Source organism: bacterium (assembly GCA_028820935.1).
Classification (GTDB): domain Bacteria; phylum Actinomycetota; class Acidimicrobiia; order Spongiisociales; family Spongiisociaceae; genus Spongiisocius.
This window is the reverse complement of record JAPPHZ010000030.1, coordinates 1-55,974: the sequence shown is the minus strand read 5'-3', so window position 1 is coordinate 55,974 and position 55,974 is coordinate 1. Positions and strand designations below refer to the sequence as shown.

Below are 55,974 nucleotides of genomic sequence, written 5' to 3'. Positions count from 1 at the left end.
CCGTCGATGACGACCACCTGGCGACCATGCGCCGCCAACTCGTATGCGACGCACAGCCCGACCACGCCGCCACCGATCACCGCCACGTCGGCGCGGCGCGGCAGGGATGTCACGGGCGGCGACCCTTCGTACGATGGATGCGACATCTGGAACCCCTCGGCGGACCGCTCTTCAACGCGGGACGGGACCGTCCTGCTGCTCTCCAGGTGTCATGGCGGCGCGGAATTGGTCCAGAAGGTGCTCGCCCGCCTCCAGCACGTTCTCAACCATCTGTTCCGATGTCCGAGCGGCCTCGTCGATCACTTCCCGAACCCGGGCCACGGCCTCATCGGCCTGGACGGTCACCACGGTCCGGGCCTTGGCTGAACCCTCCGCGATCCGGTTCTCCCGGCATTCGTCGAGCGCCGCCCGCAGCCGCCCTACCTCACGCTGCAGCCGGTCGTGGAGTCCCTCGTACTCGGAGATCGTCTTGACCACGATGTCGAGAAAGGCGTCGACCTCGTCCTCGGCGTACCCGCGCAGGGCAACCGAGAACTTGACCGCCTGGACCTCGTTCGAACTTATCCGCATACCATCCTCGTCATCTGCATATGATCCTCGCCACGATCATTATCGCCACGATCAGGATGATCGGCGACAGATCCAACCTGACACCCCCCACAGGGATGGCGGGAAGGGAGCGCCGGAGCGGCCGGAGCGGCGGATCCACGATCCGCGAGAGCACCGCCACCGCCCGGCCGACCGGGTGATCGCCGGGAACCTCGATCCAGCTCAGGACGGCCCGGGCGACGATCGCAACCACGTAGAGCTGCAGCAGATTGCAGATCAGCCGGATCAAGCCCGCCTCAGACGTCGATGTCGTACAGGCCCAGGGAGGCCAGGCGCTGTAACTCCTGCCGGGTGATCGTGACCCTCGGGGGGCGCACCAGCAGGACTCCCGCGGCCGGTTTCTGGATGGTCCCCTCCAACGCATACACGAGGCCGCACAGGAAGTCGACCAACCTCCGTACCGTCGGAGGATCGAGACTCTTCAGGTTCACCACCACCGGAACCTGTTCCCGGAGTACGTCGGCGACCTTCCTCACGTCATCGAATCCGCGGGCCTCGAGTATCTCGGTGTAGCTGGCCGAGATGACGGCCGCCTCCGGACCCCGCACGATGACATCCGAGTCGCCGCGTGCGGAAACCACCGCGGGCCGCTGGTAGGGAGGGACCGGCTCGGCGATCCGGGAACTCCGGTCAGCCGGTGTCTGCGGCTGATCGTCCACTATGCGGAACTGGCTCCGCGGCGGAGGCCGGCGGCTGGGCATGTCGGTCCGGGTTCCGTAACCGGGGTTCAGGGAGGGCTCTCCTTCGTCCACGAGACCCATCCATGTCAGCAGTTTGTTCATGGCGCTCATTTCTGTACCGCTACGGCTCAGGGCCCAAAGATAGCCCGTCCGATGCGAACGATGGTGGATCCTTCCTCGATCGCCACCTCAAAATCGTCCGTCATGCCCATGCTAAGCGCCATAGGACGCCCCAGCCGGGCGGACAGCTCGTCCCTGATCTCCCGCATCCGGACGAAGTAGGGGCGGGAATCCTCTGGTCTCGCGCCGATCGGAGGTATCGCCATCACTCCGGCCAGCGGGACCCCCGCCGCTTCCCACCGCTCGAAAGTCTCGACCACGAGATCGGGTTGGACCCCCGACTTCTGGGGCTCCCTCCCGATGTTGACCTGTAGCAGGGTCGGTGGGGGCCGGTCCGCGCCGCGCAGCCATGGCTTCACCAGCCGATCGCGGTCGAAGGAGTGCAGCAGGGCCACCAGCGGCCGGACCATCCGCACCTTGTTGGTCTGGAGCGGGCCCACGAAGTGCCATTCGAGGTTGCTCGGGAGCCGGCCGGCCTTCGACGCCAACTCCTGCCCCCGGTTCTCACCGAACACCAGATGTCCGGCGGCGATGGCCTCCTCCAGTACGGCGGGTGGGCGGCCCTTGCCGATCGCCACGATCCTCACGTCGTCGCGGTCCCGGCCCGACCGGCGGGCAGCGTCCTCGACGCGCCGGACCACCTCGCGCAGGCGGACGGCCACGCTCACGGAATCCATCCCAAGGCCGCCAAGCGATGCTTGGTGCGGTCGGCCCGGAACGAGAACCAACCCTCCTCGCAGCGAGTACACGCCTCGGCCGACCACCACTCGGCCTGCGGGACCTGCTCACGGACGGCGGTCGCCAGATCAACGGTCGTCATGCCACCGGTGGACTTGACGTGCCTGTCACGGAACAGGACGGCGACTTCCGGACCGACCTCGAAACAGCAGGGCCCGATCAACGGACCGATGGCAGCCCTCAACACCGGACCGGGCCGCCTTCCCAGACCCTCCAGACGGCGGGCTGTCGCCGCTACCACGCCGGCCACCACCCCCCTCCATCCGGCGTGCGCCACACCCACGGCATTCTCGGTCTCCAGCACCACGCCTGCGCAGTCGGCGGTCATGACGGCCAGAGGCAGAGCCTTTGCGCTACTAACGAGGGCGTCGCCGGGCCCGGCCCGGCCCGGTTCGGTGACGGTCAGTACCTCCGCCCCATGAACCTGGCGGAGCGAAGCCCACTCGGATGGGACCCCGAGCGTCCTTGATACCGTCTCGCGATCACCGGACAACATGTCGCCGGCCGCGGCGGTGGTGAATGCGGCGCCGCGGAACCGGGGAGGCCGGATCAGCACCGTCGACCGGCCGGATGTCCCCGGCGTCTCCGTGTGCGTTCTATTCCCGGAGCCAGTCGGGTATGTCCAGCGGATCATCCTCGGCCGACCGGAAAACGCCCTCCGATCGGTCGGAGTACGGGGTGCGCCTTGACGCTCCCGATCCGGACGGACCCGCGGAAGGCGATCCCACCCCGGCGGCGATCACGGTGACGCGCACCTCCTCGCCGACCGACTCGTCGGAGGTAGCACCGAAGATGATCTGGGCATCGGACTCGGCGTGGTCCTGGACGGCCATGGCCGCCTCGCTCACCTCGGCGAGGGTCATATCGGGCGGGCCGCAAATCGAGAGCAGGACACCCTTGGCCCCGTCCATCGTGGTTTCGAGCAAGGGGCTGGACATCGCCTGCTGGGCCGCCTGCAGCGCCCGACTCTCGCCCGATGCCCGTCCGATACCGAGCACGGCCGCGCCGGCTCCGCCCAGAACCGTCTTGACATCCGCGAAGTCCACGTTGATGAGGCCGGGTGTGGTGATGATCTGGGCGATGCCGTTGACCCCGTCCGTCAAGACCTGGTCGGCCATCGCGAAAGCCTCCATCATCGTGGTGGAGCGATCAGCCTCGGCCAGCAGGTTGTCGTTCGGGATGACGATCATGGCGTCGACCGCCTCCCTGAGCGCGGCTATGCCCTGCTCGGCCAGCTTGGAACGGCGATGACCCTCGAATCCGAAGGGCCTGGTGACGACCGCGACGGTCAGGGCATCGAGGTTGCGGGCGACATCGGCCACCACGGGTGCGGCGCCCGTTCCCGTTCCCCCGCCCTCGCCGGCGGTCACGAAGACGAGATCCGAACCGGCCAGCGCTTCCTCGATCTGTTCCCTGTTGTCCTCGGCGGCGGACCTGCCCACCGACGGATCCGCGCCGGCGCCCAGTCCTTTCGTGAACTCGCCGCCGATGTTGAGCTTGACATCTGCCTCCGACATGAGCAGTGCCTGCGCGTCCGTGTTCACGGCGACGAACTCCACTCCCCGGATTCCGGCTTCGATCATGCGGTTGACGGCGTTCGTGCCGCCGCCACCCACCCCGACCACCTTGATGACAGCCACATAGCTACGGAGGGGGCTTTCGTTGATAACGGTCATTGGGTGTGTCGTTCCTTCCATTCACCGCTTCGGCATTGACAGTCCGCTCCGGACACGCCCAATGCTAGAGGCAAAGCTTCGCGTTCTAGTGGAGACTCGGGAAGCATACGCCATCCGATTCCTTAAGGTTCTAGATAAATCTCTGCTTCTAGTTGAGACTTAAGGTATTCGAGTCCGGGCAGCGTCCTGCCGACCGACTTCCAGGGCCGGACTGCGGGACGGCTCGGGGCCGTGACGTCGATGAGTCCGACCGGAGCGGTGTCGAGGATCGTGAGGAGCGAGGTCGCCTTGGCCGCCATGTCGCTGGGTAGGCCGAGCCGGGCTATCCGGTTACCCACCCAGACCCACAGCTCGCCGTCGCTGGCCTCGAAGAGACTCCGCTCCGCCAGGTCATCCGGCAGGACCGCGATGAAATCCAGCGCGCCGCCCACCTCCGGGACCTCGATCCTGGCGCCCAGCCCGGGGTCATCGATGACCACGCGGATCTGCGGGAGCCGGGTGGTCGGCGTGGACGCGTAAGCCAGCACCACGCCATCGTCGGCCAGAACCCCCCATCTGTCCCCCAGGTCGATCCAGGCTGTGTCCACCCGCTCCCGAACCACCACTTCGACGCGGGTGGGGAACACCAGCTTGACGGAGGCGGCTGCGATCCTGGGATCCTCCATCAGGTGGGTTTCCACCGTGGGGGCGCGGATGGTGACCAGCGGCCTGCCCTCGACCACCCCGCTCCGTTGAAGAATGTCTTCGACCGGCACGCGCACCGCGCCGCTGACGGCCACCTCCTCGACACTCATGAACGGGGACATCAGGAACCACGCCACACCGCCGGCACAGGCCAGGATGACCAGCATCCAGATGGACCTCCGGATGCGAGTCCGAGCCTGCTGTTCGGCGACCTCCCGGCGCCGACGTTTGATGCGGGGCTCGATGGTCAATCCTGGTTGCCTCCGGGCGATTGCCCCGTTCGATCGTGTGGAAACCCGATGAACCTCACCTCCGGTTCCAGCAGGATTCCCGTTATGTCGAGTACCAGCTTCCTCACGTCCCGGACCAGGCTGAACACATCCTGCGCGGTGCCGCCGGGATCCACTACGAAGAAGTTGGCGTGCTTCGGGGAGACATGGGCGCCGCCGCGGCGCATCCCCTTCAGCCCCAGCGCGTCGATGATCCGCCCGGCGCTGTCTCCCGGCGGGTTGCGGAAAACGCTACCGGCGTTGAGGGTTCCCCCGGGCTGGTGATCGCGCCGCCAGCGAATGGCCTCGCGCATCAGCGCCACGATCCTCTCCCGATCACCTTCACACACCGAATAGGAAGCATCGAGCACGACCTCATCGGCGCCCAGGTTGCTGGTCCGGTAGCCGAGACCGAGCCGGCCGGCTTCCCGCTCGACGACCGATCCCGAGCCGGCATCCAGGATCGACGCCGACCTGATCACGTCAACGGTCTCTACGCCGAAGAATCCGGCGTTCATGCGGACCGCCCCTCCCACCGAACCGGGTATGCCTACGTAGAACTCCAGCCCGGACAGGGACTCGTCGGCCATCCTTCGAGCCAGCACGGGCAGGCTGACAGCCGCTCCAGCCCTGACGATCCGCTCCTCCCGGTCCACGGCAACCTGCCTGAACCCGGCACCCAGCCGGATCACCAGGCCGGGGTATCCGTCGTCGGATACCACCAGGTTGCTTCCCCGTCCCATGACGACCATCTCGATCCCGCGTGCCCGCGCCGCCAGCGACACCGACCGCAGCTCCTCCACGTTCCCGGGCTCGCAGAACCAGCGGGCGGGTCCGCCCAGCTTGTACGTGGTGAGCCGGGACAACTCCACCCCCGCGCGGACATGGCCACCGGCTACGAGTCCGTCCCAGCCTTGCATCAGCGCCCGGCCAGCCGGTCGACCAGGCGGTCGGGCAGGGTGGTTATGTCTCCGGCGCCCAACGTGAGGACCAGGTCGTCCGGCCGGACCTCCCCGGCGACCAGATCCGCCGCCTCCTCCAAGCCCGGGACGTAGCGAACCGCCCCGTGCCGGCCACTCGCCGAGTCTGCCACCAGCTCTCCTGTGACGCCCGGCCGGGGCGCCTCACGAGCCCCGTAGATGTCGGTCACCACCACCCGGTCCGCCCCGGCCAGGGCCTCCCCGAACTCGGATGCCAGCGCCGCCGTCCTCGAATAGAGATGGGGCTGGAACACCACCCAGAGCCGGTTCCGGTCCACCGGGGCCAGTGCCTCGATGTCGGCCGCCACCTCGGCGGGATGGTGGGCATAGCTGTCGATGATGGTCACGTCACCGACCGTGGCCCGATGTTCGAGCCGCCGCCGTACCCCCTCGAAACGCGCCAGGCTCTCGATCACTGCTGCCAGGTCGTAACCCAGCTCGGACAGCAGGGCCAGCACGCCACAGGCGTTGCGGGCGGTGTGCAGGCCGGGGCTGCCGACCTTCACCGATCCGGTAGGGAACCGGCCGCCGAGCCGGAAGGACACCGAGCCGGGACCGGGCTCGACATCCGAGATCCTCCAGACCGCCTCGGGAGAGGTGCCGTACCCCGGCCGCCCGGTCCGCTCGGCCAGGCGCCGCCCACCCGGATCGTCCACCCCTACCACCACGGGGCCGTCGACCCGGTCGACCACATCCCGGAAGGCATCCTCCAGGCGTTCCTGCGTCCCGTAGTGGTCAAGGTGGTCGGAGTCGACATTGGTGACCGCCAGCCCGGCCAGGACCAGGTGGGCGAAGGTCCCGAAGGCCTCATCGGCCTCGAGCACCAGCAGGTCGGCCACGCCCAGGTGGGCATTGGCGCCGGAACCCGCCAGGTCACCACCCACCACGAAGGAGGCGTCGATCCCCAGCGCTCTCGTAGCTGTCACCGCCAGGGCCGTGGAGGTGGTCTTGCCGTGCGTTCCGGTGAAGCCGAGAGTAGGTACGCGACCGGTTATCTCGCGGAGCAGGCGCGGACGGTCCCACACCGTGACCCCGGCGTCTCCCGCCGCCACCAACTCCGGGTCCGTGGCGGGAACCGCCGACGAGGCCACCACCAGGTCGCACTCCGCCATCCGGTCGGGGCGGTTGCCCACCCACGTCTCTACGCGGTGGCTATCCAGCCCTTCGAGGCCGGCGCCCCCGACCAGGTCGGACCCCGATACGACGTGACCCATGGCCGACAGCAGCTTGGCGAGCGGACCGATCCCGGCACCCCCCGCCCCCACGAGGTGGATTCGTATGCTCTCATCGAGCCGCGACATCCGCGCCATCCATCATCATGGTGGCAATGGTGGCAGCAGCACCCGGCCTGGCTGCGTCAATTGCGGCCCGGCGCATCCGGTCGCGCCGCTCCGGGTCGGCAAGCAGGTCCTCCAGGATCCCGCCTACAGAACCCAGCCCGGCCTCCTCCACCAGCACGGCGGCGCCGGTCTCGACCATGGCGCGGGCGTTGGCAAGCTGATGGCGTCCGGCGAACGACCCGGGCACCAGGACGCTGGGAGTGCCGGTCACGGCCGCCTCCATCATGCTTCCGCCGGCCCGGGAGAGCACCACGTCCGAGACGCCGTAGAAGAGGTCCATCCGGTCCTCGAAGCCCAGCACCCGCCTCGTCACCGAGGACGCGTCTCCGGTGGTCGACACCTGAGCCCGGTTCCGGTCGCCCGCGAGGTGAACGATCTGGATGGGCGCGCCCTTCCACCTCTCCGACAAGGCGGTGACAGCCTCATTGATCGACCCCGCGCCCAGGCTCCCTCCCATCACGCCGACCGTGTCCGGGCCGGACTCCAGTCCGTACCGCGCCAGCGCGTCCGGCCGGACCGCGGCCTTGTCGAGCGTGGTGAGCGATGACCTCAGCGGGTAGCCGACGACCTCCCCGGCCAGCCCCCTGGTACCGGGAAACGAAACCAGGGACCGGTCTGCCCAGCGGCCGGCCAGGCGATTCGCCAGCCCGGCCCCGGCGTTCTGCTCGTGGATGTAGAGCGGCACGCCGGCCTGCCGGGCGGCGATGGCGACCGGCACCGTGACGTAGCTTCCCATGCACAGCACGGCCCTGACCCTGCGCTCACGGAATTCCCGCGCCACGGTCCGGGCGGCCTTCCACACGAGTTGCGGGATGCGGAGGTTGCGGGCCGACAGGCGCCTCTCCAGGCCGTGTATCCGTATCCGCAGCAGCGGGTAGCCCTCCCTCGGGACCAGGTCGACCTCCATCCGGTCTCCTCCGATGAACAGCACGTGCTCCCTACCGACTCCGGCGGCGACCAACTGCTCCGCCACCGCCAGGCCAGGAAAGATGTGCCCACCGGTGCCTGCCGCGGCGATGGCGAAACTCACCGGGCCCGCCGTTCCGGCGCCGGATCGGGTACGTGCGGGGCGTTGCGCGCCACGTTCACCAGGATCCCGACCCCGGCCATGGCCACCAGCATCGCGCTACCACCGACCGACACCAGCGGCAGGGCCAGGCCGGTAACCGGAATGGCGCCAACCGCACCACCCACGTTGACCAGCGACTGCACGCCCAACCAGGCGGTGATGCCGCTGGCGAGGAGGCGGGCGAACATGTCGCTGGTCCGGTAGGCCACCCACACCCCGACCAGCGACAAGCCGGCCAGGGCGAACAGCAGGGCGGTCGCCCCGATGAAACCGGTCTCCTCACCGATGATGGTGAAGATGAAGTCGGTGTAGGGATTGGGCAGGTATGACCAGCGGGACCGGGAGGCGCCCAGCCCGACACCCAGCCAGTGGCCGCTGCCGAGGGCTATGAGGCTCTGGATCATCTGGAAACAGGCGTCGCTCGGGTCGGACAGCGGGTCCAGGAAACACAGGAACCGCTGGCGGCGGTACTCCAGCGAGTAGGTGGCATACCCGATCACCGCCAATCCGGTAGCGCCGATGCCGGCGATATACCGGAACGGCACCCCGGCCGCGATCATCATGACCCCGGCCGCCCCGGCCACGATGATGGCGGTTCCCAGGTCGGGCTGCCAGACGATCAGCGCACAGGTCCCGCCCACTGCGAACACCATCGGGCCTGCCCACTGGCGCGGCTCGTCGAGGCGGTCTCTTCGACGGGTGAGGACGGCGGCCAGGAAAACGATCACGGCCAGCTTGGAGAACTCCGAAACCTGGACGGTCAGATCACCGAATTCCAGCCACCGGTTGGCGCCGCCCCTCCTCACACCGACCATCAGGGTCACCACCAGCCCGGCGAAGGAGAGGCCCAGGGCATAGGGGGCGATCCGGCGGTACCAGTTGTAGGGAACCATGGCCATGATCACCATCGCGCAAACGCCTACGACCACCCACTGCAGCTGCCTCTTGAAGACCGCCAGCCGATCGGCCTCCTGGATGATCCCGGAGGCTGAGGAAGCCGACAGCGTGGCCCCAAGGCCGATCACCAGCAGGCTGGCGGCCAGCACCAGCACGAACACCACCACCCTGGATCGAGACAGAGCGATCTCGTCGCGGCGGCGGGCCCAGACGCGGAGGTCCGCGATCGACGACAGGCGGTTGCTCATTCAGCAGCCGCCGCGGATGCGGGCGCCCTCGGGTCCCGGCCGGCCCGGACCCGACCCAGGTACTCGTCGACGTGCTGGATGAAGACGTTTCCCCGGTGCTCGTAGCAGGTGAACATGTCGAATCCGGTGGTGCCCGGCGAGAGCAGGACGGTATCCCCGGCCCGGGCGTGGTCGGAGGCCATCCGCACCGCCTCCTCCATCGAACCGGCCAGGGCGGTGGGCAGACCCGCGGCCATCTCCACCAGGTCGGGACCGCACTCCCCCATCGCCACCATGTAGCGGACGTTGGGCGCCCGCACCAGGGGGGACAGGTCGAGGCCCTTCCTCACCCCGCCCGCGATCAGCACCACTGACGGATAGGAACGGATGGCCGCCATCGCTGCATGCGGGTTGGTGGCCTTGGAATCGTCCACCCAGGTCACGTCGCCGAGCGAGCCCACCACGGTCCGCCGATGGTGGCGGTGCCGGAAGCGGGACGCCACCCTGGCCGCCGCCGCCGGGTCGGCGCCCAGTTCTACGGCGGCCACGGCCGAGGCCACCAAGTTCACCCGGAAGGAGTAGTCGAGGTCGGGCATTTCCGCGATCGGCGCCATCCCGCCGGGAAGCATCAGGCCGCCGGCGGCGAACCCGAACGGCCCCTCCGGGCCCGGGCCCGGCTCGGCGCCGGTCACCGGCGTCTTGCGGCCTGGGGCCCCGAGCGCATGGGCGACCGCGCCCGGATCCCCCTCGTCGTAGACCAGCAGGTCCTGGTCGGAGAGATGGCGGGAGATGCGGCCCTTGGCCAGCCGGTAGGCGATCAGCGATCGATGCCAGTCCACGTGGTCATCCGCGACGTTCATGAACACAGAAACCCGCGGCGCCAGCGAGTAGGTGTACTCAAGCTGGAAGCTGGAGATCTCGAGGACCACCACCTCGCAGCTTCCCGGCAGGACATCGCTGATCGGAACCCCGATGTTGCCGGCAGCCACCGCCCTGATGCCCGACTCAACCAGCATCTCGGTGGTCTGGCGGCACACGGTCGTCTTGCCGTTGGTGCCCGTAATGGCGATCACCGGGCAATCGAGATGGCGAACGGCCAGCTCAACCTCGCTCCAGATCGGTATTCCCGCCGCTCGGACATCCGTCAACGGCGGCAGATGGGGCATGAACCCGGGGCTGGCCACCACCAGCGAGACGCCCGCCAGCATGGAGGGGTCCCACTCGCCGGCAACTGTCTCCACCCCGGCAGGAGCGCCATCGAGAGCGTCGGCGCGCCGGTCGTAGATGCGGTGTTCCATCCCCAGCCGGGTCGCCAGCCGCGACGCGGCCTGCCCCGAGATACCCGCACCCAGCACCAGGGTGTGCATCAGGAACCTCCTAGCTGGCCCACGGCGAGGAAGTCCCCGTAGAAGATCCCCAGGCCGAGCGCCACGCCGATCGCCGCAATGATCCAGAAGCGGGTGATGATGGTGGTCTCCGGCCATTCCTTCATCTCGAAGTGATGGTGGATGGGCGCCATCCGGAATACCCGCCGCCCCCCGAACCACCGGAACCCCGCCACCTGGATGATCACCGACAGGGCTTCGATCACCCACAGGCCGCCCAGGATCACGAGGAGCAGGTGCGTGTTGGTCAGCAACGCGATCGCGGTGATCCCGCCCCCCAGGGCCTGGGAGCCGACATCCCCCATGATTATCCGGGCGGGACAGGCGTTCCACCAGAGAAAGCCGAGGGAGGCGCCCATGATCGCGGACGCCACGGTCGCCAGGCCCAGGCTTCCCTCCACGTTGTAGATCTCGGGATGCCGGAAGATCCAGAAGGCGATGATCATGTACGAGGCCGCCACCAGCGCCACCGATCCCGATGCCAGCCCGTCCAGGCCGTCGGTGAAGTTGACCGCGTTCGAGAAGCCGGTGAGCAGCAGGAGCACCCAGACGGCGAACGCCGCCCCTCCCAGGTCGAGGGCCGTGGGCCGCGTGAAGGCAAGGGCGGTGGAGGCGCCGCTTGCCACCGCGCCCCATGTGAAGAGCCCGGCCACCGCCAGCTGACCGATCAGCTTGGCCGTGATACCGAGACCTTTGTTACGGAACCGGGAGAGCTTCTGGTAGTCGTCGATGAAGCCGACCACACCCATGCCGACGATGGCGCCGATCACGAGCAGCCCGGAGGTCTCGAAACCGGTCTCGACCAGATCGATGCCGCCGTCGTCGAATCGCACCCGGAACTGCGACACCGCATAGCCGCACAGGATGGCGGCGATGATGACGATGCCGCCCATGGTGGGCGTGCCCGACTTGTGCATGTGGCCTTCCAGCTCCTGCTGGATGAACTGGCCGATGTTCAGCGCCCGGAACAGGCGGATGGCGTAGGCGGTACCGAAGATGGCCACCCCGAAGGCCACCGTGGCGGCGGTGAGCATGGCGATCATCGGAGGCCACCCGTGAGACGGTCGACTGGCATGGCCGCTATCCCGACCGGGCCGCTAGCCAGGAGGCGGCCACTTCCCGGTCGTCGAACGGAACCACCCGCGATCCGAAGTCCTGGTACGTCTCGTGGCCCTTGCCGAGGATCAGCACCACGTCGCCTGGCGAGGCGTGGTCGATCGCCAGCCGGATGGCCGCGTGGCGGTCCACCTCCGCCAGCACGCGGGCTCGACCACCCCTCGTACCGGCCACCACCTGCGCTACCAGCGAGGCAGGATCCTCGCTACGAGGATTGTCGGATGTGATCACCGCCAGGTCGGCCCGGGCCGCGGCCGCTCCCAGGAAGGGTCGTTTCGTGGCGTCCCGATCCCCCGCGCCGCCCACCACCACGATCACCGAACCGCTGCTATGGGCGCGGGCGGTCCGGACCACGGACTCCACCGCCTCGGGGCTGTGGGCGTAGTCGACCAGCACCTGGAAGGGCTGACCCATGTCCACCGGATCGAGCCGGCCCCTCACGCCGGTCATGGAGGCCAGACCCGCTCTGATGGGGCCGAATCCGATACCCACCTGCTGGGCGCACGCCGCCGCCACGGCCGCATTGTGGATGTTGTGAAGACCTCCGGGACGCACTTTCAGGGTCACGTCCCGACCCTCGATCCGGCAGCGGAAGCGGGCGCGAGAGAGATCCGGGTCAGGAGAGTTGATCGACACCTCATGGCCGGGGCCATGGCCGACCGTGACGACGGGCCGGTTACCCGATCCGGCCAGGCGCCGCCCGGCGGCGGTGCTCACATCGATGACGTGAACCGAGGCGCGACCGTCGAAGAGGCTGGCCTTGGCCAGGTAGTAATCCTCCATGTTGCCGTGGAAGTCGAGGTGGTCCTGGGACAGGTTGGTGAACGCGGCCACCCTGAAGGTGGTGCCTTCGACACGGCTGAGGGCCAGGGCATGCGAGGACACCTCCATCGCCACGGTCGAGACCCCGCTGTCCACCATTCTTCGAAAGAGACGTTGCAAGTCGGCCCCCTCCGGAGTCGTGTGCGAGAGGGTCTCATCGACCCCCTCCAGCGTGACGCCCAGAGTTCCTATCCTCCCGAACGATCGACCGGCGGCCCGGGCGATCGCCTCCAGCATCACCGTAACCGTGGTCTTGCCGTTGGTGCCGGTCACGCCGACTATCTCCAGGCTGCGGGAGGGCTCGCCGTGAACCATGGAGGCGGCCACGCCGAGCACCCGACGGGTATCGGGAACGCGGATCTGGGGAATCGCGACCGGAACGAACCGATCCTGCACCAGGGCGGCGGCCGCTCCCCGCCGGGCGGCATCCTCCAGGAATCGGTGGCCGTCCACGATCCGGCCGGGCACCGCCACGAACAGGAACCCGGGGCCGGCCTCGCGGCTGTCGTGGGTCACATCACCGATCGGGACCGAGCCGTCGCCCCTGAGCTCACCGCCGATGCGGCCGGCCAGGCGGGCGAGCGTGAACCGGTCATCAGGCATCCGGTCGTACTCCCATCTGGTGGAGGGACGCCTCCATGATCCGGGAGAAGGCGGGAGCAGCCACCGCGCCGCCGGTCCGTTCGGCAACGGTCGAACCCACTTGGGGTGAGTCCACGACCACCACCAGCACCAAACGGGGGTCGTCGACCGGCGCCATCCCCACGAAGCTGGAGATGTAGTCCGTGGTGTACCCCCCGAGGTCGGAGTCGAACCTCCGGGTGGTACCGGTCTTGCCGGCCACCGTGTATCCGGGCACGGCCGCGTTGGTACCGGTGCCGCTGTCCACCACGGACTTGAGCAGGAGGCGCACCGTGCGGGCGGTGTCCTCGGTTATCACTCTGGTCCCGGCTGAGGGCTCGGTCTGCTGGAGGCCGTCTCCATCCGCCCAACCGATCATCAGGCGGGGTCCCATACGGACGCCCCCGTTGGCGATGGTGCTGTACACCGAGGCCATCTGCAGGGCGGTGACCGAGAGGGAATAGCCGATCGAGGCGGAGGCCGGGCAGGTCGGGCAGCCGTGCGGGAGGTTGACCGCTCCGCCGGCTTCGCCCGGGTAGTCGATGCCGGTGAGCTGACCGTACCCGAACGCGTCCAGATACGACCGCAGCTTGTCTACGCCGAGGTCACGGCCGATCTTCACCATGCATACATTCGAGGATAGGCGGACGCAGTCCCTGACCGTCATCACCATGGGTTCATGCGGGCTGAAGTCCCGGTAGCAGCCGAACTCCTGCACGCCATCGCCGTCACAAGTGTTCTCCACGACTTCGAACTCGTCCTGCACCAGGTATTGGGTGTCCCAGGCGACCACTCCCTCGTTGAGGGCGGCCGCCACCGTAACCGCCTTCTGGGTGGAGCCGGGCTCGTAGACGGAGCGGATGGCCATGTTCACAAGGCGGCCCGAATCGATGTCGTCCTGCGTTCTGGTGGTCGGGTCGAACGCCGGCGCCACCGCCATGGCCAGCACCTCGAAGGTGCCGGGATCCATGGCCACCGCGATGCACCGCTTCGCCTGGGCCACCACCAACGTCTCCACGCACTCCCGGTAGGCCATGAACTGGATCTCCCGGTCGATCGCCAGGACCAGATCGGCGCCCGCCACGGCGGGCTCTATCTCGGTGCGGCCTTGGGGGATCAGCTGCCCTCTCGCCGCACGCTCGGCCAGCACCCGTCCGGGAACGCCCGTCAGAAGGTCGTCGTACTCGGCTTCGACCCCCTCGATACCCTCCGAATCTATGTTGACGAAGCCCACCACATGGGCCGCGAGCGGCCCGTAGGGGTATACCCGCTTGGGCTCCGGCAGGAGGTGGATGCCGGGAAGCTCGAGAGCCTCCACCTTGGCCGCGGTGTCGGTGTCGACCTGGCGGGCGATGAACTGGAAGGTGGTGTCCGAATACAGCTTGTCCCGGAGGGTGTGGATGTCGACCTCGAGCAGCTTGCTCAGCACCGAGGCCGTTCCCGACGGATCCTCGATCTGGCGCGGATCCGCATATATGGAGCGGGACTGGGAAGTGATCGCCAGTTCCCGGTTCTGACGGTCGAAGATGGTTCCCCTAACCGCCGCGGTCTCCTCCACCCGGATGAGCTGCCGGTCGGCAGCCTCCCGGTACGCGGCCGCGTCCACGACTTGAACCTGGTAGAGCTGGTAGCCGATGAATACCCAGCACCCGACGAAGATCAGCGCTATCGACAACAAGCGCACGTCGGTCGACTGCTTGACGAGCCGCCGCGGCTTCCTGGTCGCCATCGGCCTCAGCCTTCGCGGGTCTGGGTCGAGGCTCCGCTGTCTCCGACCGGTTCATGACCCGCCGCGGACACGGGGATCACATCTTCGGGCAGCACCATTCCAAGCATTCTCTCTGCGATCGGCACGATCTCCCAGGGAGACTGGAGAGCTCTCTTCTCCTCCTCCAGGTGGGCCTGACGCTCCAGCTCCACCTGTATCTGCGCCTGCGTGTTGCTGATCTCGTACACGACCTCGTCGACCGCGGTCCGCAGGAAGATGAACGCCAGGAAGGCCGCCACCGCCACCACCGTGTAGACCACCCAGGTGAGCGGGCGCCACCAGGTTGCTCCTCCCCCGGACAGGACGCGGAGACCGGCCGGAGCAGGAGCGGGAGCCGGTAGCCGGCGCGCCGTCACGCCACCTTCTCCACGGCGCGGAGGCGGGCGCTTCGCGCCCTCGGGTTACGGAGCACCTCTTCCTCACCGGGCTTGATGACTCGGCGAGCGAGAGCCGTCAACTCGACCGGAGGTTCGACAGGCAGCACCGGGCCGGGGACCCTGCCCTCCCCCCGCCGGAACCGGCGCTTGACGATCCGATCCTCGAGCGAGTGGTAGGAGATCGCCACGCATCGACCCCCCGGACGGAGTGCCTCGATACCGGAGTCAAGCCCTGCCGACAGGGCGCTCAGCTCGTCGTTCACGGCCATCCGCACCGCCTGGAAGGTCCGGCGCGCCGGATGGCCGCCCGAGCGCCGGGTGGCTGCGGGAATGGCCCGGCGGACCACTTCTGCCAGTTGAGCAGTAGTCCCGATGGGCCGGTGCTCGACGATCGCTCCGGCGATCCGCCTGGCGAACCGTTCCTCTCCCAGCGTACGGATGATCCGTACGAGCTCGTCCGGAGACGCCTCGTTGACGATCTCATGGGCCGTTCGGGTGGCATCCGGACCCATCCGCATGTCGAGCGGACCTTCACGACGGTACGAGAAGCCGCGCCTTCCCTCGTCAAGTTGACGGCTCGAGACGCCGAGATCGAGCAGGACTCCGGCTATCTCGTCCAGACCCTGGCTCGCCAGGATCCGGCCCAGGTGTCCGAAGTTGCCTACCACGAGCCGGAGCCGGCCGTGCTCGAACATGCGGTCGACGGCGGTGGGATCACGATCGATGCCGAGAATGCTGACCGAGTCGTCGAGCCTGGCGAGAAGAGCCGCAGTGTGACCGCCTCCGCCGAGGGTCGCGTCAACTATCACCCCGTCCTGTAAGGGCGAGAACAAGCTCACAACCTCTTCCAGCAGCACGGGTACATGGAACGGCCTCCCGCTCACCGGCTCCTCTTTCCTGGTTCCTGACCCATTGCCAGCCCTCCGATGCTTTCTTACCTAAGGGACTGCGGGCGGAGTAGGGACAATCCATTGGGTGTCCGGAGGGCTGGCAATGAGCAGGTCATCCTGCCGGTGGGGCTGTCTCGCGTCAATCGTTGGCCTGTGGTGAATCCTCCTGTCCTCCGGAATAGGCCGCCATGGCCGATGGTTGGTAGCGGGCCCACGCTTCCGCGGCCCATATCTCGGCGTACTCGCCGGCGCCGACGAAGATCACATCCTGCGAGAGCCCGGCGTACTCGCGCAACCTGAACGAGAGCTGTACCCGGCCGGCCGAGTCGAGATCGGGACGGGTGGCGCCGGAGAAGAAGGCCCGCACCTCGGCCCTGCCGGCGGCACTGGCCTCGTCGAGCTGCCCGATTGCTTTCTTTTTCTTCTCCCACACCTCCCACGGGAACACGTACAGGCAGCGGTCCCGACCCCTGGTCACGTAGAAGTCACCGTCGAGCAGGTCGCGGTATTCGGCCGGGAGCACGACGCGACCCTTGCCGTCCACCTTCCGCGACAACTCGCCTAGGAACTCCTGGCGCCGTTCCTTCATCACTCCGCTCGTAGTACCGTCCGCTACCCATCAGGGGCCTGGGAACAGCAGCTTACCACTTCCTCCCACCTGATGCACCAATCTTACACAAAATGACACCAACCGGAAATCGGATGGCGATGTACCGCCGGCCGGGTCGCGTGGGCCGGCCGGTCGGCGTCTAGAAAGCGCCCGGGGAGGGAATCGAGGCCCCGAGGGCTAAGATGAGAACCGGTATCAAGGCCAGCGGGGAGGCAGCGGTCGCTCTCGCTTGGCACCACCGACAGAACCGGCTGGCAAATCCCCCGAGGATCCGATGGCCACCTCACAGATCGAGCAACAGGTGATGTTGCGTCTCAGTTCGGCCGAGGTCCGCTATACCAAAGGACGGCGCCTACTCCTCCAGGCCTTGCAGCAATCCGACGGCCCGCGCTCCGCCCGCGACCTGCACAAGGATCTCGAAGAGGAGGTGCCCATGTCGTCCATATACCGCACGCTCACGACCATGTCCGATCTCGGCATCCTGGTCCCCCACCACGGCACGGGCGGGAACATCCGCTACGAACTGGCGGAGTGGCTGGTGGGACACCACCACCACTTGACATGCAGGTCCTGCGGAAACATCGACGACATCGAGTTGACAGGACACACCGAGTCGATAATCGACTCGCTGGTGTCGGCGGCAACCAAGGAGAAGGGGTTCACCGCCGCCGGACACTCCTTCGAGATCCACGGGGTATGCGCCTCCTGCGCCGACGCCGGTAGCAACACCGGATAGCCGGGGCGGGCATTCCGCGCCACCTCCGGGCGCGTTTCGGGGCCCGGAGTGATTCCAGCGGCTTGGTATGGTTATCCCGAGCTGAAAGGTACCCGGTTGGCCGAGCGAGCACTGGTTCTGAACGCAACTTACGAGCCGCTTTCGATCGTGAGCGCCCGGCGCGCCATAGTGCTGGTGCTGCGCTCCAAGGCCGACACCGTGGCCGCCACCAACCTGGTGTGGAGGAGCGCGGACCACAAGTTCGAGGTCCCCTCCGTGGTCCGGTTGCGAGACTACGTGAAGGTCCCCTACCACCGCCGCGTCCCGCTTACCCGGACTGCGGTCTTCGCCCGTGACCACCACCGCTGCCAGTACTGCCGCTCGCCCGCCGAGAGCCTCGATCATGTGGTGCCCAAGGCCCGGGGCGGCAAGCATACGTGGGAGAACGTGGTGGCCTGCTGCCGGCGCTGCAACGTCCGGAAGGGAAGCCGGCTTCCCGACCAGGCCGGTCTCAAGCTGACCCGAACCCCGGTCACCCCCAGCTACCAGGGTTGGCTGTACGCCGCCCTGAGCAAGTCCCGTGACCCGCAGTGGGTCCCCTACCTCCTGGCCGAACCGGCCTGACGGCGTCCGGTGGGCTCCGCGCCCGTGATAACCTTGCCGACCCTTTGACATAGAGGTACCAGACATGCCCCCAGCAACGTCCACCATGCTCGCGCTGGGAACCCCGGCGCCCGGCTTCGACCTTCCGGACACGGTCAGCGGTAACCGGCTCAGCCTCGGCGATGTCGCCGGTCACAAGGCGCTGGTGGTGATGTTCATCTGTAACCACTGCCCGTACGTGGTCCACATCCAGCAGGGACTCGCCGATTTCGGCCGCGACTACTCCGGGGCCGACGTGGCCATCGTCGGCATCAGCGCCAACGACGCCTTGGGCTATCCGGACGACGCCCCGGACATGCTCGGGAAGGTGGCGCGCCGGCGTGGCTACCTGTTCCCGGTGCTCTATGACGAGACCCAGGAAGTAGCCAAGAGCTACACGGCGATGTGCACCCCGGACTTCTTCCTGTTCGGCCCGGAACGAACCCTCGTCTATCGAGGACAGTTCGACGGGTCAAGACCGGGTTCGGGCGTACCGGTGACCGGGGAGGACCTGCGAGCAGCCCTGGACGCCGTCCTGGAGGACCGGCCTGTAACGGAGGAGCAGTACCCCTCCATGGGATGCTCCATCAAATGGAAGCCGGGCAACAATCCTAGTTACTAGTTGTTAGTTGTTAGTTGAAACTAGGAACTAACAACTACAAACTAGAAACTAGACGCGGCGTAGGGTTCGACGCCACCGGAGGAACTCCTCCACTTCTGTCTCCGTAGGGGTGGAATCGGGCCGGCCGTAGGCGGTCTGCATGCGCCACTCGAGGTAACCGGGCTCCGGCCGGGGCACGAACGGCGCCTTCCTGAACCAGCCGGGAGCGGCCGTCGCCGCGGCCAACCGGATCGTCTCCCAGGCAAGCGACGGATGGCGGGCCGCCACCTTGACGAAAATGGTGCCCATGCGCCCGGACAGGTAACTGTCAGGCACAACCTCTCAGGTCCCGACAGCCTCGCCGAGTTGGTCCTGGACGGATTCGCGGCTCTTCGCGACGTGTCGCAGGAACTGCTCCCGATTCAACTCGAACAGGCTCTCGTCCCGGTCGACCTGGAGCGTCAGCTGCTCCAACTCCACGAAGAAGGACAACTGGCCCCGAAGAAGGTCCACCATGTTGTCAGGCTCCACGGAGAATACGGTGTCGCCGTCGGTCACGAGCTTCACGTCTCTCGGATCGACCCCCTGCCGCCGCAGGTAGTTCCAAGCCCGCCCGATCCGCTGGAGCGACAAGCCGTTGGACTTGAGCGTGACCACTACCCGCAGCATCACCAAGTCCCGGAACGAGTACTTCCTCCGCTTACCAGGACGTCCGTCCGTGCTCTGGATGGAGGGCTGCACCAGGCGCAACTTGTCCCAGTATCGAAGTTGGGAATGGGTGGCTCCGGTCAGTCTCGAGGCATCCTCGGAATTGAAGCCTTCTTGCAACAACTTATCTCCCTGGGATCTCCGGGGCACCAGTGCTACCGGAGTCTCTTAAGTCGTGTCGTACCGTGCCCGCAACCTGGCAGAGGCAACTGCGATGTCAAGCTCAATTTGGTTGAAGCCTCCGCCGCGAGGGGTCCGCGAATCCTAACCTGTACGAGCGCTCAGCGCCCAAATGGCCAACGGGAGTTTCGGCCATTCGGCAGAAAATCCCGCATCGGCTGACCCGGCACCCGGGTCGTGAGCCGGAGGATCCGGATCAGGGTCGCCGTCGACAGCAGCAGCACGCAGAATCCCCCCACCGCCACGACGGTGTTGAAGGAGAACGTGACGAGTAGGACCAGTGAGCCGACCACAACTCCGGCAACCGCTACGCGTAGATACCACTGGGGAATGCGGTTCAAGGAGGAAGTACGTTTGGTGAAGTCCGGGTCTTCGGCTTGAAACTGGCGCTCGATCTCGTCGAGGATCTGCTGCTCCCGCTCATTCAATGGCATCGAAGCTGCTCCGGTCCGTGTCCATCACCATGCAGTATACGCAAGCCCGATTCGCTGCGTCGCCGACAGTCCGACCCGTGTTTCAACGATGTTCAGGGACCACGAAGTCGGGAGACTCTTGGAAAGCGTGAAAAAAAATACGCGCCGTGTTCACATCGTATTCACGGGGTGAATCTCCCGGTGCTCGGCGGTCCGGAGCGGATCGGGCAGTACGCTGGGCGGGATGGTATCGGTTGTGCATCTGGTCAGGCACGGCGAGGTCGACAACCCTGACCAGGTCGTGTACGCCGACCTAGCCGGCTTCGGGTTGAGCGAAGGGGGGCGGCGCCAGGCGACCTGGGCAAGTACCCGTCTGACCGCGCATCCGATCGCCGCCGTCTACGCCTCTCCGCTCGATCGGGCCCGCGAGACGGCGCAGGTCATCGCCCTCCCGCACGGGCTCGAGCCGCTCGTGCTGCCGGAGGTGACCGAGTGGGCCTTGATGAGCAGGTGGGCCGGCCTGCCCTGGGCGGATCTGGACATCCATTTTCCCGGGGAATTGGGCGCCTACCTGGAGGATCCCATTGCCCTGGACTTCGCTCCCGAGTCGGTGACGGAGCTCGCCCTCCGGGTCGGGAGAGCGGTCGATGCCCTGGCCGATCGCCACTCCGGGCAGGAGGTCGTGGTGGTGTCCCACCAGGATCCGATCCAGGCTGCCCGGCTGCAACTGACCGGGCAGCACCTGGGCCGGCTCCATCAGGACAAGCCTCGCCATTGCGAGCTGATCACCCTGTCTCGATCGGCGGGGTGGCGTCAGGAGTCTCGAACAGTTGCTACAACTCCCCGGTCCGGAGCCGGCTGATCAGGGCGGTGTCGGTCTCGAACGCCAACTCGGGCAGGTCATCCAGCGCGAACCAGCCGATGTCGGAGGCGTCCGACCCGGCGACCATCTCTCCGTCCGTGGCGGTGCCGGCGAACCATATGCACACGCTCACCTTGGCCGGATCGTGGAAGTTGGTGGCCACGAACACCGGGGGGCCTATGGTCGCGACCAGACCGGTCTCCTCGAGGAGCTCCCGCGCGGCGGCATCGCGCACGTCCTCGCCATAGTCCACGTAGCCCGCCGGGATCGACCATCGCCCGGACCGGGTGGCGCCCGGTCCCCGCTCGACCAGAAGCACCCGGCCGGCATGGTCCCGCAGCAGCACCGCGGCCGCCAGCTGCGGGGCCCGGAATTCGATGCGGCCACAGTCCGGGCACACCCCCCGCTCCCGGCCGTACATCTGGGCCCGGTCGAGCTTGGCCCCGCAAGCAGGGCAGAAGACGGCCTCGCCGGGCCATCCGCCCTCGTATCTCGCTACCACGCCGGCCATCGTACCGGTCGGCTTCTGTTCGAGGAGGCGGTGCGCCAGAATGGGGCCATGCCGTATAGGGTGCCGCTGGCCGCGGTTCTCGTCCTGCTGAGCGGGCTGCTCTGGGCCGCACAGATCCTGTTCGGAACGTCACCCTGGGAAACCGGCGCCGCCTCGCTGGTGACCGTCGGGCTCGTTATCGAGGCCGCCGTGCTCGTGGTGGCCATGCTCCTTTCGCCAGGACGATGGGTCCGCATCGCGCTCATCGTGGTCGGAGCCGGCTGGGCGCTGACGGCTCTCCTGACACCGATCAGCGTCCTTTGGGGTCTGGCGCTGTCGACCGGCGCGGCGGGAGCCGGGCTGGCGTGGACACGCTCGCTCGACGGGTGGTTCCATCCGGTGAAGCCGGATCGGGTACCGACGGGGGCCACGGTCCTGGCGCTCGGCCTGGTGTGGATACCGGGCATCACCGGTCGGTTGGGAACACCGGACGTCACGGTCGGCGGCTGGGTCCTGGTGGGGTTCGGGCTGGTGGCGGGATGGGCCTACGCCCGCGCCGTAAACGGATCCCTCTGGGTGGTCCGGCTGGGCGTCCTGCCGCTGGGCGTGCTCGCCTCGCTCGGGCTGGTCCCCTGGGCGGCGACGGTGCTGGTGGCCGCCACCGCGGTGCTCACCTACCTGGCGTGGACGCCGGAGGCCCGTATGGCCACCGAGCCCCCACAGCCGCGACGGGGCAAGCCCGTCTCGATCCTGCCCGAAGTGACCCCGCCGGGGCTCATGGAGGCGGCCGGCTACAGCCGATCGGGCCAGCCCCTGGACGAGCGCGACTGAGGTTGGTCCAACTCCGCTACACCTTCGTGTTACCGGTCGGGCTGGCCGCGCTGATAGGAGGATTCATCGGCGGGACCGTCGCCCGCGTGGGATGCCTCGACAGCTCATGCGACACCCTGTCCGTCCTGCTGGTCGCAGCGGTGTCAGCGCTCGTTGCCGGCGGCGGGGTGGGGATCGTGGTGGTTCTGGCCGACCGATCCCTGAGGGAATGGCGGTCGGACAGCCGGGATGCGCCCGGCGGTGACCTCTCCGCCCCTCAGGATGACCGCGAGATAGAGGATGACGGCCGGCCCCCTGGCGATCGCGGCCGCCAGGGGTCCCTTTGGGATATGGCACTGGTGGGGCTGGTGGTCGGAGCCGGGGCTACCTTCGTGCTGGGGGCGGTGGCGCTCGGCGTGGGCGCTTTGATGGGGCGCATCCCCCTCGTCCTCTGGCTGCTCCTCGCCCTGGCCGCGGTGTCGCTGGTGGGCACCGTGGGCCTGGCGATCACACTCATCGCCCTGCGCGCCCGCCGCGATTAGTTACTAGTTGCTAGTGTGTAGTCAATTTTAATATTAGACTAGAGACTAGAAACTAAGGACGTCCGAAGATGAGCACCACGTTGTGCCCGCCGAACCCAAAGGAGTTGGTCATGGCGTACGCCACCTCCGCCTCGCGCGGCTCGTTGGGAACGTAGTCGAGGTCGCAATCGGGATCGGGCGTGGCGTAGTTGATGGTGGGCGGGATGATCCCGTGGTTGATCGCCTGGATGCAGAAGATCGACTCCACGGCGCCGGCGCCGCCCATCAGGTGTCCGGTCATCGACTTGGTGGACGAGACCGGCACGGCCCGGGCCGCCTTCTCGCCCAGAGCCAGCTTGATCGCCTGCGTCTCGGTGACGTCGTTGGCCTTGGTCGAGGTGCCGTGGGCGTTGATGTAACCCAGCTGCTCCGGCTCGAGGGCGGCCGAGTCGAGGGCGGCCTCCATCGCCCGCGCCGCCCCTTCGCCACCCGGACGGGGCAGGGTGACATGATGGGCGTCGGAGGTCATCCCGTACCCGATCACCTCGGCATGGATACGAGCACCCCTGGCCAGAGCCCGCTCGCGATCCTCGAGTATCACGCACACGCCGCCCTCCGACATGACGAAGCCGTCCCGATCGGCATCGAACGGGCGGGAGGCGCCGGTCGGATCCTCGTTACGGGTGCTGAGCGCCTTGCTGCTGTTGAAGGACCCGATGCCGAATTCGCAGATCGTGGCCTCGGCGCCGCCCGCCAGCATGACATCGGCGGCGCCCCGCCGGATTAGCTCGGCGGCGTCGCCGATGGCGTTGGCAGATGCCGCGCACGCCGTCACCACGCAGGTCACCGGCCCGCGCATGTTGAAGCGGATGGAAGCCACCCCGGCCGCCTCGTTGGGGATGATCATCGTTACCGCCAGCGGGCTGATCCGGGAAGCCCCCCGGTCCATCATCACCTTGATGTGGTTGTCGAAGGACAGCATCCCCCCGAGGCCGGAGCCGACCACCACCCCGGCCCGGTGGGAGTCTGAACTGTCGGCCACGAAGTCGAGACCGGAATCGTCCATGGCCTGCTGCGCGGCGCTCACGAAGAGCTGCGCCGAGCGGTCGAGCCGGCGGGCCTCCCGCCTGGGGATGACGAGTTCCGGATCCCAACCGCGCACCTCACCGGCGAATTTGGTCTGCACTCCGGAAGGATCGAACTGGGTGATCGGACCGATCCCGGACTCGCCGGCCAGGGCCGCCTTCCAGGTGTCTTCGACCGTGTGACCGAGCGGCGTGATGGCGCCCATACCGGTCACCACCACCCTCCGGGCCTCCCCGCGCATGGACGACCCCCGAATTGCCCTCTTAGGAGGCGAGCTTGGCGACTACCAGGTCGATCGCCTCGCCCACCGCCGTTATGTTCTCGGCCTCCTCGTCGGGAATCTTGACGCCGAACTCGTCCTCGAGGGCCATCAGTAGCTCGACCACTCCCAGCGAATCCACCTCGAGGTCCTCCTCGAAAGTCGCCGCGTCCGTGATCTTGTCGGCATCGAGGCCCAACTCGTCAACGAGCAGATCCCGCATCTTGGCCTGAACTTGCGAGCGATCCATGTTGCTTGTCTCCTTGATGTGATTGCGTTGCGGGGTCCCGACTCAGAGGACGAGACCGCCGTCGACGACCAGAACTTGGCCGGTTATGTACGAAGCGCCGTCCGAGACCAGAAACGCCACGGCCGAAGCTATCTCCTCGGCCCGGCCGATCCTGCGGAGGCTGGTCGTAGAGCGTACCTGCTCCAGGAACGAGTCCGGCAGGCCGGACGTCAGTTCGGTAAGCACAAAGCCCGGCGCGACCGCGTTTACCGTAACCCCTCTGGAACCGACCTCCCTGGAAAGGGACTTGGAGAAGGCGATCACCCCCGCCTTGGAGGCGGCGTAGTTGGTCTGGCCCGGATTGCCGACCAGGCCCGACACGGAGGCTATCGACACGATCCTCCCCCACTTCTCCCTGAGCATTCCGCGCAGCGCAGCCTTGCTGCACAGGTAGACGGATTTCAGGTTTATCTCCATGAGCCGGTCCCAGGCGGCCTCCTCCATGCGGAGCAGCAGGTTGTCGTCCGTGGTGCCGGCGTTGTTGACGAGGATGGTCGGACGACCGAGCCTCTCCTCCACCTCCGAGAACAGCCTGGTCACGTCGGCCGCCCGGCTCACATCCGCCGCGAACGCGGCCGCCGAGCCCCCCGCTTCCCCGATGCTCTCCACCACCTCTGCCGCCGGCCCGGGCCGGCTCCGGTAATTCACCGCCACCGAGTAGCCCCGGCCGGCCAGGGCCACGGAGATGGCGCGCCCGATCCCTCGGGAACCACCGGTCACCAGCGCCACCTTGCTCATTCGAGCTCGAGCCTCCCGAAGGACTTGAAATTGGCCTCCAGCAGATCCCACACCGATTCATCGGTGCCGGGAAGCTCGTCATCGACTTCCCCGATGGGCGTGACCCGCTCGCCGAACCGAACCGCCGCGGCCGCCCATGTGAGCCCTCCGCCGAAGGCCGCGAACACCAGGTTGGCGCGGGGAGGAAGCCGCCTGGCCTCGATGGCCTCCGTCAGCGCGATCGGGATGGTGGCGGCGCTGGTGTTCCCGTACGCATGGATGTTGAGGAAAACTCGGGCAGGATCCAGCTTGAGCCGCCGGGAGGTGGCGTCGATGATCCGCTGGTTGGCCTGATGCGGTATCAGGAGGTCGATGTCGTCGAGATCCCATCCGGCCTGGCGTACGACCGCCTCCGAAGCATCCGCCATGGCCGTCACCGCCCTCCGGAACACGTCCGACCCCTGCATCACGATCCGGGGTGGTGTGAGTGACGAGCCGGGCTGGACGGTGCCGTCGCCGTCCACGGACAGGAGATCGGCCATCGTTCCATCCACCCCCAGCTCGGAGCCGAACACTCCGCCCTCGGTATCGGTCGGCTGAAGGACGACCGCTCCTGCCCCGTCCCCGAAGAGGATGCAGGTGACGCGGTCCGTGTAGTCGAGCACCCAGCTGAGGCGCTCCACACCGACCAGCACCACCGTGTCGGCGACCCCGGCCCGGACCAGGGCGTCGGCGGTCACGTAGGAGTAGACGAACCCCGAACAGTTGGCGTTGAGGTCCATCGCGCCGGCGTTGACCGCTCCCAGCTTGGCCTGCACGTAGGAGGCGGAGGCGGGAATGATCGACTCGGGGGTGCAAGTGGCATTGATGACGAGATCGATCTCCTCCATCTCGACACCGGCCGCGGCGATGGCGCGGCGGGCGGCCAACTCGGCCATGTCGCTAGCGGCTACGTGGGAGATACGCCGCTCCTTGATACCGCTGCGAGAGGTGATCCACTCGTCGCTGGTGTCGACCAGTTGCTCGAGGTCAGCGTTGCTGAGGACGGTCGGAGGAAGGGCCTTGCCCCAACCGGTAATCTCGGCGTACCTCATCCATCCCTCTTCTCGTGGCGGCCGGCCCGGTTCACCTGCAGGCATCGATACGACAGGGAAGCCCCTTCTTCGGATGGATGGGCAGGCCGGCAGGGCCTCGCGCAGGCAACTCTAGCGAGGGTCTTGAGCGATGGCGGGGTCACAGGGCGCCGTAGGGTGAAACGGGCCGGGCACGAGCGGAGGGGGTGCGGCGGGCGGTGACGGATCATGACCGGTCAAGGCGGCCGGCGACCTCCTCGACGTCCCCGATCGACGACGCGACCAGGACCCGGCACCCGCGGACTGCCCTCCTGGCCAGGCCGGCCGTGACGTCCCCGGGGCCGACGTGGACGAATGCTTCGACGCCGGCGTCCGCCATACCACGCAGGGTCTCGCCGAACCGGACCGGGGCGGTGATCTGGCGGCTCAGCATCTCCTTGACCTCCCCGCTCGCCATAGGCCGGGCGGAGACGTTGGCCCATACGGGGAAGGCGAGGGGGCGGATCCCCACCCCGGACAGCGCGGCGGCCAGGCTCGATACGGCCGGCTCCATGAGCGGCGTATGGAAAGCGCCCGCCACCTCCAGTTCGATCGCTCGCCGGATCCCCAGATGGCGGGCGTTGCGGACCAGCCAGCCGATGTCCTCGAGCGCTCCGGCCACCACCACCTGGCCCGGAGCATTGCGGTTGGCCACCCAGAGCCTGCCACCCTCGAGCCTCCGGTCCGCCGCGACCTGGTGGGCTACCTCATCCGAGACCCCGAGGAGAGCGGCCATTCCGGAATCCACCCGGGCCACCGCATCGGCCATGGCGCGGGCTCTCCGGTCCACCAGTCCGAGCCCGGTCTCGAAGGAGAAGGCTCCGGAGGCCGCCAGTGCCGTGTACTCCCCTAGCGAATGCCCGGCCGCCGCCACCGGCGGGTGGCCCACCCGTTCGCTGAGCTCCGTCCAGAGCTGGTACGCCAGGGCGTAGAGGGCCGGCTGGGCGTGTTCGGTGGCGGTCAGCCGCTCCTCCGGCCCTTCCAGGCACACGTCACGGAGAGACCATCCGAGTACCCGGTCCGACACGTCGACCAGCAGATCGGGCCGAGCGCCGAAGAGATCGGCACCCATGCCAACCCGCTGGCTTCCCTGGCCCGGAAACAGAACCGCGTACTTCACTGTTGATCTTCGACCTGACGCCCGGCTACACGGTTACCGAGCCGACCCGTCGGCGCCGGTCTGCGGCGCCGGCCACGCCCGTTCAGCCGGCGCGCAGGAAACGGTTGAGGGCCATTCGCAGCGGCCTCGGGACGGTGTCGGCGATGGCGCTGATCAGGTCGATCATCACGGTGAGTGCCTGATCGGGGCCGTCCCAGTGCTCCCTGACCACCGCCACGCCGACCTCCTCGATCACGTGCCGCAACGCCAGCGCCATCAGCAGGATGTCGTCGGTCTTGCCCAGCACGGGAATGAAGTCGGGTATTACGTCGATCGGCGAGAGGGCGTACGCCGCCGCCAGCCCGGTAAAGACCTTTGCCCGGACGGGCACGCGGGGATCCGCGGCCAGGCGGGCCACCAGCTTGCCCAGGTTGGGCACCAGCATGACCGCCTCGCGGACGAGCGCACGCGTGCGCTCATCGGCCATCCTTGCCTCCAGCCAGTCACGGATCACAGCAGCCTCTCCCGAGCGTGAAGTCCGGCGCCGATAACACCGGCGTCCTCCTTGAGGGCGGCGCATACTATCGGCGTCGGATCCCGGTGGTCGGATCCCTCCAGCGCACTCCGGAACGACTCCCGGACGGCATCCAGGAACAGATCACCGACCTGCGAGACGCCCCCGCCGACCACCACGATCTCAGGATCCATGGCCGCCACCAGCCCGGCGATACCGACACCCAACCACAAGGCCACCTCCTGAAGAGCTCCGGTGGCGTCAGGATCGCCTTCCATCGCGGCCCGAGTCAGGTGCCCTCCCTCAGGTAATTCCCCCCAGGCCAACTTCGCGACCAGCCCTCCCGGACGCGCCGCGGCCAGGTCCCTTGCCATCTGATCGAGCCGGCGACCCGAGGCGAAGGTCTCCCAGCAGCCCCTCTGACCGCAGGTACAGCGAGGCCCTCCGACATCCACGGGGATGTGACCCACCTCTCCGGCGAACCCCCGCCCGCGATAGGGACGCCCGTCGATGACCCAGGCACCGCCGATGCCGGTCCCGAGAGTGATCATGCAGACGTGCCGGTAGCCGCGAGCGGCGCCTACGCGTGCCTCGGCAAGACCGGAGACGTTGGCGTCGTTGTCCACCACGGTGGGAAGGCCCAACTCGGCTTCGAAGATCTCGCGGAAGCGAACCTCGCGGCCTTCCACGTTGGGACCCCAGATCAGGACGCCCGCCTCGGCGTCCACCAGGCCGGCGGCGCCGATCCCGACCGCCTTGATGCGGGAGTCGAGTAGCGAATGGGCCACCTCGACCGGCACCGTCTCCATCTCGGCGGCCGTGGCAGGTCGGGGCATCGCCAGATGCTCCACTATCTCGCCGCGCGCGTCCACATGGGCGAACGCCATCTTCGTTCCACCCAGATCGATACCCAGGGTCAGGTCACGGTCGTTCATCGGCCTCGGCGTCGCCTCGGTCTCGGGCTCTCCTACAGATTGCGGGCTCAGCATATCCCGCCCCGTTTGCCGGCATGTCCTGCCCTTCATAGGAACCAGAAAAAAGTTAGGCATTTCCTGGAAGAAATCTCAGCGCATTTATGTTAGATTATATGACTAGCACCCAACGGTGGTCGGCCGACGAAGCCGGACCCACCCCGATCAGAGGAAAGAGCACGCATATGCAACTGGTACGTACCCGACCCTTCAAGTTCGTCCCGGACATCGACTCGTTGTTCGACGGCCTCCCGCTCGCCGGAACCCATCTCCTCGGTGCCCGCGATCGGCTGGGAGCGCCGACCCTGGTGCCCCGCGTGGACATCATCGAGTCCGGCGCCGAGATCACGGCCCGCTTCGAGATCCCCGGATTCGAGTTGGCGGACCTCGAGGTCACGGTGGAGGACAACGTGCTGACCGTCAAGGGCTCCCGTTCCTACGACCTGGCGGATGGGGCCACCTACCGCCACCGGGAGTTGGCGGACGGCGGGTTCTCCCGCTCCATCACGCTGGCCGACAACGTGGACAGCGATCAGGTGACCGCCCGGCTCGCCAACGGCATCCTGGACGTTGTGGTCCGGAAGCAACCGGACGTCCTGCCCAGGACCATCGAGATCGAGGCTGCCTGAGCGCTCCGTCCGTCATCTGAGACCAGACCAGAGCCTCCCCCAACCCGTTCCGGCGTACCCTCCCACGCCGGAACGGGCGCGTCCAGGGGTCTGTAGCCGGAAGCCGCCGGTTGGTGACGAGGGTGATCGATCACCGGGTCGAGGCCGAGCGGTCAGCTCCCTTCGGCCCGCTTCCGTAGCGCGCGCAGGGCCGTGCCCACTATCTGCTTCTCGGCCTGGCTGAGCAGGTATCCGGGGATGTCGAACCCGGGAACCACCCTCAGCATGTAGACCGCCATGGTTCCCTCTCCGAGCTCGCGGAACTCGTAGGATCCATCCAGCTCGAGGACATCCCGGCCCGGCTCGGCCGTCCAGCGCATCGCGTGGGGTGGGTCGTAGATGTAGCGGAAGGTGACCTCGACCTGGCGGATCATGGCATCCACCACGAGGGTGGCTCTGACCGGCCGTCCCTGGGCGTCCTTCTCGTGGACCGAGACCCGCCGCACCCCGCCGGCCCACTCCGGGTAGGCCTCCAAATCGGCCGCCACGTCGAAACACTTGGCGGGCGGAGCGTCTATCTCAATGGCTTGGAGAGTCGACTTCGACACTCTCTAACCCCATCCTTCCGAACCGGCGGGGACGCGGTGAATACTCCTCGTTACGGATCGGCGCTCGGAGGGAAGTCGCGCGTTCAGGACGGTGAAGTCTCCCGCACGATTTCTAGCACCTCCTCCCCGTACAACTCCAATTTAGTAGGACCGACTCCGCTTACCGCTAGCAACTCCTCCTCGGTCCGCGGCCGACGAACAGCTATCCCCGCGAGGGTTCGGTTCGAGAACACTACGTAGGCCGGGACACTGTCTTCCTTGGACCTGTGGCGACGCCAGGTCTTGAGCCTTTCGAGCAACTCGGGATCGACATCCACCGACGTTTCCGGTCGCGCCGCCGTGGCCGGTTTCCGGGCCGTCGAGACCCGAACCTCCCGAGGCTGCCGGCCTCGCATCTCGGCCAGGAACGGTGAGGGACGGCCGGCGTCCGCCAACACCACCGCCTGCCGGCGGGCCCGGGTGATAGCCACGTAGAGAATGCGCCGCTCCTCCTCCAGGTTCTCCGACAGGTCGTGGGGCATCAGGCCCCGATCGGCCCCGAATACGAGCACCCGGTCCCACTCCATGCCCTTGACCCGGTGGACCGTGGAGAGCGTCACACCGTCCCGGACCTCGCCGGCGCCGCGGTGTCGCGCCAGCACCGCCCGCAGGTCCTCCTCGAATGTTCCCACCTCGCGGTACACGGACGCGGTCCGGAGGAGCGCCACCAGATCGTCGGCGTGACCGGCCTTGTCCACCCGGGTCCGGTTCCGATCCAGCAGGTGGGCCGACCGTCCCAGACCGATGACATCGATCAGCCGCCGGAGCACGGGGCCGACCGTTCCGTTCCGTACCTTGCCGGCCAGCCCGGCGATGTCGTGAACCCACGTCACCCACGCCTCCGCCTGACGCCCCTCCAGGCCCTCCGCCAGTTCCCGGAGATCCTCCAGCGAATACACGCCGAGTTGGAGGCGCCGGTCCGCCAAGCGGTTGAGCCCCCGGGAGGGTCGGCGGACTGCTTCGAGCAGGTCCAGGCGCCCCATCTCCTCCGGGCGGAGACCCAGGCGGATCCAGGCCAGCACCGATCTCATGACCGACCGGTCGAGCAGACCGGGTTCGATCCTGGAGTTCAACGGGAACCCGGCCCGGTCCAACCCGGCCAGCACGGGGAGGAGGGATGAATTGACCCGGGCGAGTACCGCTATCTCGCCGGGAGGGACCCCGTTCGCCAGCCAGGCGCGAACCCGGTCGATCGCCTCCCCGGTCACTTCCGGATCGGGCCGCTCGAGGATCAGGAGGCGGTCGGTCCCGTCCGGCGAGCCGGGCGCCGGCCTGACCGCCTTCGGCACCCGGACGCGGTTGCGGGCGAGCAGATGGTTACCGGCGCCGATCACTGCGGCCGGCGAGCGGTAGTTCACTTCTAGTGCGTGCTCCTCCGCCCCCGGGAAGAGCCGGTCGAAGTCCACCAGGAAGCGAGGGTCCGCCCCCGCATAGCCGTAGACGGTCTGATCGTCGTCCCCCACCCCGAACACGTTGAGGCACGGCGATGACAGCACGCGGAGCAACAACACGTAGGCGGGCGTGAGGTCCTGGAACTCGTCGACCAGCAGGTGCCTGCACCGGGGCTGCCATCGAGCCCGGAGGTCGGGATCTCGGAGCAGCAGCTCAATGGCTCGGTAGATCTGCTCGTCGTAGTCCACCAGGCTATGCCGTTGGAGCCGGTAGCGGTAGCGCCTGAAGACCTCCGCGAAGCCGGGGATGTCGTCGCGGCCCTCCTCCACCTCGGCCGGATCCGCCAACCCGAGGCGGGCATCCGACAGGGCCTCCAGGTAGGGGCCGATCACGTCCTTGTTGAGGACGGGCCGGCTCGGTACGAGGCCCCTGAGCCGGCCCCGGACCTCTCCTTCGTCGAGGAGGCGGGCGTCCGGCAGCGCTTCCCTGACGATCGCCCAACCGAGGGAGTGGATGGTCCGGATGTGGACGTCCTGCCTCCCCAGGCGTTCCCTCATCTGGGCGGCGGCCCGGTTGTTGTAGGCGACCGCGGTCACCAGACCGGGCTCGACCCCGCGGTGGTCGACCAGGTGGGCGAGCCGGGCCAGGAGGGTCCGGGTCTTACCCGATCCGGCGGTGGCGATGATGCGGGCGGGGCCGGCACCATGCTCGACGGCCGCTCGCTGGGCGGGATCCAGATCCGGGTCGAGCCTTGCCCGCGAACGGCCCGGACGGAGGCGACCCACCACGACCGACTCGGCATGCACCACAGGAAGGTCGAGCGGCTCCCTAGGACCTCCGTCCACCCAGGCCGGTTCGCCGTTCCGGAGGACTATGTCGGCGGGACCACCCTCGGCGGCGCCCAGCCCGGCGGCCTTCGAACCCCACCACCACACCGGGGTGCCGCTGCGGCAGTCCCAGTTGTTGGCCCAGACCAGGAAGTGAAGCCGCTCCCTGAGGATGGTGAAGTCCGTTCCGAGTTGCCACAGCGGGCGCTCCTCTATGACCGGGCGGCGGAGTTCCTCCTGGTCGACAGCCAGCTCAACCGCTACACGCTCCCGGGCCGACCAGCCCCGATGGAGCCGGTCTACCGTCCCGGCCAGCAACTCGGGCGAATCCAGGAGGTCCTGATCCACCCGCACCCTGGGCAGCCCCTCGATCGGATCGGGGTCGCCGGGGTTGACGACCACCCCGCGCCCCAGCTCTACCGGCCCCGGGAACACCATGGCGACAACGTACCACCGGACGGTGACACTTCAGCCGTGGCGGACCGCGCGAGCCGTGGCCCGGAAGTAGCCGACATTGCGGCAGACGGTACGGCCCACCCGCCACTCCTGTGCCTGGGGCTGGTGGATGTCTCCGAAGTAGTGGTAGCGGGGCCGGTGGGTTGCCAGGTAGTCCAGCACCACCGGGGACGACCGCTCCAGTATGCCCGTGACCACGTCCCGCCGGAGCGGCGCCACCGAGGGGGCGACATGGGTGCAGAGAATGTCCACCCGTCCCAGGGCGTCAAGCTTGGCGGCCATGGCCTCGTGCGCCACCTCACCGCGGGCCCGGGCCGGGGTCGGCACCCCTCCCCCGGCGAACCCGACCGAGTAGCCCTCGATCTCGACCACCTCGCCGTCCACCAGCCTGACCTCATCCCCCAGCACGACCGCCATCTCCTCCGGCCAATCCACGTTGCCGTAGATCACATAGGCCTTCTCGGCGGGGAGCAGGGCCCGGCGGGCGGCCCGGTACTGACGGCGCACCTCGGCGCGGATGCGTTCGGCCAGTTCGGACTCCCGCCCCTCCTGGACGCGGCGCCACAGGCGGCGGTTGGCCGGCCAGTCGCCGGTCGCTCGGTTACGGATGAACTCCCGGGCGTACTCGGGGCCGTACACGTCGGCGGCGATCCCCCGGCCGGTGCGGTAGTCCACGAAGTTGATCAGATCCCCGAGCACCAGGAGAGGCCCTCCAAGTGAGGCGACCCGGGCCAACTCGGTGAAAGCGCCATGCACGTCGCTGACGATCAGCATCGACCACCACGATCATCGCCATCCTGCGGCCCGACGGCCGGAAGCCTTCGATCGGGCGGGAGGAGCATGTCGGCAAGGCTAGTGGTCTGTACGAACTGGTCACTCAATCTATGATTGGCGCGCATGGAAACAGCTATAAACCGCGTCAGCAGACGGATAACCCAGGAACGCTCCCAGGGCGGCTCGCAGGCCATGCTCTACGCCACCGGCCTCACGCCCGGCGACATGTCGAAGGCCCAGGTCGGGATCGCCTCGATGTGGTACGAGGGCAACAGCTGCAACATGCACCTGGACGAGTTGGCCGCCCAGGCCAAGCTGGGGGTCACCGAGGCCGGCCTAGTGGGGATGCGCTTCAACACCATCGGGGTCTCGGACGGGATGTCGATGGGAACCGACGGCATGTCCTACTCGCTCCAGTCCAGGGATCTCATCGCCGACTCCATCGAGACCGTCATGAGCGCCCAGTGGTACGACGCCAACATCTCCATCCCGGGCTGCGACAAGAACATGCCGGGGGCGGTCATGGCGATGGCCCGTATCGACCGTCCGGCGCTGATGATCTACGGGGGCACCATCCGGGCCGGCGTCAGCCGCCACGGCGACCCGATCGACATCGTGTCGGCCTTCCAGTCCTACGGCGAGGCGATCGCCGGCCGCCTGAGCGAGGATGATCGGCTTGACGTGGTCCGCAATGCCTGCCCCGGCGCCGGCGCCTGCGGGGGCATGTACACGGCCAATACGATGGCGGTTGCGATCGAGGCCTTGGGGATGAGCCTCCCCTACAGCTCCTCCACGCCGGCTACCGACCCGGGCAAGGCGGCCGAGTGCCGGGAGGCGGGTGCCGCCATCCGGAGGCTTCTCGAGAAGGACATCCGCCCCGGCCAAATCATGACCCGGGCTGCGTTCGAGAACGCCATGGTCATCACGATGGTGCTGGGCGGCTCCACGAACGCAGTGCTGCACCTCATGGCCATGGCCCACTCGGCCGGGGTCGATCTGGACATCGAGGACTTCCAGCCGGTCAGCGACCGCATCCCCTACCTGGGCGACCTCAAGCCCTCCGGCCGGTATGTGATGGAGGACCTGCATGAGGTTGGGGGGACACCGGCGGTGCTGAGGATGCTGCTGGAACGGGGCGCCATTGACGGAGACTGCCTGACCGTGACCGGCCGGACCATGGCCGAGAACCTCGCCGACCTGCCCGGCCTGGCGGAGGGGCAGCTGGTGATAGCGCCCTGGGACAACCCGGTGAAGGACTCCGGCCACATCCAGATTCTCCGGGGCAACCTGGCCCCCGAGGGGGCGGTAGCCAAGATAACCGGCAAGGAAGGCCTCTCCTTCACGGGCACGGCGCTGCCCTACGACAGCGAGGAGGAAATGCTCTCCGCCCTGGAGCGGGGCGAGATCGGGCCCGGATCGGTGATCATCATCCGCTACGAAGGCCCGAAGGGCGGGCCGGGCATGCCCGAGATGCTCACACCCACCTCAGCCATCATGGGCGCCGGTCTTGGCCAGGACGTCGCCCTGATCACGGACGGCCGCTTCTCGGGCGGCTCCCACGGTTTCATCATGGGTCACGTCTGCCCAGAAGCCCAGGAGGGCGGCCCGATCGCGCTGGTGGAACCCGGGGACCGGATCTCGATAGACGCGGTGGCCCGGACCATCACCCTCGACGTATCCGAAGCCGAGTTGGCCGACCGTCAGGCGGCCTGGACGCCCCCGCCGCTCAAGGCCACCCGTGGCACCCTGGCCAGGTACATCCGGACGGTGTCAACAGCAAGCACCGGATGCGTGACCGACGCCTGAACGTCTAGCCGCTATTCGGCCGGGGGTGTCTCGCTGTCGACGATGCCGACCACCGCGCCGGCCGGGTCCGAGAACACGGCAAAGGTCACGGCGCCGGGAATGCTCGTCACCGGCATGACCACCCCGGCGCCGGCGGCCACCGCCCGATCCAGGTAGCCCTGGATGTCGTCGACCTCGATGTAGATCATCACCTGGTTCTCCCCGGTGGGCGAGGCTTCGATACCGCCATTGATCCCCGTTTCGGCGCCGGTGTTCACGAGGCCGTATTCCATCTCTGTCGCCACCTCGATCTGCCATCCGAAGACTTCCCTGAAGAAATCCCGGCTCTTGGCGGGCTCCGTGGACTGGATCTCGAAGTGGACTACGGGGTTGGGCATGGCATCCTCCTGCGCGTCGGACGTGAGTGGCCGGAGAGCCACGGTAGCGCAGGGATCAACCTACCGGTCGCGGCTGGATAGACACCGGGCACGAGGGGTGGGGAACGACAGCCTCCTGCGTCAGGACACAGCGACGGCGGTGTAGGTGGAGACCCGGGTGAACGACCCCGATGGCACAGTCGCTCCGAAGTGGTCGCCCCAGCACGTGATCGTCCCGTCGGTCCGCAACCCGCAGCCGACAGACACCGCTGTGAACGACCCCGCAGGCGTGAACGACCCCGAAGGCCACTTCTCACTCGGTTCGCCCCAGCAACTGATGGTCCCGCCGATCCGCAACCCGCACGACCGCCTGCTGCCGGTGGAGACCTGGGTGAACGACCCCGAGGGGGTATTCGTCTGCCCGAGAAAGTTGTTGCCCCAGCAGTGGACAGCCCCGTCGGTCCGGATCCCGCACGAATGATCGCCGCCGGCGGAGACCTGCGTGAACGATCCCGAGGGTGCGGTCGCCTGTCCCGAGTCGTTATCGCCCCAGCAGTCGATGGTCCTGTCGGTACGCAACCCGCACGAATGCCTGCCTCCGGCGGAGACTTGGGTGAACGATCCCGAGGGAGCATCGGCCTGCCCCCGCGAGTTGTCGCCCCAGCACGAGACGGTTCCGTCGGTCCGCAACGCGCAGGAATGATCGCCGCCGGCGGACACTGCGGAAAATGCTGCACCCACACCTCCTGCCGAGGACGCGCCGCTAGGCCGGGTACCGACACTGCTCGCCACGACGCCGCTGACGACAGACCCGGACGCTTGCCCGGAGCGGCTTCTCGTATCCAGGTCCTCGACCGACCCTTCGGAAGCAGCAGGGCCGTCACCGGTCGGGACCGATGCCGCCAGCCCCCTGGCCTGGTCCGGCGTAGCCAGCACGGACACGACCACCACAAACGCCACTACCAGAATCAACTGAGCCCGCCTACGGCGCCGGTCTACTCGTATGGCGTTGAACCCGGTCACGCAGTCGCCCGAGTGCTTGACCGCTTCTCCACGGATCCGCCCCGCCTCGTACACATAACCTGCATAGGCGGCCTGACCTTAGTGATGCCGGTCGTCCGGGTAGCGTGGGCAGCGGCATGCGAAGCGTCAGCAATCTTCTGATAATCGGGGGCTTGATCGCCATCGCGGCCGGCCTGGCGGCCCGGTTCGGGCTTCTTTCCTGGTTCGGCAACCTGCCGGGCGACATCCGGCGGGTCGGGGACCGGTCGGTCGTGTTCATCCCGCTCACCTCGATGCTGGTGGCGAGCCTATTGCTCACGATCGTGGTCAACCTGGTGGGCCGCTTCTTCCGCGGATAGGCAAGCGACCCGGGTTACGTCTCGGGGTACGCGCTCTCGGAGAGGGGCGTCTAGGGCTTCGCTTCAGCCGTTGAGTGCCCAGGTGGCGAGGGCCTCGCTCCACAGGCCCAGCGATCCGGCCCGCTGGGCTTGTTCCCGGACCTCGCGATCGCTGGAGACCACCGCCGCCGAGGCGCCCAGGCCTCCGGCTAGGTCGATCAGTTCGTCGTCGGCCTTCCATCCCTCACGCGTGTACCTGACCTCGATCCCGTTGGGCAGGGTCTCGGCGCTCGTCTCGCTTGCCCGGCCCGAGTCCCACACCACCGTGATGCGGGGACGCCCCCTCGCCCTTACCTTCAACTCGGCGAGGTCGTTCTGCAAGCGATCCCTTATCTCGGGACGGCTGAACCGATCGGGCGGATACATCTTGGCGGTCACGTTGTAGCCGTCCACCAGCAGCGCGAACGGCCGGTCCAACTCGATCAACCACTCGACTGCTTGCGGGCTGTAGGGCGCCACTCCTGCCGGCAGGACGAGCGGCTTCGATCCGGCGGGAGCCGGCTCCATCACGACAGGCGCCGGTCCCGGGAAGAAGGCCTGCACCACCCCATCCAGTTGACGGGCTGCTTCCACCGCATCCATATCCGCCCACACGTTCAGCCCTGCGGGCGGGGCGGGTGGGGCATGCTCGATCCGCCGCTCCCTCTCCAAGTCCCCACGCGTCTCGGCGAGGCGTTGCCCGGTGTTCTCCAGTTCGGCGCGGGCCGCCTCAAGATCGCCTGCCAGCCGGCGGTTGTCCCTTCTCAGCTGATCGCAGGTTTCGATGAGCTCCGGTTCCACCGTGGATCGAGCCTCCTCCCATGCCTGTTCCACCCGGCGGTCGGCCTTGCGCCTCGCTTCCTCCGCTTCCACACGGGCTTGCCGGGCATCGCCCTTCCACTTCTTCAGCTCCGACTCCAACTCGCCGATCCGCCGCTCGTGGCGTTCGATACGAGCCGAGTTCCAGGCGTCGCGGAGGTCGCGGCGGATCCGCTCCAAGCGGTCCTCCCAACCGTCCGGCCGCAGCAGGAAGAGCGCGGCCGCCTGCTCGTGGGGGTCGTCGCCCTTCTCCGAACCGTCGAAGTCCTCTGCCACCTGCTCGCGCAACCACTCGTCCTGGTCGATCTCCTTGAGGACAAGCTTCTCGAGGGGCGCCGGTAACCGCTGTCCCGTGCTCTGCGCGACTCGATGCATCGACCGGGGCACTTCCCGCCACTCCATTTCTCGGAGGGTCCCGCGGGCCACTTCGACAACCTGGCGGAGGAGTCGGCGTTCCGGTTTGCGCATTCCCCAATCGTAAGCAGGTGGCGGACCGCTATGTCAACGCCGATTTATGTCGGCACAAATGTTGACATCACGGCCCGCATGCTCCATACTTCGGCTTCTCATGACCGGCCGCAGCCTCGTACTAGTACTTATGTAGCGCACCGTCGCAACGCGGCGTGTGCGCTCAAGCCCTCCGTCCGGAGGGCTTTCTGTATGAGAGCACCACAGGAACCAGCGAGAACAGCAAGGAAGCAGATGGGCATGTTCACCGGCGCAGAGATACTGATCAAAGCACTCGAATACCAGGAGGTCGACACCGCCTTCGGCATCCCCGGCGGCGCCATCCTCCCCGCCTACGACCCGCTGCTCGACGCCGGATTCCGTCACATCCTCGCCCGCCACGAGCAGGGGGCCGGCCACATGGCCGAGGGCTACGCATGGGCTACCGGGAAGGTCGGCGTGGCGATGGCCACTTCGGGCCCCGGCGCCACCAATCTGGTAACTCCGCTGGCGGACGCGCTGATGGACTCGGTTCCCATCGTGGCCATCACCGGGCAGGTGCCCACGCACGCGGTCGGTAACGACGCCTTCCAGGAGGCGCACACCACCGGCATCACCATGCCGGCCACCAAGCACAACTACTTCGTCACCCACGCTGAGGAGATCGCCCAGACCGTCGCCGAGGCGTTCCACCTGGCGTCAACCGGACGTCCCGGACCGGTGCTGGTCGACATCCCCAAGGACGTGCTCAACGCCCGCGTGCCGTGGCGGGATCCGGAGCCGGTGGCCATGCCGGGATACCGCCCCACCGTCTCCCCCCACCCCCGCCGCGTGCGGGAGGCCATCCGGCTCATCGAGAGCGCGGAACGCCCCGTTCTCTACGTCGGGGGCGGCATCATCAAAGCGGGAGGGAGCGAAGCCCTGACCGCCTTCGCCCGCATGACGAACATGCCGGTCATCACCACCCTGATGGGTCGGGGCGCCATCTCCGATAACCATCCCAACACCCTGGGAATGCCCGGGATGCACGGCCTCTACGCCGCCACCACCGCCATGCAGAAGGCCGATCTGCTGGTGGCCATCGGCGTGCGTTTCGACGACCGCGTCACCGGAGATCCGGACGCCTTCGCACCGTTCGCCAAGGTGATACATGCCGACATCGATCCGGCCGAGATCGGGAAGGTGCGCGTTCCGGAGGTTCCGATCGTCGGCGACGCCCGCCTGATACTGGAGGCGATGTGCGAGCGCTGGGGAGACAGGCCGACCCCGGAGTTGGAGAAGTGGTGGACCACCATCAGGACCTGGCAGGAACGGTACCCGCTCCGCTTCGACCAGCAGTCCGACGGTCCGCTGAAGCCCCAGCACGTGATCAGCCGCCTGCGGGACCGGGCGGACGATGACGCCATCGTGGTTTCTGGCGTGGGACAGCATCAGATGTGGGCCTCCCAGTACTGGCGGTTCGACCAGCCCCGCCACTGGATCAACTCCGGCGGGCTGGGCACGATGGGGTTCGCGGTGCCTGCGGCCATCGGCGCCAAGGCCGGCATGCCCGATCAGCAGGTGATCGCGGTGGACGGCGACGGCTGTTTCCAGATGACCGTCCAGGAGCTGATAACCGCCGCCTACGAGCGGATCCCCATCAAGGTGGCCCTGTTCAACAATGCCGCGCACGGCATGGTCCGCCAGTGGCAACGCCTCTTCTACAACGAGCGGTTCTCCGCCTCCGACCTCGGGCAACAGCTCCCGGACTACCCGAAGCTGGCCGAATCCATGGGTTGCGCGGGGCTGCGCGCCACCCGGGCGGACGAGGTGGATCAGGTGATCGAGACCATGCTCGAGATCGACGACCGGCCGGTGGTGGCCGAGTTCGTGGTGGACCGGGACGAGATGGTATTCCCGATGGTGCCCGCCGGCGGATCGAACGACATCGTCCTCAACGGACCGGAGGATCTGTGACCGAGCAACAGGTATTGAGCGTCCTGGTGGAGAACAAACCAGGTGTCCTGGCGAGGGTTTCATCGCTGTTCGCCCGGCGGGGATTCAACATCCACTCCCTCGCGGTGGGGCCGGCCGCCGACCCGGGGCTGTCGAGGATGACCATCGTGGTGCGGGCGCCCGAGCTGGAGCAGGTCAAGAAGCAGCTTCACAAGCTGGTCAACGTGGTGAAGATCACCGAGTTGGACCCCGGGTCCTCGATCGAGCGCGAGATCATGCTGGTCAGGGTGCGGGCCAACTCCCGGCAACGCTCCGAGGTCCTCCAGCTGGCCACCATCTTCAGGGCGACTCCGGTCGACGTGGGTGTGGACTCCATCACGTTCATGGTCACCGGCTCGCCCACCAAGCTGAACGATCTGCTCGAGCTGATCCGCCCGTTCGGACTCGTCGACCTGGTGAAGTCGGGACGGATCGCCATGAACCGCGAACCCAAGGCCCGCAAGCTCAAGGCCGTGGGATGACGTTCCGCCGCCGCCCCGTTACGATTCCCGACCGGTCAGCGATCCCCGGAAGGTAGACATGGCTGCAATCTTCTATGACGACGATGCCGATCCCGCCGCCGTATCGAGCCGCAGGGTGGCGGTCATCGGATACGGGAGCCAGGGTCACGCCCACGCCCTGAACCTGCGGGAGTCGGGAATCGAGGTGAGGGTCGGCCTCAGGGAGTCGTCCCGGAGCCGCATCCAGGCCCAGGACGAGGGTCTTACGGTCGGAACCGTGGCGGAGGTCTCCGACTGGGCGAACGTGGTGATGATGCTGGTGCCCGATCAGCACATGGCGGACCTCTACGCAGCCGAGGTCGCCCCCAATCTGGCGGACGGCGACGCCCTGATGTTCGCTCACGGCTTCAACATCCACTTCGACGAGATTACCCCCGACCCGGGCCTCGACGTGCTGATGGTGGCGCCGAAGGGTCCCGGACACCTGGTACGACGCACCTACACGGAGGGCTCAGGGGTGCCGTGCCTGCTCGCGATCCACCAGGACGCAACCGGCGGCGCCCATGGACTCGGCCTGGCCTACGCGTGGGGTATCGGCGGCACCCGGGCCGGCGTGCTGGAGACCACCTTCCGCGAGGAGACGGAGACCGACCTGTTCGGGGAGCAGGTCATCCTCTGCGGCGGGTTGTCGGCACTGGTCACGGCCTCCTTCGAAACGCTGGTAGACGCGGGCTACGCACCCGAGTCGGCCTACTTCGAGACCCTCCACGAGCTGAAGCTGATCGTCGACCTGATGTATGAGGGCGGCCTGTCCTGGATGAGATACTCGGTCTCCGACACGGCCGAGTGGGGCGACTACAGCACCGGCCCGCGGATCATCACCGACGAGACCCGGCGGGTCATGCAGGACGTGCTGGCCGATATCCGCTCGGGACGGTTCGCCCGCGAGTGGATGGCCGAGGCCAGGGCCGGAGCGCCCGAGCTGCTGCGGCGCCGGGCGGCTGAGCGCAGCCACCAGGTCGAGCAGGTGGGCGCCGGCCTCCGCGAGCTGATGCCCTTCCTCACCCCCAAGACGCCGAGCGGCTGATGGGCGGCATGGAACATCCGTCGCCCACTCCCGCACCGGTCGGTCCCGGCCGGTTCCTGCTCCGGCGGCTTCCGGGGCTAGGAGTGTGCTGAAAAATGTCCAATTGGCCCGATAGCCGGCAACGGAACGGAGATCGGCGCGTGGCGGGCCCACACATCCCCGTCTTTTTCAGCATGCTCCTAACGGGCCTCCACGACCTGACGTAGGGTCGTGGAGGCGCCCCCTCCCTTCATCACCGCCAACCCACCCACCTCTTCCAACCGGAGCAGACTGCCATGCCACAGGACAAACTGATCATCTTCGACACCACCCTCCGAGACGGGGAGCAGGCGCCGGGAATCGCCCTGACCCCTGACGAGAAGCTCACGATCGCCCGGCAGTTGGCCAGGCTGCAGGTGGATGTCATCGAGGCCGGCTTCGCGTCCGCCTCCGACGGCGACTTCTACGGCGTTTCCCAGATCGCGAAGCTGGTCAAGGGCCCGGTGATCGCCTCGCTGGCCCGGTGCACGCCGGACGACATCGACCGCGCCTACGACGCGGTCCGCCACGCCGAGCGCCACCGGATCCACGTCTTCCAGAGCACCTCCCCCATCCACATGGAACGGATGCTCCGCAAGACCCCGACCGAGGTGATGCAGTCGATCATCGAGTCGGTCCGCCGGGCCCGGCGCTATACGGACGATGTCGAGTTCTCTCCCCAGGACGCCACCCGCTCGGACCCGGACTTCATGATCGCCACCTGCCAGGCGGCGGTCCGGGAGGGTGCCACCACCATCAACATCCCCGACACGGTGGGCTTCGCCACCCCCCAGGACTATGTCGAGTTGCTGCGGCGGGTGTACGACGAAGTGCTCGATGGCAGGGACGATGTGATCGTGTCGACCCATTGCCACAACGACCTCGGGCTGGCCGTCGCCAACTCTTTGACCGCCATCCATGCGGGGGCCCGCCAGATCGAGGGCGCCATCAACGGGATCGGCGAAAGGGCAGGAAACACCTCCACCGAGGAGGTGATCATGGCCGTCACCACCCGCCAGGACCATTTCGGGGTGGAGGTCGGCGCCAACACCGCCGAGATCGTGCCCACCAGCCGGCTGGTCTCCCGGCTCACCGGGTATCCCATCCAGTTCAACAAGGCGGTCGTGGGGCGCAACGCCTTCGCCCACGAGTCCGGCATCCACCAGCACGGGGTGCTCCGTGACCGGGAGACCTACGAGATCATGGATCCGGAGTCGGTGGGAGCGACCAGCCAGATCGTGCTGGGCAAGCACTCCGGACGCGCCGGATTCGCCGACGCGCTCTCCAAGCTCGACATCGTTCTGGAGGATGACCAGTTCAACGAGGCCTTCCTCGCCTTCAAGGAGATGGCCGACCGGAAGGTGGAGATCAACGAGCAGGAGCTGCGGGCCATCATCCGCCACGAAAGCCGCCGCGTCCCGGACGCCATACGGATGGTGTCGATGCGGGTGCGAGGGGGAACGGACGTGGAGCCCACCGCCACCGTGGTGGTGGCGCGGGGTGACGGAACCGAGACCGAGGAGTTCACCGGCACCGGGGGCGGGATGGTGGACGCCACCTTCGCCGCGCTCAAGAAGGCATCCGGGCTGAACCCCCACCTCCTCGACTACCGGGTGGTGCCGGTCACGTCCGGCGCCGACGCCATGGCCGAGGTCAACGTGGTGATCCAGATCGACGGTATGTCCCGGAGCGGGCGAGCAATCTCTACCGATGTGGTTGAAGGTTCGGGCCGTGCGTTCGTAGAAGCCCTTAACCGGGTGCTGACTGCGGGCGCCGGGACGGCGGCCTAGGAGGGTACTGAAATACTGTCCCGTTGGCCCGATAGCCGGAAACAAGACCCCAGGTAGAAGCCTCGCGCGGGCCAACCAATCCCCGTCTTTTCCGGCACCCTCCCAAGAGACCACTAAAACCTTATGATGGACGGTTAAAATCACCGCTGATGAGCGAACGACGGCACCGGCTGGCGGTCATCGCCGGAGATGGAATCGGACCCGAGGTAATCGTTCAGGCTCTCAAGGCCGTGGAGGCAGCCGGCGACCGGTGCGGTTTTGCTGTAGAGACCGTGGACTACGACCTGGGAGGGAACCGGTATCTCGCCACCGGCGAGGTCCTGCCCGACTCGGTGGAGCAGGAACTCGCCGGCTTCGACGCCATCCTGATCGGAGCGGTCGGCACGCCTGACGTGCCGCCAGGAATCCTGGAACGAGGGCTGCTCCTCAGGCTGAGATTCAACTTCGAGCTTTACGTGAACCTCAGACCCATAAAGCTGCTGCCCGGAGCAACAACCCCGATCGCGGGTCTCACTCCCGACCGCTGCGACATGCTCGTCCTCAGGGAGAACACGGAGGGGCTGTACGTCGGATCGGGCGGCGTACTCCGCGAGGGCACTCCGGCGGAGGTAGCCGTCGAGGAGTCACTCAACACCCGCTTCGGCGTCGAGCGGATCGTCCGGTACGGATTCGAGCAGGCCACGGGACGGCGAAAACACCTGACCCTGGGACACAAGACCAACGTCCTCACGTACTCGGGAGGCCTCTGGTACCGCACCCTTCACGAGATCGCCGAGCACTACCCCGACGTGGCGGTGGAATACGCTCACGTGGACGCCATGTGCCTGCACCTGGTCACCCAGCCCGAGCGCTTCGACGTGATCGTCACCGACAACCTGTTCGGCGACATCATCACCGACCTCGGCGCGGCCGTGCAGGGCGGCATGGGCCTGGCCGCGAGCGGCAACATCAATCCCGAGGGCGCCTACCCGTCCCTCTTCGAGCCCGTACACGGTTCGGCGCCCGACATCGTTGGACGAGGATGGGCCAATCCGGTGGCCGCGGTGCTGTCCGCCGCCATGTGCCTGTCCCACCTGGGCGAACACCGGGCGGCGTCGATCGTGGAGGATGCGGTCGGCGCGGTGCTACCCACCATGAGATCGATGGGAGGACCCGACATGGGGGCCTCCACCGACCAACTGGGGGACCGGATAGCCGCTGCCGTGGCTGAAGCCTGACGACTTGAAATCCTTCCCCGAAGGGCCCCGACCGGAGCCGGATAACGAATGAACATCGGAGCCCCGCGGCAGCCGAGCCCCGAAACCCGCATCGGGATCACCCCCGAGATCGCCGAGCGATACGTGGCCGACGGCCATGCGGTCCGAGTGGAGCACGGTGCCGGTGAGGCCGCCGGCCTGCCGGACGGAGCATTCCGGGAAGCGGGATGCGAGATGGTCGGCTCGGCGTGGGAAGCCGAAGCGGTGGTGACGGTCGGACCTCCCGGTGATGGCGAGCTCTCCAGGATGACTCCGGGCGCCTGGCTCCTGGGTCTCCTCCGGCCGCTGGATGAGCCGCACGCCATGCGAGCCCTCGCCGGGGCGGAGGTGACGGCCATCGCGTTCGAGACCCTGCCCAGGACCACCCGGGCCCAGTCGATGGACGCCCTGTCATCCCAGGCCACGCTGGCCGGATACGAGATGGTGCTGGAAGCCGCCTCCCGTCTCCCCCGCATCTTCCCCATGATGGTGACCGCGGCTGGAACGATCCGGCCCGCGACGGTGCTGGTGCTCGGGTGCGGTGTGGCCGGCCTGCAAGCCATCGCCACCGCTCGACGCCTCGGAGCGGTGGTCAGGGGATACGATGTCCGGGCGAGCGCCGCTGAACAGGTCCGGAGCCTGGGGGCTTCCTTCATCGACCTGGATGTGACCCAACAGGACTCCTCCGCTTCCGGCGGGTACGCCCGCCCGCTCTCCGACGGCGACGGCAGCCGCCTGCTGGAAGGCCTGGAGCCGCACGTTGCAGCCGCCGACGTGGTCATAACGGCCGCCGCCATCCCGGGGAGGCCCGCTCCCACCCTGATCGGCGCGAGGGCTGTCTCCGGCATGCGGCGCGGGTCGGTGATCGTCGACGGCGCCGCGGAGCGGGGAGGGAACTGCGTGCTGACCGTTCCGGACGAGGTGGTCCGGGTGGAAGGCGTCACGGTGGTGGGGCCGACCGACCTCGAGGCGCGACCCGCCGGCGACGCCTCCAGGACCTTCGCCCGCAACGCCTACGAGCTCTTCAGCTATCTCAGCGACCCTGCGACCACCGGCGCCGACGACGAGATCCGGGCAGGAGTGACGATCACCCGGGACGGCAACGTGGTCCATCCCGATGTTCTGGCCCGGATCGAGGTGGAGCTATGACACTCGCCATCGGCATCACCGTGTTCGTCCTCGCCGCCTTCGTCGGTTTCGAAGTCATCACGAAGGTTCCTCCACAGCTGCACACCCCGCTCATGTCCGGATCCAATGCCATCTCCGGGATCACCCTGGTCGGGGCCCTCCTCGTGGCGGGGCGGGGAGGTCTCGTCGCCGGCATCCTCGGGTTCCTGGCCGTGACCTTCGCCACCATCAACGTGGTCGGCGGGTTCCTGGTAACCGACCGGATGCTGGAGATGTTCGGCACGCGCCAGGGACTGTCGCGGAGGGACGAGAGTTGAGCGACGCCGCCTCCACCCTTCTCTACCTGGCCGCCGCCACGCTGTTCATCCTCGGCCTGAAGCGGTTGAGCTCGCCGTTGACCGCCCGGTCGGGCAACCTCATGGGTGCGGTAGGGATGCTGATCGCGATAGTGGTGACGCTGCTCCGGGCGGGCATCGTCGACTACACGCTGATAGTGGCCGGCTTCGTGGTGGGCGGTACCGCGGGCACGATCCTGGCCCGGCGGGTGGCGATGACCGGAGTCCCGCAGCTGGTGGCGGCCTTCAACGGCTTCGGCGGCGCCGCCTCGGGCATGGTGGCGGCAGCCGAGTTCCTGGCGAACGGATCCTCGGCGGCCGAGACCGCGGTCACGGTCACCCTCTCCTGCGCCCTGGGCATCGCCACGTTCACCGGCAGCTTCGTGGCGTTCGGGAAGCTCCAGGGCCTGATCCCGGGCCGACCCCTGCTGTTCGGGGGACAGATGGTCTTCGACTCGGCTCTCGCCGCAGCCGTGGTGGGTTCGGGTGTCTGGATGGCGTCCTCGGGCGACCGGGGCGCCCTATGGCTGTTGATCGCCCTGGCCGCCTTGCTGGGGGTGACCCGAACCTTGCCGATCGGCGGCGCCGACATGCCGGTAATCGTCGCCTTCCTCAACTCGATGTCGGGTCTGGCCGCGGCTTCCACCGGCTTCGTCATCAGTTCGGAGGCCCTCATCATCTCGGGCGCGCTCGTGGGCGCATCCGGCCTGGTCCTGACCACCATCATGTCAAGAGCCATGAACCGTTCCCTGGCCAACGTCCTGTTCGCAGCCTTCGGAGGAGACGACGAGTCGCCGCCCGAAGGGATAGGAAGTGGCCTGGTTCGCCGTGCGACCGTGGACGATGCCGCCGTGACGCTCGCCTATGCCCGCTCCGTGATCGTGGTCCCCGGCTACGGCCTCGCTGTCTCCCAGGCCCAGTACAGCGCCCGGGACCTGACCGACCGGCTGGCCGCTCGCGGCGTGGGAGTGCGCTATGCCATCCACCCTGTCGCCGGACGGATGCCGGGGCACATGAACGTCCTGCTGGCAGAGGCGGACGTTCCCTACGAGCAACTGCTCGACCTCGACGAGATCAACGATGACTTCCCCCGCACGGATGTGGCGCTCGTGGTGGGCGCCAACGATGTGGTGAACCCCTCGGCGAGGGATGACCCCTCCTCGCCGATCTTCGGGATGCCGATCCTCGACGTGGACCGGGCCGGCGCCGTCATAGTCGTCAAGCGCAGCCTCTCCCCCGGCTTCGCGGGTATCGACAACCCGCTCTTCTACCGCGACACCACCCTGATGATGTTCGCCGACGCCAAGGCCGCTCTCGAGGATCTGGCCAGGTCGGTCCAGACGGTCTGACCCCGGGCGCGTATCGCCATCCTGACAGGTCCCGGAACTACCGTACGATGCCATGGAGTTCCGTGAGGTGATCACACGGCGGCGGATGGTGCGCAACTACACCGGCAGTCCTGTGGATCCGGCGGCATTGGAACGGATCGTCGATGCGGGACGGAGGGCCCCGAGCGCCGGGTTCTCCCAGGGCCAGGCATTCGTCGTGGTGACCGACCGGACCGACCGGGCCGAGATCGCCGCGCTGGCGGGCGAGGCCCGCTACGTCGAGGCCGGGTTCGATCCGTGGATCAGCCGGGCTCCGGTCCACGTGGTCGTGTGCGCCTCGGAGGACGCCTACCGGCGCCGCTACCGGGAACCCGACAAGTCACCCGACGGTAAAGAGGTCGAATGGCCGGTCCCCTACTGGTGGATAGACGCCGGAGCCGCCCTCCAGAACATACTCCTGGCGGCCGTGGACGAGGGCTTGGCGGCCGGCTTCCTCGGCTGCCATGCCATGTCCGGTCTGGCGGCCTTGCTGGACATCCCTGACGAGTACTCGCCGATCGGCGTGGTCACGATCGGCCATCCCGCCCCCGATCGGAGGTCGGGGTCGCTGGACAGAGGCCGACGGCCCGTCCGGGACGTCATCCACCGGGATCGCTGGTCGGCCGCCGAAGGATCCGGATGATCACCTCTCCGGCCAACCCCAAGGTAAAGCGCCTGGTGCGGCTCCGGAGCCGGCGCCACCGGGATGGCGAGGGCTCGTTCCTGATCGAGGGCTACCGCGAGATCACTCGGGCGGTGGCCGCCGGTATCCGCATCGATGAGGTCTACGTGTGCGATCGCCTCTTCCTCGGGACCAACGAGCCCGACCTGGTCGAGCGGATCGTCGCGTCAGGCGCCCGGCGCCACCGGGTGGCGCCCGATCCGTTCCGGAAGGCCGCCTACCGGGACCGGCCTGAAGGGCTCCTGGCCGTGGCGCCCCAGTTCGACACCGGGTTGGAGCGGCTCAGGCTGCCACCCGATCCGCTCCTGTTGGTGATGGAAGGCATCGAGAAGCCGGGCAACCTCGGAACCATGCTGCGCACGGCCGATGCCGCCGGCGTGAGCGCGGTCATCGTGGCCGATCCCGCCACCGACCCGTTCAACCCCAACGTGGTGCGAGCCTCGCTCGGCTGCCTGTTCACGGTGCCGCTCGCGGTCTCGACCGCGGACGGCGCCATCGGGTGGATGGCCGGACACGGGATAAGGGCCCTCGTCACCACCCCCTCGACCCAGGACCTCTACTGGAAGGCGGACTACTCGGGCGCTGTTGCCGTCGTGGTGGGGTCCGAGCAGTACGGGCTGAGCGAGACCTGGCTGGACGGACGCTTCCCCATGGCCCGCATCCCCATGGCCGGCTCGGCCGACTCCCTCAACGCGGCCACCGCCGCCGCCCTGGTCCTCTTCGAAGCCCTCCGCCGGCGCACATCCGGTACCTCTTGAATGGAACGAGCGTCGAAGAAGCGCCCTACCCGGCCTACAAGTGGAGAGGAAGATGAATGATCGTCAGCTGGCCCGCAATCTTCAGTCGGTAGGGATGGTGCCCGAAGCATTATCAGGTCCGGGCGCGGTGAGGCGTAGGGCCATAGGGCTTGTCTCTTTACCGAGTCGCCACCCGTTACTGGCCACGGTCCGCTGAGCACTGACGGCATTCTGGAATCAACGGACTCATGCCTGCCTGAGTTGGAGCAGATCACGTGCGATGAACCAGTGGCGGTTGCGACCGGGGCCTGTGCTCGGGACGTCGATCGGCGACACCACGCCGCGGTCGGCCAGCGCGGCCAGCGCCGTGCGGGCGCTCCGTTCGCTGCTGCCGAGTAGCCCGGCCACGTCCCCGGCGCTGAGTAGCGGATGGGCGGGGAGGTTGGGGAGCAGGGCGCGGGCACCGTGGTCGGACCGTAGCCCGCTGAGTGCTTCCTCCCACTGGGTCAAAAGGGCATCGGTCTGGTCGAGGATCCGGCTGGTGGCGGATGCGGCCCTCTCGGCCATCGCGGCGAACCACCTGACCCAAGGGTCGGTCATGCCCTGCTCGAAGAGGTGAAGGCCGGAAAGGTAGCCGCCGGGATCGCGGGCGATGGCCACGCTGATGGGAACGCTGGTACACCTGGTCACCCCCCTCCTGTGCAGTGTCCGGCCGATCAGTACCCGTCCGAGACGCCCGTTTCCGTCTCCGTAAGGATGGATTGCCTCGAACTGGGCGTGGATCACGGCGGCGTGGGAGACCGGATCCAGGTCCGGAGGGCTGCCGTCCGCGAACAGGATGAGATCCTCGACCAGTCTCGGGATTTCCTGCGGCGGCGGAGGAACGTAGGTCGCGTCCATGGGCGTACTACCTCCCACCCAGCCGAATACCGGTCGGAATGCCCCGACCATGCCGGGCGGCAGCATCCCGTACCGCATGAGCTGCCTGTGCCAGCCATGCAGGGTTTCCACGGTCAACGCCGCGTGGGCGGTCTCCAGGGCCCGATCGATAACCACCAGGTTGTCGGCGACCCAGCCGGCGGCGCCACCCGAGCCGGTCCGTCCTGCGATCAGGACGGCTTCTGGCGGTTCGCGCAGCCCCTCGATGGCGGAGGAGGCCATCCCCTCGTTACGCAGGAGCAGCCGGGCCAACGGCTCCCAATGGTCGGGCAGCCTCGCTTCCGCCAGCCTTATGGCCGCGCAGGCTCGCTCGCCGGCTCTAGCGGTGGAGGCCGACAAGACCAGGGCGCGCTCTCGGAGCGGCGCCGGTACCCACGCCCGGACCGTTCGCCCGTTCCAGTCGGATTCTACGTATTGGCCCGAAATGTCTTCCGCATTCGAGATCATTTCAGTAGATTACTACAGTATCCTTCCGAAAATGTGATGGTTGCGGAAGGATCCCACGCCATGTCTCGTGATCAACTCCCTCTGTCTATTCACATCCCCATCGCCAGAAATGTTCAGATGACGACAGAGGCAGAACACTAAACTCACCTTATGATTGCCGAACCTTCCTGGACTATGGGGATCGAGGAGGAGTACCTCCTGGTCGAGCGCGATACGGGGGCGCTCGTGTCCTACCAGCCCCAGGGTCTGATCGAGAAGGTCAAGGCCCTGCGCCACGGCTTGGTGAGCCCCGAGTTGTTCAGTTGCCAGATCGAGATCGGGACCCCGGTCTGCGAGAACCTCAAGGACCTGCGGGCAGAGATCGGGCTGCTGCGTATCGCCGTCTCGGAGGCGGCTGACGACTACGGGCTGGCCCCGATCGCCGCCTCGACCCATCCGTTCACCCGCTGGGAGACGCAGCAGGTGACCGACGGCGACCGCTACCGCCAGCTAGCCGACGACCTCCAAGGGACCGCCCGGCAACTGGTGATCTCGGGACTCCACGTTCATGTGGGAATCGAGGACCCGGACCTCCGCATCGACCTGATGGGACAGATCTCCTACTTCCTTCCCCACCTCCTCGCCCTGTCGGCCTCCTCACCGTTCTGGCAGGGCAGGGACACGGGTCTCAAGAGCTACCGCCCGGCCATCTTCGGCGCCATTCCCCGCACCGGTCTGCCAGAGAGGTTCGAGTCGTGGGCGGAGTACCAACGACACGTGGATGTCCTGGTGAACGCCGGCATCATCGAGGACGCCTCGAAGCTCTGGTGGGACGTCCGTCCGTCGTGTCGCTACCCCACGCTCGAGATGCGGATCACCGACCTGCCCACCAAGATGGAGGACACCATCACGCTCGCCGCCCTCTACGTGTGCCTGCTGCGCATGCTCTGGCGGCTGAGAATGGAGAACCAGCGCTGGCGGAGCTACGCCAACTTCCTGGTCGCAGAGAACATCTGGCGCGCCCAGCGATACGGGATCGCCGACCGGCTGATCGACTTCGGTAAGGGCGTCCTGGTGCCGTTTCCCGACCTGATGGAAGAGATGATCGAACTAGTGCGGCCCGATGCCGAAGCACTCGGCTGCGTGTCCGAGGTGGAGCATGCCCGAACGATCCTCGAGCGGGGTACCTCCGCCGACATCCAACTGGGCGTCTACAGGAAGGCATTGGAGTCGGGCGCCGACGACAGGGAGGCGCTACGGGCGGTGGTGGATCGCCTGGTGAACGATTCGCTGGCTCCCCCCGATGTGCGGCAATAGGCGTCAGGGTATTCCACGACTCCGCCGCTGAGACACGGCATCGGCTGAGTCGGCCAGCCTCGTCGCGTCGAAGTACCTGCTTCCACGTGTTCTCTTGCGCCAACCTCGGAGGCAGCGTTCCAAGGCTGACACCCTCCGTTTCTAGGGGACGCCTAGCAGCACCGCAATGATGAGACCGGTCGATCCAAGCACGAGAGCGGTTACGAAACCGATGACCCGCCAGGTGAACCGATTCATATCTTTGGCCAGATCGGTCCGTACCTCTGCCTGACGGGCTTCGTCCTTCGCGTCGACTAGCGACTCGGTGACTCCCTGGCTAGTCATGCGTGGAGCTTTCCTTCCTCAGGTTGGCTGACAACATTCTACCAACACGGCGGTGATCGGCCTCCCGTACCGGTGTCAGTGTTCGGTGATAATCAACATAAGGGAGTCTTGTGACGCATTCAACTCCCTTTCCGGAGAACGCGAAAAACGCGCCACGCGGCGCCACGCACCGGGCCCATCCCCCGCCACCACCGCCGTGCCTTTCGGAGCGTGGCCGGACACGCCGGGTTGGTGCCGGAGGTCGGCCTTCGCTCCATCGAGCTTGTATGTTCCATTCGGGCCGGCCGAACCGATCGTCTCATGCCATCGGCCGGTGTTGGTGCTTGGCGATAGGCAACGTAAGGCGGGGCGGTGACGCGTTCAACCCCTGTCCGGAAAGCGCGACGAATCATCGCTGCCGACAGACCGGCTAGCCCGGGAACTCTCCCAGCGCCTCGGCTAGGTCGATCCCGCCTTCGTAGAGGGCCCGACCGATCACCGCCCCGTCGATGCCTCCGGCGGCCAGATCGCGCAGGTCGCCCATCGTCGCGATACCGCCTGCGGCCATCAGTTCGGCATCGGGCGCCCGGCGGCGGACCGCTCCGAGTAGCTCCAGGTCGGGGCCGGTCATGGCGCCGTCGCGAGCGATGGCGGTCACCAGGAACGTCGACACCCCGGCTTCCAGCGCACTCTCGACCACCTGCTCGAAGTCCCGGCCCTCGTCCAGCCAACCCTGGCCTCCGGCCCGGCCGTCCCTGACGTCGACCGCCGCCACCACCCGGTCCGGCGAGGCTCGCTCGACGGTCGATGCCAGAACGCCAGGCGACCAGACTGCGCTGGTGCCCATGATCACTCGGTCTATGCCGCACCCCAGCGCCGCTACGGCGTCAGCGGCGCTCCGGATGCCCCCTCCGAGTTGGACGGCCACCCCACGGGCGGCCACCCGGCGCCACAGGGACGGATCGGGCTTTCCCTTCCTCGCCCCGTCGAGGTCGATGACATGCACCCAGGCGGCGCCCGCATCCTTCCAGGCTTCCAGCTGGTCGCCGATCGACTCCCCGTACCTGGTGACCCGGCCGTAGTCGCCCTGGAACAGGCGCACCACGCCCCCACCCAGTACGTCTATCGCCGGAAAGATTCTCACGAAACGCCTCGGAACTTCTGATCGGGAGCGGATTCCAGCGCGGCAGGGTAACCGGACAGGACCGCCGACGAACCGTGCCCGGCCGCGATGTGGTCAAATGGCGCCATGGACCTGTGCTCGCTCCCCGCAACCGAAATGTCCTCGCTGCTGGCCCGAGGGCAACTCAGCGCCCGCGAGCTGCTCGACGCCCACCTGTCCCGGATCGAGGCGCTCAACCCGATCGTCAACGCCCTGGTGACCCTGACGCCCGAGCTGGCCGTGGAACGCGCCAACGGCGCTGACGAGGCACACGCCCGGGGCGAATCGCTAGGGCTGCTGCACGGCCTGCCCGTGGCCCACAAGGACCTGCTGGCCACGGCCGGCATCCGCACCACCTTCGGCTCGCCTATCTTCTCCGACTTCCTCCCTCCGTCCGACTCGCTCGTCGTCGAGCGCCAGCGCCGGGCCGGAGCGGTGATGGTGGGCAAGACCAACACGCCCGAGTTCGGGGCCGGATCCCACACCTTCAACCCGGTCTTCGGCCCCACCCGCAACCCCTACGCGCTCACCCGGACACCGGGCGGCAGCAGCGGGGGTGCGGCCGCCGCGCTGGCCGCCCGGATGCTGCCGCTGTGCGACGGGAGCGATCTGGGCGGGTCGCTCCGCAATCCCGCCGCCTTCTGCAACATCGTCGGGTTCCGCCCGTCGCCCGGTCGGGTACCGGCCATCACAGCCCACGATCCGTGGTCTCCCCTCCCGGTAAGGGGCCCGATGGCTCGGACGGTGGCGGACGTGGCCCTCTACCTCCGGGCCATGGCCGGCCCGGACCCTCGCTCGCCGGTCTCGATCAACCAGTCACCGGATGCCTTCGCCGGCTCCCTGGAACGGGATCTGACCGGCACCAGGGTGGCCTGGTCACCTGACGCGGGCGGGCTTCCGGTCGATCCCTTCATCAGGGCGGCCCTCGAAAACGCTCCCGACCTGCTGGCCGACCTGGGTTGCGAGGTCGTGGAGGCTTGGCCGGACCTGTCCGACGCCGCCCAGATCTTCCAGGCCCGGCGGGCATGGCTGTTCGCGGTCGGCTATGCCCCGCTACTCGCCGAGCACCGGGACCTGATGAAGGCGACCGTGATCTGGAACATCGAGGCCGGCCTCGATATGTCCATCGCCGACTACGCCGACATCTGCCGCCGGCACCGCGAGCTGGTGGCCCGAGTCCATGACTTCATGAGGCCTGAGGAGGGAGGATTCGACTTCCTGGCCGCGCCCGTCACCCAGGTGCCCCCTTTCCCCGTAGATGTGGAATACCCCACCGAGATCGACGGAACCCGGATGGAGACCTACATCGACTGGATGCGGTCGTGCAGCGACATCACGGTGACGACCCACCCCGCCATCTCCGTCCCGGGCGGCTTCACACCCGACGGGCTACCGGTCGGCCTGCAGCTGGTGGGCCGTCCTCACGCCGACCGCTCCGTTCTCGAACTGGCCCATGCGTGGGAACGGGCCACGGGGTGGGGCGAGCGGATACCCCCCGAGATCGCCACCACCGGCCGCGCTCCCGCCGGATAGGAGCGTCGAGTTCCGCCGCCTAACCGGTCGGGTGGTCACACCACCGAGCGCCGGCTATGGCGCCGAGCCGCCCTAATCTAAGGACTATGGGACGCGACCCCTCTACTTCCGAATCCGGTCCGGCGCCCTCGTCCCGGCTATTGCTCGGGTTCGCCCTCCTGGGTGCGGTGGCGGCGGGCGCCGCTCTTGCCGTCTCCGAGCTGGTGGCAGGCGCCTCCCCGTCCGCCCCGTCACTGGTGCGGACGATCGGACAGCGGGTCATCGACGTCACCCCCGTGCCTGTGGTGGATTGGGCCATCGCGATGTTCGGTACCAACGACAAGCTGGTGCTGGTGATCGGGATCGTCCTGGTCTCGCTCGGGATCGGCGCTCTCCTCGGCCTCCTGTCCAGGGACCGCCCCGGCGTGGCGGCGGCCGGCTTCGTGCTGTTCGGCGCGGTCGGGTTCGTGGCAGGGCTGACCGATCCGCTGGCCGGGACGGTTCTAACCCTGTTGGCCGCGGTGGCTGCGGCAGGCCTGGGCGTGAGCGTGCTGCTGGGACTCCGTTCCCTGTTGGTGGGCGCAACCCGGCCCGGGTCCGGCGCGGGCGCCCTCGCCGGATCGCGGCGCGCCTTCCTGGTCGCGTCGGCCGCGACGGTGCTCGTGTCGGTGTTCGAGGTGTTCCTCGGTCGATACCTCGGGAGCCGGACCCAGTCGGCCGCGGTCGGACGGGAGCAGGTCACGCTCCCCACCGCACTCCCCTCGCCGGCGCCCGCCGCTACCCCGTCCGAGGACGGCGTCTCCGACACCACCGTACCGGAGTTCGAACCCATCGAGACCGCCGCACCGGAGTTCGAGCCCATCGAGACCGCCGTACCGGAGTTCGAGCCCACCGACACCCCCGAAGCGGCCGGGACCGTCCCAGCCGGGGCGGAGACCACCGAGCCGGCCGAGACCGCCTCGACCACCCAGCCCACGACCGCCGAGACAACACAAGCCCCCGAAACGACCACCACCACCCAGCCGACGAGTACCGAGACAACGCAAGCCCCCGAGACGACGACCACCCAGGCGACGAGTACCGAGACAACGCAAGCCCCCGAGACTGACTCTTATACACATCA

61 protein-coding genes (1 of these 61 only partly in view) are annotated in these 55,974 nt (G+C 67.7%); 22 read left to right on the top strand and 39 right to left on the bottom strand.

What is annotated here, in order from left to right:
* The 19 genes from OXM57_07975 to OXM57_07885 form a co-directional block, all read right to left on the bottom strand.
* Positions 1-113 carry the beginning of an FAD-dependent oxidoreductase gene (locus OXM57_07975; protein MDE0352617.1) on the bottom strand. It extends 1,147 nt beyond the left edge of the window, so only the first 113 of its 1,260 coding nucleotides appear in the window; its start codon is at positions 111-113; its stop codon lies beyond the left edge, outside the window.
* A gap of 58 nt (positions 114-171) precedes the next feature.
* On the bottom strand, positions 172-570 hold the full coding sequence (locus OXM57_07970; protein MDE0352616.1) for a DivIVA domain-containing protein: 399 nt from the start codon (positions 568-570) through the stop codon (positions 172-174).
* Between the two features lie 10 nt (positions 571-580).
* A complete protein-coding gene (locus tag OXM57_07965) occupies positions 581-838 on the bottom strand; it encodes a YggT family protein (protein MDE0352615.1) in 258 nt (85 codons plus the stop codon).
* A gap of 7 nt (positions 839-845) precedes the next feature.
* The gene (locus tag OXM57_07960; protein MDE0352614.1) at positions 846-1,391 is read right to left on the bottom strand and encodes a cell division protein SepF; all 546 of its coding nucleotides are present in this window, start codon (positions 1,389-1,391) and stop codon (positions 846-848) included.
* A gap of 26 nt (positions 1,392-1,417) precedes the next feature.
* Positions 1,418-2,077: a YggS family pyridoxal phosphate-dependent enzyme gene (locus OXM57_07955; protein ID MDE0352613.1), complete on the bottom strand. Its 660-nt coding sequence runs from the start codon at positions 2,075-2,077 to the stop codon at positions 1,418-1,420.
* Entirely contained in the window at positions 2,074-2,703 is a 630-nt protein-coding gene (locus OXM57_07950; protein MDE0352612.1) for a polyphenol oxidase family protein, read from the bottom strand. Before OXM57_07950 ends, OXM57_07955 begins: the two co-directional genes overlap by 4 nt.
* A gap of 40 nt (positions 2,704-2,743) precedes the next feature.
* Positions 2,744-3,823 carry a cell division protein FtsZ gene (gene ftsZ / locus OXM57_07945; GenBank protein ID MDE0352611.1) on the bottom strand — a complete coding sequence of 360 codons (1,080 nt, stop codon included), beginning with the start codon at positions 3,821-3,823 and terminating at the stop codon, positions 2,744-2,746.
* Positions 3,824-3,945: 122 nt separating this feature from the next.
* Positions 3,946-4,758 carry an FtsQ-type POTRA domain-containing protein gene (locus OXM57_07940; GenBank protein MDE0352610.1) on the bottom strand — a complete coding sequence of 271 codons (813 nt, stop codon included), beginning with the start codon at positions 4,756-4,758 and terminating at the stop codon, positions 3,946-3,948.
* Positions 4,755-5,696 carry a UDP-N-acetylmuramate dehydrogenase gene (gene murB / locus OXM57_07935; GenBank protein MDE0352609.1) on the bottom strand — a complete coding sequence of 314 codons (942 nt, stop codon included), beginning with the start codon at positions 5,694-5,696 and terminating at the stop codon, positions 4,755-4,757. Before murB ends, OXM57_07940 begins: the two co-directional genes overlap by 4 nt.
* Entirely contained in the window at positions 5,696-7,057 is a 1,362-nt protein-coding gene (gene murC, locus OXM57_07930) for a UDP-N-acetylmuramate--L-alanine ligase (GenBank protein MDE0352608.1), read from the bottom strand. The genes murB and murC overlap by 1 nt, the downstream gene beginning before the upstream one ends.
* Complete coding sequence (locus OXM57_07925) at positions 7,041-8,126, bottom strand: UDP-N-acetylglucosamine--N-acetylmuramyl-(pentapeptide) pyrophosphoryl-undecaprenol N-acetylglucosamine transferase (GenBank protein ID MDE0352607.1); 1,086 nt, start codon at positions 8,124-8,126, stop codon at positions 7,041-7,043. The genes murC and OXM57_07925 overlap by 17 nt, the downstream gene beginning before the upstream one ends.
* Complete coding sequence (gene ftsW / locus OXM57_07920) at positions 8,123-9,310, bottom strand: putative lipid II flippase FtsW (GenBank protein MDE0352606.1); 1,188 nt, start codon at positions 9,308-9,310, stop codon at positions 8,123-8,125. Before ftsW ends, OXM57_07925 begins: the two co-directional genes overlap by 4 nt.
* Complete coding sequence (gene murD, locus OXM57_07915; protein MDE0352605.1) at positions 9,307-10,656, bottom strand: UDP-N-acetylmuramoyl-L-alanine--D-glutamate ligase; 1,350 nt, start codon at positions 10,654-10,656, stop codon at positions 9,307-9,309. The genes ftsW and murD overlap by 4 nt, the downstream gene beginning before the upstream one ends.
* Positions 10,656-11,717 carry a phospho-N-acetylmuramoyl-pentapeptide-transferase gene (gene mraY / locus OXM57_07910; protein ID MDE0352604.1) on the bottom strand — a complete coding sequence of 354 codons (1,062 nt, stop codon included), beginning with the start codon at positions 11,715-11,717 and terminating at the stop codon, positions 10,656-10,658. The genes murD and mraY overlap by 1 nt, the downstream gene beginning before the upstream one ends.
* Positions 11,718-11,754: 37 nt before the next feature.
* Positions 11,755-13,215, bottom strand: coding sequence for a UDP-N-acetylmuramoyl-L-alanyl-D-glutamate--2,6-diaminopimelate ligase (locus OXM57_07905; protein ID MDE0352603.1), 1,461 nt, complete (start codon positions 13,213-13,215; stop codon positions 11,755-11,757).
* Positions 13,208-14,962, bottom strand: coding sequence for a penicillin-binding protein 2 (locus OXM57_07900; GenBank protein ID MDE0352602.1), 1,755 nt, complete (start codon positions 14,960-14,962; stop codon positions 13,208-13,210). The genes OXM57_07905 and OXM57_07900 overlap by 8 nt, the downstream gene beginning before the upstream one ends.
* 5 nt (positions 14,963-14,967) lie before the next feature.
* Positions 14,968-15,357 carry a hypothetical protein gene (locus OXM57_07895; protein MDE0352601.1) on the bottom strand — a complete coding sequence of 130 codons (390 nt, stop codon included), beginning with the start codon at positions 15,355-15,357 and terminating at the stop codon, positions 14,968-14,970.
* Positions 15,354-16,262: a 16S rRNA (cytosine(1402)-N(4))-methyltransferase RsmH gene (rsmH, locus tag OXM57_07890; GenBank protein MDE0352600.1), complete on the bottom strand. Its 909-nt coding sequence runs from the start codon at positions 16,260-16,262 to the stop codon at positions 15,354-15,356. The genes OXM57_07895 and rsmH overlap by 4 nt, the downstream gene beginning before the upstream one ends.
* Positions 16,263-16,407: 145 nt before the next feature.
* Positions 16,408-16,857 carry a cell division/cell wall cluster transcriptional repressor MraZ gene (locus OXM57_07885; protein MDE0352599.1) on the bottom strand — a complete coding sequence of 150 codons (450 nt, stop codon included), beginning with the start codon at positions 16,855-16,857 and terminating at the stop codon, positions 16,408-16,410.
* 295 nt (positions 16,858-17,152) lie between these two features.
* On the opposite strand from OXM57_07885, the gene OXM57_07880 reads away from it, so the two are divergent.
* The 3 genes from OXM57_07880 to OXM57_07870 all read left to right on the top strand — a co-directional run bounded on the left by OXM57_07880 (position 17,153) and on the right by OXM57_07870 (position 18,857).
* Complete coding sequence (locus OXM57_07880; protein ID MDE0352598.1) at positions 17,153-17,614, top strand: Fur family transcriptional regulator; 462 nt, start codon at positions 17,153-17,155, stop codon at positions 17,612-17,614.
* A 96-nt stretch (positions 17,615-17,710) separates the two neighbouring features.
* Positions 17,711-18,217 carry an HNH endonuclease gene (locus OXM57_07875; GenBank protein ID MDE0352597.1) on the top strand — a complete coding sequence of 169 codons (507 nt, stop codon included), beginning with the start codon at positions 17,711-17,713 and terminating at the stop codon, positions 18,215-18,217.
* 64 nt (positions 18,218-18,281) lie between these two features.
* Positions 18,282-18,857 carry a thioredoxin family protein gene (locus tag OXM57_07870; GenBank protein ID MDE0352596.1) on the top strand — a complete coding sequence of 192 codons (576 nt, stop codon included), beginning with the start codon at positions 18,282-18,284 and terminating at the stop codon, positions 18,855-18,857.
* A 48-nt stretch (positions 18,858-18,905) separates the two neighbouring features.
* Here the strand turns inward: OXM57_07870 and OXM57_07865 are convergent, their stop codons facing one another.
* The 3 genes from OXM57_07865 to OXM57_07855 form a co-directional block, all read right to left on the bottom strand.
* On the bottom strand, positions 18,906-19,172 hold the full coding sequence (locus OXM57_07865) for a hypothetical protein (protein MDE0352595.1): 267 nt from the start codon (positions 19,170-19,172) through the stop codon (positions 18,906-18,908).
* 6 nt (positions 19,173-19,178) lie between these two features.
* Positions 19,179-19,664 carry a MerR family transcriptional regulator gene (locus OXM57_07860; GenBank protein MDE0352594.1) on the bottom strand — a complete coding sequence of 162 codons (486 nt, stop codon included), beginning with the start codon at positions 19,662-19,664 and terminating at the stop codon, positions 19,179-19,181.
* Positions 19,665-19,825: 161 nt separating this feature from the next.
* Positions 19,826-20,158, bottom strand: coding sequence for a DUF3040 domain-containing protein (locus OXM57_07855; protein ID MDE0352593.1), 333 nt, complete (start codon positions 20,156-20,158; stop codon positions 19,826-19,828).
* Between the two features lie 223 nt (positions 20,159-20,381).
* Between OXM57_07855 and OXM57_07850 the strand changes: the two genes are divergently transcribed.
* On the top strand, positions 20,382-20,999 hold the full coding sequence (locus OXM57_07850; protein MDE0352592.1) for a histidine phosphatase family protein: 618 nt from the start codon (positions 20,382-20,384) through the stop codon (positions 20,997-20,999).
* Here OXM57_07850 and OXM57_07845 read toward each other — a convergent pair.
* Positions 20,971-21,501 carry an NUDIX hydrolase gene (locus tag OXM57_07845; protein ID MDE0352591.1) on the bottom strand — a complete coding sequence of 177 codons (531 nt, stop codon included), beginning with the start codon at positions 21,499-21,501 and terminating at the stop codon, positions 20,971-20,973. The genes OXM57_07850 and OXM57_07845 overlap by 29 nt on opposite strands.
* 57 nt (positions 21,502-21,558) lie before the next feature.
* On the opposite strand from OXM57_07845, the gene OXM57_07840 reads away from it, so the two are divergent.
* Positions 21,559-22,320: a hypothetical protein gene (locus OXM57_07840; protein MDE0352590.1), complete on the top strand. Its 762-nt coding sequence runs from the start codon at positions 21,559-21,561 to the stop codon at positions 22,318-22,320.
* Positions 22,321-22,322: 2 nt separating this feature from the next.
* Positions 22,323-22,841, top strand: a complete 519-nt coding sequence (locus OXM57_07835; GenBank protein ID MDE0352589.1) for a hypothetical protein — start codon at positions 22,323-22,325, stop codon at positions 22,839-22,841.
* A 52-nt stretch (positions 22,842-22,893) separates the two neighbouring features.
* Here OXM57_07835 and fabF read toward each other — a convergent pair whose 3' ends face one another.
* The 7 genes from fabF to OXM57_07800 all read right to left on the bottom strand — a co-directional run bounded on the left by fabF (position 22,894) and on the right by OXM57_07800 (position 28,831).
* Positions 22,894-24,147 carry a beta-ketoacyl-ACP synthase II gene (fabF, locus tag OXM57_07830; protein MDE0352588.1) on the bottom strand — a complete coding sequence of 418 codons (1,254 nt, stop codon included), beginning with the start codon at positions 24,145-24,147 and terminating at the stop codon, positions 22,894-22,896.
* A gap of 22 nt (positions 24,148-24,169) precedes the next feature.
* Positions 24,170-24,415 (bottom strand): acyl carrier protein, encoded by a 246-nt coding sequence (gene acpP / locus OXM57_07825; protein MDE0352587.1) that lies wholly within the window; start codon positions 24,413-24,415, stop codon positions 24,170-24,172.
* Positions 24,416-24,457: 42 nt separating this feature from the next.
* On the bottom strand, positions 24,458-25,192 hold the full coding sequence (gene fabG, locus OXM57_07820; protein ID MDE0352586.1) for a 3-oxoacyl-[acyl-carrier-protein] reductase: 735 nt from the start codon (positions 25,190-25,192) through the stop codon (positions 24,458-24,460).
* Positions 25,189-26,265, bottom strand: coding sequence for a ketoacyl-ACP synthase III (locus OXM57_07815; protein ID MDE0352585.1), 1,077 nt, complete (start codon positions 26,263-26,265; stop codon positions 25,189-25,191). Before OXM57_07815 ends, fabG begins: the two co-directional genes overlap by 4 nt.
* A gap of 205 nt (positions 26,266-26,470) precedes the next feature.
* Entirely contained in the window at positions 26,471-27,403 is a 933-nt protein-coding gene (fabD, locus tag OXM57_07810; protein MDE0352584.1) for an ACP S-malonyltransferase, read from the bottom strand.
* Positions 27,404-27,485: 82 nt separating this feature from the next.
* Positions 27,486-27,896: a DUF1232 domain-containing protein gene (locus OXM57_07805; GenBank protein ID MDE0352583.1), complete on the bottom strand. Its 411-nt coding sequence runs from the start codon at positions 27,894-27,896 to the stop codon at positions 27,486-27,488.
* Entirely contained in the window at positions 27,893-28,831 is a 939-nt protein-coding gene (locus OXM57_07800; GenBank protein MDE0352582.1) for an ROK family protein, read from the bottom strand. Before OXM57_07800 ends, OXM57_07805 begins: the two co-directional genes overlap by 4 nt.
* Before the next feature lie 221 nt (positions 28,832-29,052).
* Here OXM57_07800 and OXM57_07795 point away from each other — a divergent pair, with 221 nt between their 5' ends.
* Positions 29,053-29,496, top strand: a complete 444-nt coding sequence (locus tag OXM57_07795) for an Hsp20/alpha crystallin family protein (GenBank protein ID MDE0352581.1) — start codon at positions 29,053-29,055, stop codon at positions 29,494-29,496.
* Between the two features lie 152 nt (positions 29,497-29,648).
* Here OXM57_07795 and OXM57_07790 read toward each other — a convergent pair whose 3' ends face one another.
* The 3 genes from OXM57_07790 to OXM57_07780 all read right to left on the bottom strand — a co-directional run bounded on the left by OXM57_07790 (position 29,649) and on the right by OXM57_07780 (position 33,571).
* Positions 29,649-30,083 carry an SRPBCC family protein gene (locus OXM57_07790; GenBank protein MDE0352580.1) on the bottom strand — a complete coding sequence of 145 codons (435 nt, stop codon included), beginning with the start codon at positions 30,081-30,083 and terminating at the stop codon, positions 29,649-29,651.
* 83 nt (positions 30,084-30,166) lie between these two features.
* Positions 30,167-32,779: an ATP-dependent DNA helicase UvrD2 gene (locus tag OXM57_07785; GenBank protein ID MDE0352579.1), complete on the bottom strand. Its 2,613-nt coding sequence runs from the start codon at positions 32,777-32,779 to the stop codon at positions 30,167-30,169.
* Positions 32,780-32,809: 30 nt separating this feature from the next.
* On the bottom strand, positions 32,810-33,571 hold the full coding sequence (locus OXM57_07780) for a metallophosphoesterase (protein ID MDE0352578.1): 762 nt from the start codon (positions 33,569-33,571) through the stop codon (positions 32,810-32,812).
* A 123-nt stretch (positions 33,572-33,694) separates the two neighbouring features.
* Between OXM57_07780 and ilvD the strand changes: the two genes are divergently transcribed.
* The gene (gene ilvD / locus OXM57_07775) at positions 33,695-35,377 is read left to right on the top strand and encodes a dihydroxy-acid dehydratase (GenBank protein ID MDE0352577.1); all 1,683 of its coding nucleotides are present in this window, start codon (positions 33,695-33,697) and stop codon (positions 35,375-35,377) included.
* 11 nt (positions 35,378-35,388) lie between these two features.
* On the opposite strand, the gene OXM57_07770 is transcribed toward ilvD, so the two are convergent.
* Together OXM57_07770 and OXM57_07765 are read right to left on the bottom strand one after the other, a co-directional pair.
* The gene (locus OXM57_07770) at positions 35,389-35,754 is read right to left on the bottom strand and encodes a VOC family protein (protein ID MDE0352576.1); all 366 of its coding nucleotides are present in this window, start codon (positions 35,752-35,754) and stop codon (positions 35,389-35,391) included.
* 120 nt (positions 35,755-35,874) lie between these two features.
* The gene (locus OXM57_07765; GenBank protein MDE0352575.1) at positions 35,875-36,453 is read right to left on the bottom strand and encodes a hypothetical protein; all 579 of its coding nucleotides are present in this window, start codon (positions 36,451-36,453) and stop codon (positions 35,875-35,877) included.
* Positions 36,454-36,872: 419 nt separating this feature from the next.
* Here OXM57_07765 and OXM57_07760 point away from each other — a divergent pair, with 419 nt between their 5' ends.
* The gene (locus tag OXM57_07760; GenBank protein ID MDE0352574.1) at positions 36,873-37,094 is read left to right on the top strand and encodes a DUF2905 domain-containing protein; all 222 of its coding nucleotides are present in this window, start codon (positions 36,873-36,875) and stop codon (positions 37,092-37,094) included.
* Between the two features lie 63 nt (positions 37,095-37,157).
* Here the strand turns inward: OXM57_07760 and OXM57_07755 are convergent, their stop codons facing one another.
* The gene (locus tag OXM57_07755) at positions 37,158-38,399 is read right to left on the bottom strand and encodes an NYN domain-containing protein (protein ID MDE0352573.1); all 1,242 of its coding nucleotides are present in this window, start codon (positions 38,397-38,399) and stop codon (positions 37,158-37,160) included.
* A gap of 192 nt (positions 38,400-38,591) precedes the next feature.
* Here OXM57_07755 and OXM57_07750 point away from each other — a divergent pair, with 192 nt between their 5' ends.
* The 10 genes from OXM57_07750 to OXM57_07705 all read left to right on the top strand — a co-directional run bounded on the left by OXM57_07750 (position 38,592) and on the right by OXM57_07705 (position 49,213).
* Positions 38,592-40,334: an acetolactate synthase large subunit gene (locus OXM57_07750; GenBank protein ID MDE0352572.1), complete on the top strand. Its 1,743-nt coding sequence runs from the start codon at positions 38,592-38,594 to the stop codon at positions 40,332-40,334.
* Positions 40,331-40,834 carry an acetolactate synthase small subunit gene (ilvN, locus tag OXM57_07745; GenBank protein MDE0352571.1) on the top strand — a complete coding sequence of 168 codons (504 nt, stop codon included), beginning with the start codon at positions 40,331-40,333 and terminating at the stop codon, positions 40,832-40,834. Before OXM57_07750 ends, ilvN begins: the two co-directional genes overlap by 4 nt.
* A 58-nt stretch (positions 40,835-40,892) precedes the next feature.
* Positions 40,893-41,900, top strand: a complete 1,008-nt coding sequence (ilvC, locus tag OXM57_07740) for a ketol-acid reductoisomerase (protein ID MDE0352570.1) — start codon at positions 40,893-40,895, stop codon at positions 41,898-41,900.
* A 275-nt stretch (positions 41,901-42,175) separates the two neighbouring features.
* The gene (locus OXM57_07735) at positions 42,176-43,708 is read left to right on the top strand and encodes a 2-isopropylmalate synthase (protein ID MDE0352569.1); all 1,533 of its coding nucleotides are present in this window, start codon (positions 42,176-42,178) and stop codon (positions 43,706-43,708) included.
* A 149-nt stretch (positions 43,709-43,857) separates the two neighbouring features.
* Entirely contained in the window at positions 43,858-44,925 is a 1,068-nt protein-coding gene (locus tag OXM57_07730) for a 3-isopropylmalate dehydrogenase (protein ID MDE0352568.1), read from the top strand.
* Between the two features lie 48 nt (positions 44,926-44,973).
* On the top strand, positions 44,974-46,092 hold the full coding sequence (locus OXM57_07725) for an NAD(P) transhydrogenase subunit alpha (GenBank protein MDE0352567.1): 1,119 nt from the start codon (positions 44,974-44,976) through the stop codon (positions 46,090-46,092).
* Positions 46,089-46,388 (top strand): NAD(P) transhydrogenase subunit alpha, encoded by a 300-nt coding sequence (locus tag OXM57_07720; protein MDE0352566.1) that lies wholly within the window; start codon positions 46,089-46,091, stop codon positions 46,386-46,388. Before OXM57_07725 ends, OXM57_07720 begins: the two co-directional genes overlap by 4 nt.
* On the top strand, positions 46,385-47,755 hold the full coding sequence (locus OXM57_07715) for an NAD(P)(+) transhydrogenase (Re/Si-specific) subunit beta (protein MDE0352565.1): 1,371 nt from the start codon (positions 46,385-46,387) through the stop codon (positions 47,753-47,755). Before OXM57_07720 ends, OXM57_07715 begins: the two co-directional genes overlap by 4 nt.
* 52 nt (positions 47,756-47,807) lie before the next feature.
* On the top strand, positions 47,808-48,416 hold the full coding sequence (locus OXM57_07710; GenBank protein MDE0352564.1) for a nitroreductase family protein: 609 nt from the start codon (positions 47,808-47,810) through the stop codon (positions 48,414-48,416).
* Positions 48,413-49,213 (top strand): RNA methyltransferase, encoded by an 801-nt coding sequence (locus OXM57_07705; GenBank protein MDE0352563.1) that lies wholly within the window; start codon positions 48,413-48,415, stop codon positions 49,211-49,213. The genes OXM57_07710 and OXM57_07705 overlap by 4 nt, the downstream gene beginning before the upstream one ends.
* A gap of 225 nt (positions 49,214-49,438) precedes the next feature.
* Here the strand turns inward: OXM57_07705 and OXM57_07700 are convergent, their stop codons facing one another.
* Complete coding sequence (locus tag OXM57_07700) at positions 49,439-50,578, bottom strand: Fic family protein (protein MDE0352562.1); 1,140 nt, start codon at positions 50,576-50,578, stop codon at positions 49,439-49,441.
* A gap of 153 nt (positions 50,579-50,731) precedes the next feature.
* Between OXM57_07700 and OXM57_07695 the strand changes: the two genes are divergently transcribed.
* Positions 50,732-51,874 (top strand): carboxylate-amine ligase, encoded by a 1,143-nt coding sequence (locus OXM57_07695; GenBank protein ID MDE0352561.1) that lies wholly within the window; start codon positions 50,732-50,734, stop codon positions 51,872-51,874.
* A gap of 141 nt (positions 51,875-52,015) precedes the next feature.
* Here the strand turns inward: OXM57_07695 and OXM57_07690 are convergent, their stop codons facing one another.
* Both OXM57_07690 and OXM57_07685 read right to left on the bottom strand, forming a co-directional pair.
* Positions 52,016-52,198 (bottom strand): hypothetical protein, encoded by a 183-nt coding sequence (locus OXM57_07690; GenBank protein MDE0352560.1) that lies wholly within the window; start codon positions 52,196-52,198, stop codon positions 52,016-52,018.
* 409 nt (positions 52,199-52,607) lie between these two features.
* Positions 52,608-53,321, bottom strand: coding sequence for a 1-(5-phosphoribosyl)-5-[(5-phosphoribosylamino)methylideneamino] imidazole-4-carboxamide isomerase (locus OXM57_07685; protein MDE0352559.1), 714 nt, complete (start codon positions 53,319-53,321; stop codon positions 52,608-52,610).
* Positions 53,322-53,426: 105 nt separating this feature from the next.
* Between OXM57_07685 and OXM57_07680 the strand changes: the two genes are divergently transcribed.
* Positions 53,427-54,872, top strand: coding sequence for an amidase (locus OXM57_07680; GenBank protein MDE0352558.1), 1,446 nt, complete (start codon positions 53,427-53,429; stop codon positions 54,870-54,872).
* 86 nt (positions 54,873-54,958) lie between these two features.
* Positions 54,959-55,974, top strand: a 1,016-nt coding sequence (locus OXM57_07675) for a hypothetical protein (GenBank protein MDE0352557.1), incomplete at its 3' end; no start/stop codon positions are given.

Coding starts and splice junctions, on each gene's coding strand:
- OXM57_07840 (MDE0352590.1), top strand. CDS start 21,559: ATGCCGTATAGGGTGCCGCTGGCCGCGGTTCTCGTCCTGCTGAGCGGG.
- OXM57_07905 (MDE0352603.1), bottom strand. CDS start 13,215: ATGCCTGATGACCGGTTCACGCTCGCCCGCCTGGCCGGCCGCATCGGC.
- OXM57_07680 (MDE0352558.1), top strand. CDS start 53,427: ATGGACCTGTGCTCGCTCCCCGCAACCGAAATGTCCTCGCTGCTGGCC.
- OXM57_07785 (MDE0352579.1), bottom strand. CDS start 32,779: ATGGTGTTCCCGGGGCCGGTAGAGCTGGGGCGCGGGGTGGTCGTCAAC.
- OXM57_07780 (MDE0352578.1), bottom strand. CDS start 33,571: ATGCTGATCGTCAGCGACGTGCATGGCGCTTTCACCGAGTTGGCCCGG.
- OXM57_07760 (MDE0352574.1), top strand. CDS start 36,873: ATGCGAAGCGTCAGCAATCTTCTGATAATCGGGGGCTTGATCGCCATC.
- ftsZ (MDE0352611.1), bottom strand. CDS start 3,823: ATGACCGTTATCAACGAAAGCCCCCTCCGTAGCTATGTGGCTGTCATC.
- OXM57_07885 (MDE0352599.1), bottom strand. CDS start 16,857: ATGAAGGAACGGCGCCAGGAGTTCCTAGGCGAGTTGTCGCGGAAGGTG.
- OXM57_07750 (MDE0352572.1), top strand. CDS start 38,592: ATGAGAGCACCACAGGAACCAGCGAGAACAGCAAGGAAGCAGATGGGC.
- murD (MDE0352605.1), bottom strand. CDS start 10,656: ATGCACACCCTGGTGCTGGGTGCGGGTATCTCGGGGCAGGCCGCGTCG.
- OXM57_07800 (MDE0352582.1), bottom strand. CDS start 28,831: ATGAACGACCGTGACCTGACCCTGGGTATCGATCTGGGTGGAACGAAG.
- OXM57_07730 (MDE0352568.1), top strand. CDS start 43,858: ATGAGCGAACGACGGCACCGGCTGGCGGTCATCGCCGGAGATGGAATC.
- acpP (MDE0352587.1), bottom strand. CDS start 24,415: ATGGATCGCTCGCAAGTTCAGGCCAAGATGCGGGATCTGCTCGTTGAC.
- OXM57_07690 (MDE0352560.1), bottom strand. CDS start 52,198: ATGACTAGCCAGGGAGTCACCGAGTCGCTAGTCGACGCGAAGGACGAA.
- OXM57_07725 (MDE0352567.1), top strand. CDS start 44,974: ATGAACATCGGAGCCCCGCGGCAGCCGAGCCCCGAAACCCGCATCGGG.
- OXM57_07700 (MDE0352562.1), bottom strand. CDS start 50,578: ATGATCTCGAATGCGGAAGACATTTCGGGCCAATACGTAGAATCCGAC.
- OXM57_07880 (MDE0352598.1), top strand. CDS start 17,153: ATGGCCACCTCACAGATCGAGCAACAGGTGATGTTGCGTCTCAGTTCG.
- OXM57_07900 (MDE0352602.1), bottom strand. CDS start 14,962: ATGGCGACCAGGAAGCCGCGGCGGCTCGTCAAGCAGTCGACCGACGTG.
- ilvD (MDE0352577.1), top strand. CDS start 33,695: ATGGAAACAGCTATAAACCGCGTCAGCAGACGGATAACCCAGGAACGC.
- OXM57_07705 (MDE0352563.1), top strand. CDS start 48,413: ATGATCACCTCTCCGGCCAACCCCAAGGTAAAGCGCCTGGTGCGGCTC.
- fabF (MDE0352588.1), bottom strand. CDS start 24,147: ATGCGCGGGGAGGCCCGGAGGGTGGTGGTGACCGGTATGGGCGCCATC.
- OXM57_07815 (MDE0352585.1), bottom strand. CDS start 26,265: ATGAGGTACGCCGAGATTACCGGTTGGGGCAAGGCCCTTCCTCCGACC.
- ilvC (MDE0352570.1), top strand. CDS start 40,893: ATGGCTGCAATCTTCTATGACGACGATGCCGATCCCGCCGCCGTATCG.
- murB (MDE0352609.1), bottom strand. CDS start 5,696: ATGCAAGGCTGGGACGGACTCGTAGCCGGTGGCCATGTCCGCGCGGGG.
- OXM57_07970 (MDE0352616.1), bottom strand. CDS start 570: ATGCGGATAAGTTCGAACGAGGTCCAGGCGGTCAAGTTCTCGGTTGCC.
- OXM57_07850 (MDE0352592.1), top strand. CDS start 20,382: ATGGTATCGGTTGTGCATCTGGTCAGGCACGGCGAGGTCGACAACCCT.
- OXM57_07855 (MDE0352593.1), bottom strand. CDS start 20,158: ATGCCATTGAATGAGCGGGAGCAGCAGATCCTCGACGAGATCGAGCGC.
- mraY (MDE0352604.1), bottom strand. CDS start 11,717: ATGATCGCCATGCTCACCGCCGCCACGGTGGCCTTCGGGGTGGCCATC.
- OXM57_07710 (MDE0352564.1), top strand. CDS start 47,808: ATGGAGTTCCGTGAGGTGATCACACGGCGGCGGATGGTGCGCAACTAC.
- OXM57_07770 (MDE0352576.1), bottom strand. CDS start 35,754: ATGCCCAACCCCGTAGTCCACTTCGAGATCCAGTCCACGGAGCCCGCC.
- OXM57_07755 (MDE0352573.1), bottom strand. CDS start 38,399: ATGCGCAAACCGGAACGCCGACTCCTCCGCCAGGTTGTCGAAGTGGCC.
- OXM57_07720 (MDE0352566.1), top strand. CDS start 46,089: ATGACACTCGCCATCGGCATCACCGTGTTCGTCCTCGCCGCCTTCGTC.
- fabG (MDE0352586.1), bottom strand. CDS start 25,192: ATGAGCAAGGTGGCGCTGGTGACCGGTGGTTCCCGAGGGATCGGGCGC.
- ftsW (MDE0352606.1), bottom strand. CDS start 9,310: ATGAGCAACCGCCTGTCGTCGATCGCGGACCTCCGCGTCTGGGCCCGC.
- OXM57_07960 (MDE0352614.1), bottom strand. CDS start 1,391: ATGAACAAACTGCTGACATGGATGGGTCTCGTGGACGAAGGAGAGCCC.
- OXM57_07795 (MDE0352581.1), top strand. CDS start 29,053: ATGCAACTGGTACGTACCCGACCCTTCAAGTTCGTCCCGGACATCGAC.
- murC (MDE0352608.1), bottom strand. CDS start 7,057: ATGTCGCGGCTCGATGAGAGCATACGAATCCACCTCGTGGGGGCGGGG.
- OXM57_07735 (MDE0352569.1), top strand. CDS start 42,176: ATGCCACAGGACAAACTGATCATCTTCGACACCACCCTCCGAGACGGG.
- OXM57_07870 (MDE0352596.1), top strand. CDS start 18,282: ATGCCCCCAGCAACGTCCACCATGCTCGCGCTGGGAACCCCGGCGCCC.